Annotated in this window: 52 protein-coding genes and 1 pseudogene (1 of these 53 running past the window's edge); 20 read left to right on the forward strand and 33 right to left on the reverse strand. The window is 67.3% G+C overall.

Going from position 1 to position 56,438, the window contains the following annotated elements:
- Window positions 1-202: 202 nt before the first annotated feature.
- The 3 genes from AC32QD_RS06425 to AC32QD_RS06435 all read left to right on the forward strand — a co-directional run bounded on the left by AC32QD_RS06425 (window position 203) and on the right by AC32QD_RS06435 (window position 1,540).
- Entirely contained in the window at window positions 203-559 is a 357-nt protein-coding gene (locus tag AC32QD_RS06425) for a DUF899 family protein (protein ID WP_492009659.1), read from the forward strand.
- A 13-nt stretch (window positions 560-572) separates the two neighbouring features.
- Window positions 573-965, forward strand: coding sequence for a DUF1428 domain-containing protein (locus tag AC32QD_RS06430; protein ID WP_492009660.1), 393 nt, complete (start codon window positions 573-575; stop codon window positions 963-965).
- A 77-nt stretch (window positions 966-1,042) separates the two neighbouring features.
- Window positions 1,043-1,540, forward strand: coding sequence for a VOC family protein (locus tag AC32QD_RS06435; RefSeq protein WP_492009661.1), 498 nt, complete (start codon window positions 1,043-1,045; stop codon window positions 1,538-1,540).
- A gap of 334 nt (window positions 1,541-1,874) precedes the next feature.
- On the opposite strand, the pseudogene AC32QD_RS06440 reads toward AC32QD_RS06435, so the two are convergent.
- The 5 genes and pseudogenes from AC32QD_RS06440 to AC32QD_RS06460 all read right to left on the reverse strand — a co-directional run bounded on the left by AC32QD_RS06440 (window position 1,875) and on the right by AC32QD_RS06460 (window position 6,865).
- Window positions 1,875-2,624, reverse strand: a pseudogene (locus AC32QD_RS06440) (transposase).
- 19 nt (window positions 2,625-2,643) lie between these two features.
- Window positions 2,644-3,090 carry a diheme cytochrome c gene (locus tag AC32QD_RS06445; protein WP_492009662.1) on the reverse strand — a complete coding sequence of 149 codons (447 nt, stop codon included), beginning with the start codon at window positions 3,088-3,090 and terminating at the stop codon, window positions 2,644-2,646.
- Between the two features lie 37 nt (window positions 3,091-3,127).
- Window positions 3,128-3,556, reverse strand: coding sequence for a DUF1924 domain-containing protein (locus tag AC32QD_RS06450; protein WP_492009663.1), 429 nt, complete (start codon window positions 3,554-3,556; stop codon window positions 3,128-3,130).
- The gene (locus AC32QD_RS06455; protein ID WP_492009664.1) at window positions 3,553-4,656 is read right to left on the reverse strand and encodes a cytochrome b/b6 domain-containing protein; all 1,104 of its coding nucleotides are present in this window, start codon (window positions 4,654-4,656) and stop codon (window positions 3,553-3,555) included. The genes AC32QD_RS06450 and AC32QD_RS06455 overlap by 4 nt, the downstream gene beginning before the upstream one ends.
- 427 nt (window positions 4,657-5,083) lie before the next feature.
- Entirely contained in the window at window positions 5,084-6,865 is a 1,782-nt protein-coding gene (locus tag AC32QD_RS06460) for a tetratricopeptide repeat protein (RefSeq protein WP_492009665.1), read from the reverse strand.
- Between the two features lie 160 nt (window positions 6,866-7,025).
- Between AC32QD_RS06460 and AC32QD_RS06465 the strand changes: the two genes are divergently transcribed.
- Window positions 7,026-7,502 (forward strand): GNAT family N-acetyltransferase, encoded by a 477-nt coding sequence (locus AC32QD_RS06465; protein ID WP_492009666.1) that lies wholly within the window; start codon window positions 7,026-7,028, stop codon window positions 7,500-7,502.
- 30 nt (window positions 7,503-7,532) lie between these two features.
- On the opposite strand, the gene AC32QD_RS06470 is transcribed toward AC32QD_RS06465, so the two are convergent.
- From AC32QD_RS06470 to AC32QD_RS06485, 4 genes are read right to left on the reverse strand one after another with little or no spacing between them, the layout of a single operon-like run.
- Window positions 7,533-8,078 (reverse strand): hypothetical protein, encoded by a 546-nt coding sequence (locus AC32QD_RS06470; RefSeq protein ID WP_492009667.1) that lies wholly within the window; start codon window positions 8,076-8,078, stop codon window positions 7,533-7,535.
- Window positions 8,079-8,105: 27 nt separating this feature from the next.
- A complete protein-coding gene (locus tag AC32QD_RS06475; protein ID WP_492009668.1) occupies window positions 8,106-9,449 on the reverse strand; it encodes a gluzincin family metallopeptidase in 1,344 nt (447 codons plus the stop codon).
- A 36-nt stretch (window positions 9,450-9,485) separates the two neighbouring features.
- Window positions 9,486-10,811 (reverse strand): TfuA-like protein, encoded by a 1,326-nt coding sequence (locus AC32QD_RS06480; protein WP_492009712.1) that lies wholly within the window; start codon window positions 10,809-10,811, stop codon window positions 9,486-9,488.
- Between the two features lie 2 nt (window positions 10,812-10,813).
- Window positions 10,814-12,046 carry a YcaO-like family protein gene (locus AC32QD_RS06485; protein ID WP_492009669.1) on the reverse strand — a complete coding sequence of 411 codons (1,233 nt, stop codon included), beginning with the start codon at window positions 12,044-12,046 and terminating at the stop codon, window positions 10,814-10,816.
- A gap of 156 nt (window positions 12,047-12,202) precedes the next feature.
- Between AC32QD_RS06485 and AC32QD_RS06490 the strand changes: the two genes are divergently transcribed.
- Window positions 12,203-13,051, forward strand: coding sequence for an aldo/keto reductase (locus AC32QD_RS06490; RefSeq protein WP_492009670.1), 849 nt, complete (start codon window positions 12,203-12,205; stop codon window positions 13,049-13,051).
- A gap of 139 nt (window positions 13,052-13,190) precedes the next feature.
- On the forward strand, window positions 13,191-14,018 hold the full coding sequence (locus AC32QD_RS06495; RefSeq protein ID WP_492009671.1) for an SAM-dependent methyltransferase: 828 nt from the start codon (window positions 13,191-13,193) through the stop codon (window positions 14,016-14,018).
- 105 nt (window positions 14,019-14,123) lie between these two features.
- Here AC32QD_RS06495 and AC32QD_RS06500 read toward each other — a convergent pair whose 3' ends face one another.
- From AC32QD_RS06500 to AC32QD_RS06520, 5 genes are all read right to left on the reverse strand, one after another.
- Window positions 14,124-15,092, reverse strand: coding sequence for a UDP-glucuronic acid decarboxylase family protein (locus AC32QD_RS06500; protein ID WP_492009672.1), 969 nt, complete (start codon window positions 15,090-15,092; stop codon window positions 14,124-14,126).
- 105 nt (window positions 15,093-15,197) lie between these two features.
- Window positions 15,198-16,142: an ABC transporter permease gene (locus AC32QD_RS06505; RefSeq protein ID WP_492009673.1), complete on the reverse strand. Its 945-nt coding sequence runs from the start codon at window positions 16,140-16,142 to the stop codon at window positions 15,198-15,200.
- Window positions 16,135-17,193: an ABC transporter permease gene (locus tag AC32QD_RS06510; RefSeq protein WP_492009674.1), complete on the reverse strand. Its 1,059-nt coding sequence runs from the start codon at window positions 17,191-17,193 to the stop codon at window positions 16,135-16,137. Before AC32QD_RS06510 ends, AC32QD_RS06505 begins: the two co-directional genes overlap by 8 nt.
- Entirely contained in the window at window positions 17,190-18,749 is a 1,560-nt protein-coding gene (locus AC32QD_RS06515; RefSeq protein WP_492009675.1) for an ABC transporter ATP-binding protein, read from the reverse strand. The genes AC32QD_RS06510 and AC32QD_RS06515 overlap by 4 nt, the downstream gene beginning before the upstream one ends.
- Entirely contained in the window at window positions 18,746-19,759 is a 1,014-nt protein-coding gene (locus AC32QD_RS06520; protein ID WP_492009676.1) for a BMP family protein, read from the reverse strand. Before AC32QD_RS06520 ends, AC32QD_RS06515 begins: the two co-directional genes overlap by 4 nt.
- Before the next feature lie 592 nt (window positions 19,760-20,351).
- Here AC32QD_RS06520 and AC32QD_RS06525 point away from each other — a divergent pair.
- The 4 genes from AC32QD_RS06525 (at window position 20,352) to AC32QD_RS06540 (ending at window position 26,578) form a co-directional block, all read left to right on the forward strand.
- A complete protein-coding gene (locus AC32QD_RS06525; protein ID WP_492009677.1) occupies window positions 20,352-22,115 on the forward strand; it encodes a type I secretion system permease/ATPase in 1,764 nt (587 codons plus the stop codon).
- The gene (locus AC32QD_RS06530; RefSeq protein ID WP_492009678.1) at window positions 22,112-23,422 is read left to right on the forward strand and encodes an HlyD family type I secretion periplasmic adaptor subunit; all 1,311 of its coding nucleotides are present in this window, start codon (window positions 22,112-22,114) and stop codon (window positions 23,420-23,422) included. Before AC32QD_RS06525 ends, AC32QD_RS06530 begins: the two co-directional genes overlap by 4 nt.
- A gap of 173 nt (window positions 23,423-23,595) precedes the next feature.
- Window positions 23,596-24,546, forward strand: coding sequence for a hypothetical protein (locus AC32QD_RS06535; RefSeq protein WP_492009679.1), 951 nt, complete (start codon window positions 23,596-23,598; stop codon window positions 24,544-24,546).
- Window positions 24,539-26,578 carry a CocE/NonD family hydrolase gene (locus AC32QD_RS06540; RefSeq protein WP_492009680.1) on the forward strand — a complete coding sequence of 680 codons (2,040 nt, stop codon included), beginning with the start codon at window positions 24,539-24,541 and terminating at the stop codon, window positions 26,576-26,578. The genes AC32QD_RS06535 and AC32QD_RS06540 overlap by 8 nt, the downstream gene beginning before the upstream one ends.
- A 63-nt stretch (window positions 26,579-26,641) precedes the next feature.
- On the opposite strand, the gene AC32QD_RS06545 is transcribed toward AC32QD_RS06540, so the two are convergent.
- Both AC32QD_RS06545 and AC32QD_RS06550 read right to left on the reverse strand, forming a co-directional pair.
- Window positions 26,642-27,079: a hypothetical protein gene (locus tag AC32QD_RS06545; protein WP_492009681.1), complete on the reverse strand. Its 438-nt coding sequence runs from the start codon at window positions 27,077-27,079 to the stop codon at window positions 26,642-26,644.
- 502 nt (window positions 27,080-27,581) lie between these two features.
- On the reverse strand, window positions 27,582-28,598 hold the full coding sequence (locus tag AC32QD_RS06550; protein ID WP_492009682.1) for a D-alanine--D-alanine ligase family protein: 1,017 nt from the start codon (window positions 28,596-28,598) through the stop codon (window positions 27,582-27,584).
- Between the two features lie 238 nt (window positions 28,599-28,836).
- On the opposite strand from AC32QD_RS06550, the gene AC32QD_RS06555 reads away from it, so the two are divergent.
- The 4 genes from AC32QD_RS06555 (at window position 28,837) to AC32QD_RS06570 (ending at window position 32,711) form a co-directional block, all read left to right on the forward strand.
- The gene (locus AC32QD_RS06555; RefSeq protein WP_492009683.1) at window positions 28,837-30,084 is read left to right on the forward strand and encodes an efflux RND transporter periplasmic adaptor subunit; all 1,248 of its coding nucleotides are present in this window, start codon (window positions 28,837-28,839) and stop codon (window positions 30,082-30,084) included.
- An 85-nt stretch (window positions 30,085-30,169) separates the two neighbouring features.
- On the forward strand, window positions 30,170-30,817 hold the full coding sequence (locus tag AC32QD_RS06560; RefSeq protein ID WP_492009713.1) for an ABC transporter ATP-binding protein: 648 nt from the start codon (window positions 30,170-30,172) through the stop codon (window positions 30,815-30,817).
- Window positions 30,817-32,022 carry an ABC transporter permease gene (locus AC32QD_RS06565; RefSeq protein ID WP_492009684.1) on the forward strand — a complete coding sequence of 402 codons (1,206 nt, stop codon included), beginning with the start codon at window positions 30,817-30,819 and terminating at the stop codon, window positions 32,020-32,022. The genes AC32QD_RS06560 and AC32QD_RS06565 overlap by 1 nt, the downstream gene beginning before the upstream one ends.
- Window positions 32,023-32,240: 218 nt before the next feature.
- Window positions 32,241-32,711, forward strand: a complete 471-nt coding sequence (locus tag AC32QD_RS06570) for a Ros/MucR family transcriptional regulator (RefSeq protein ID WP_492009685.1) — start codon at window positions 32,241-32,243, stop codon at window positions 32,709-32,711.
- A 241-nt stretch (window positions 32,712-32,952) separates the two neighbouring features.
- Here the strand turns inward: AC32QD_RS06570 and AC32QD_RS06575 are convergent, their stop codons facing one another.
- Genes AC32QD_RS06575 through AC32QD_RS06585 form a run of 3 tightly spaced genes read right to left on the reverse strand, consistent with a single transcriptional unit; the run spans window position 32,953 to window position 37,024 of the window.
- Entirely contained in the window at window positions 32,953-33,948 is a 996-nt protein-coding gene (locus tag AC32QD_RS06575) for an HlyD family secretion protein (protein WP_492009686.1), read from the reverse strand.
- A 2-nt stretch (window positions 33,949-33,950) separates the two neighbouring features.
- Window positions 33,951-35,216, reverse strand: coding sequence for a glycosyltransferase family 2 protein (locus tag AC32QD_RS06580; protein ID WP_492009687.1), 1,266 nt, complete (start codon window positions 35,214-35,216; stop codon window positions 33,951-33,953).
- Window positions 35,216-37,024 carry a TackOD1 domain-containing metal-binding protein gene (locus AC32QD_RS06585; protein ID WP_492009688.1) on the reverse strand — a complete coding sequence of 603 codons (1,809 nt, stop codon included), beginning with the start codon at window positions 37,022-37,024 and terminating at the stop codon, window positions 35,216-35,218. Before AC32QD_RS06585 ends, AC32QD_RS06580 begins: the two co-directional genes overlap by 1 nt.
- A 381-nt stretch (window positions 37,025-37,405) precedes the next feature.
- Here AC32QD_RS06585 and AC32QD_RS06590 point away from each other — a divergent pair, with 381 nt between their 5' ends.
- Together AC32QD_RS06590 and AC32QD_RS06595 are read left to right on the forward strand one after the other, a co-directional pair.
- Window positions 37,406-37,807 (forward strand): response regulator, encoded by a 402-nt coding sequence (locus AC32QD_RS06590; RefSeq protein ID WP_492009689.1) that lies wholly within the window; start codon window positions 37,406-37,408, stop codon window positions 37,805-37,807.
- A 2-nt stretch (window positions 37,808-37,809) separates the two neighbouring features.
- Window positions 37,810-38,163 (forward strand): Hpt domain-containing protein, encoded by a 354-nt coding sequence (locus AC32QD_RS06595; protein ID WP_492009690.1) that lies wholly within the window; start codon window positions 37,810-37,812, stop codon window positions 38,161-38,163.
- A 100-nt stretch (window positions 38,164-38,263) separates the two neighbouring features.
- Here AC32QD_RS06595 and AC32QD_RS06600 read toward each other — a convergent pair whose 3' ends face one another.
- From AC32QD_RS06600 to AC32QD_RS06625, 6 genes are all read right to left on the reverse strand, one after another.
- A complete protein-coding gene (locus AC32QD_RS06600) occupies window positions 38,264-38,938 on the reverse strand; it encodes an NrsF family protein (protein WP_492009691.1) in 675 nt (224 codons plus the stop codon).
- Window positions 38,928-39,464 carry a sigma-70 family RNA polymerase sigma factor gene (locus AC32QD_RS06605; protein ID WP_492009692.1) on the reverse strand — a complete coding sequence of 179 codons (537 nt, stop codon included), beginning with the start codon at window positions 39,462-39,464 and terminating at the stop codon, window positions 38,928-38,930. Before AC32QD_RS06605 ends, AC32QD_RS06600 begins: the two co-directional genes overlap by 11 nt.
- Window positions 39,465-39,692: 228 nt before the next feature.
- Window positions 39,693-40,193, reverse strand: a complete 501-nt coding sequence (locus AC32QD_RS06610; RefSeq protein ID WP_492009693.1) for a DoxX family protein — start codon at window positions 40,191-40,193, stop codon at window positions 39,693-39,695.
- Complete coding sequence (locus tag AC32QD_RS06615) at window positions 40,190-40,999, reverse strand: HvfC/BufC family peptide modification chaperone (RefSeq protein WP_492009694.1); 810 nt, start codon at window positions 40,997-40,999, stop codon at window positions 40,190-40,192. Before AC32QD_RS06615 ends, AC32QD_RS06610 begins: the two co-directional genes overlap by 4 nt.
- Entirely contained in the window at window positions 40,983-41,867 is an 885-nt protein-coding gene (gene bufB, locus AC32QD_RS06620) for an MNIO family bufferin maturase (protein ID WP_492009695.1), read from the reverse strand. Before bufB ends, AC32QD_RS06615 begins: the two co-directional genes overlap by 17 nt.
- Window positions 41,868-41,878: 11 nt before the next feature.
- Entirely contained in the window at window positions 41,879-42,238 is a 360-nt protein-coding gene (locus AC32QD_RS06625) for a BufA1 family periplasmic bufferin-type metallophore (RefSeq protein ID WP_492009696.1), read from the reverse strand.
- Window positions 42,239-42,710: 472 nt separating this feature from the next.
- Between AC32QD_RS06625 and AC32QD_RS06630 the strand changes: the two genes are divergently transcribed.
- The 4 genes from AC32QD_RS06630 (at window position 42,711) to AC32QD_RS06645 (ending at window position 46,197) form a co-directional block, all read left to right on the forward strand.
- Window positions 42,711-43,706, forward strand: coding sequence for an agmatinase family protein (locus tag AC32QD_RS06630; RefSeq protein ID WP_492009697.1), 996 nt, complete (start codon window positions 42,711-42,713; stop codon window positions 43,704-43,706).
- 221 nt (window positions 43,707-43,927) lie between these two features.
- A complete protein-coding gene (locus tag AC32QD_RS06635) occupies window positions 43,928-44,419 on the forward strand; it encodes an Lrp/AsnC family transcriptional regulator (RefSeq protein WP_492009698.1) in 492 nt (163 codons plus the stop codon).
- A gap of 160 nt (window positions 44,420-44,579) precedes the next feature.
- Window positions 44,580-45,722 (forward strand): glycine cleavage T C-terminal barrel domain-containing protein, encoded by a 1,143-nt coding sequence (locus AC32QD_RS06640; RefSeq protein ID WP_492009699.1) that lies wholly within the window; start codon window positions 44,580-44,582, stop codon window positions 45,720-45,722.
- Between the two features lie 25 nt (window positions 45,723-45,747).
- The gene (locus AC32QD_RS06645; protein ID WP_492009700.1) at window positions 45,748-46,197 is read left to right on the forward strand and encodes an OsmC family protein; all 450 of its coding nucleotides are present in this window, start codon (window positions 45,748-45,750) and stop codon (window positions 46,195-46,197) included.
- Between the two features lie 75 nt (window positions 46,198-46,272).
- On the opposite strand, the gene AC32QD_RS06650 is transcribed toward AC32QD_RS06645, so the two are convergent.
- The 8 genes from AC32QD_RS06650 to AC32QD_RS06685 form a co-directional block, all read right to left on the reverse strand.
- Window positions 46,273-46,845 (reverse strand): sarcosine oxidase subunit gamma, encoded by a 573-nt coding sequence (locus tag AC32QD_RS06650; protein WP_492009701.1) that lies wholly within the window; start codon window positions 46,843-46,845, stop codon window positions 46,273-46,275.
- Window positions 46,838-49,888, reverse strand: coding sequence for a sarcosine oxidase subunit alpha family protein (locus AC32QD_RS06655; protein ID WP_492009702.1), 3,051 nt, complete (start codon window positions 49,886-49,888; stop codon window positions 46,838-46,840). The genes AC32QD_RS06650 and AC32QD_RS06655 overlap by 8 nt, the downstream gene beginning before the upstream one ends.
- Window positions 49,885-50,172 carry a sarcosine oxidase subunit delta gene (locus tag AC32QD_RS06660; RefSeq protein ID WP_492009703.1) on the reverse strand — a complete coding sequence of 96 codons (288 nt, stop codon included), beginning with the start codon at window positions 50,170-50,172 and terminating at the stop codon, window positions 49,885-49,887. The genes AC32QD_RS06655 and AC32QD_RS06660 overlap by 4 nt, the downstream gene beginning before the upstream one ends.
- A gap of 14 nt (window positions 50,173-50,186) precedes the next feature.
- Window positions 50,187-51,437 carry a sarcosine oxidase subunit beta family protein gene (locus AC32QD_RS06665; RefSeq protein WP_492009704.1) on the reverse strand — a complete coding sequence of 417 codons (1,251 nt, stop codon included), beginning with the start codon at window positions 51,435-51,437 and terminating at the stop codon, window positions 50,187-50,189.
- Between the two features lie 91 nt (window positions 51,438-51,528).
- A complete protein-coding gene (locus tag AC32QD_RS06670; protein ID WP_492009705.1) occupies window positions 51,529-52,545 on the reverse strand; it encodes an Ldh family oxidoreductase in 1,017 nt (338 codons plus the stop codon).
- Between the two features lie 10 nt (window positions 52,546-52,555).
- Window positions 52,556-53,266, reverse strand: coding sequence for a DUF3726 domain-containing protein (locus AC32QD_RS06675; RefSeq protein WP_492009706.1), 711 nt, complete (start codon window positions 53,264-53,266; stop codon window positions 52,556-52,558).
- Window positions 53,263-54,873: a hypothetical protein gene (locus AC32QD_RS06680; protein ID WP_492009707.1), complete on the reverse strand. Its 1,611-nt coding sequence runs from the start codon at window positions 54,871-54,873 to the stop codon at window positions 53,263-53,265. Before AC32QD_RS06680 ends, AC32QD_RS06675 begins: the two co-directional genes overlap by 4 nt.
- Before the next feature lie 134 nt (window positions 54,874-55,007).
- On the reverse strand, window positions 55,008-56,438 hold the 3' portion of the coding sequence (locus AC32QD_RS06685) for a BCCT family transporter (RefSeq protein WP_492009708.1). It continues 126 nt past the right edge of the window; the window shows 1,431 of its 1,557 coding nt (coding positions 127-1,557); its start codon lies off the right edge, out of view — the gene reads right to left on this strand; the stop codon is at window positions 55,008-55,010.

Raw genomic sequence — 56,438 nt, forward strand, 5'->3', positions numbered from 1 at the left:
GCCGGGTGGTCGGGGTCCACATGAGGCGCTCCAAACTGGCTTCCGCAACCGTCTGGAATCACACCTCATCCCGACCATCCAGCCCTCTCCCCAGCGTTTCGAGACGGCCTCTGAGATTTTCGGATCGGCTGTCGGGACCCGGCCAGGCCGTTCGTCCTCGGGGAGAGCGCCAGAATCGGCTGGCCCGCGGAGGAACAGGCAAATGGACCACAAGGTCGTCTCGCGAGACGAGTGGCTCAGGGCCCGCACGGCACTTCTCAAAAAGGAGAAGGCGCTGACACGCCGCAGCGACGACCTGGCGCGACAACGACTGGAGCTGCCGTGGGTTCGGATCGAAGAGGACTACCGGTTCGAGACCGAGCAGGGGGGCGCCTCTCTCGAAGACCTCTTCCGAGGGCGCTCACAACTCCTTGTCTACCATTTCATGTTTGGGCCCGACGGACTTTGGGGTATGTATCTGTGGCTCGACCGTGCCTCCCAAAGGACGCACCGAGACGGCGGTCTGGTGGCGTCGCCACGACGAGTACGGCACCGCGCCCAGCGTGCGCAATTAGCCTGAACCCGCAGCGGTCGTGCCCGCGGGGATCACCAACACAGAGGAACTGATCGCGATGACTTATGTCGATGGATTCGCCGCCGCCGTGCCCACAACCAGCCGCGAGTCATTCCGGCGCCACGCCGAGGTTGCGGCCGCAGTGTTCAAGGAGAATGGCGCGCTGAAGGTGGTTGATTGCTGGGGAGACGATGTCCCGGATGGGCAAGTCACCTCCTTCCTCATGGCCGTGAATCGCAACGAGGACGAGACGGTCGTCTTCGGATGGATCCTCTGGCCCTCGCGCGAGGCGCGCGACGCCGGCATGGCGAAGCCCAGAACTGATCCCCGCCTCCGGCCGGACAGGAACCCGATGCCGTTCGACGGTAAGCGCATGATCTATGGTGGGTTCGAGATCATCATCGAGGTCTGAACAGTCGCGAATCTCAGCGCCCGGTCCGTTGCGGTACTGTGCTCACCCTTTTTACACACCAGAGGAAAACAAGCGCCATGACTGGAAATCAGAAGATCTCCCCCTGTTTGTGGTTCGAAGGAAGGGCGCAGGAGGCGGCGGAGTTCTACGTCGAGATCTTTCCCGATTCGCAGATCGATCGCGTGCACAAAGGCCCCTCCGACTGGCCGGCCGGGAAAGCGGGCGATGTGATCCTTGTTGAATTCTCACTCGCCGGCCAAAAATACCAGGCATTGAACGGCGGAGCCAATGAGAACGCCCGGTTCAACGAGTCCGTTTCCCTTTCAGTGACCTGCGAGGACCAGGCCGAGGTCGACCGCTACTGGGAGGCGCTGACTGGCGATGGCGGCATGCCGATCCAGTGCGGTTGGCTCAAGGACAAGTACGGACTGCGGTGGCAGATCGTGCCGCGGGTGTTCATCGAAATGATGGCCGACCCCGACCGCGCGAGGGCAAAGCGGGCCATGGAGGCCATGATGCAAATGGTGAAGCTTGATGTTGCCAAGCTTAAAGAGGCCTTTGATGGAAGAACCTAGCAGGATGTCGAAGAGGTTTCGCGACGGCCTTGAAGACGCTCCCGTTGCCGAGGTGGCAGGCGAACTCGATATCGAGCGATCCATCTTCGAGCAGGTCGGCGGACCCGTCGCCGGTAGCCTCGTCCATTTCGTCGAAGCCAAAACAGGTGAAGAAGATCAGCGAGGGGGGGCGTCGATGTGGAGGCCGGCCTTCACCGCGCCGAAGTCGATCTCGCCGCTGCCATCGCGCCTGATGACCTGCACGGCCGGGCTGACTATGTCGAGGAAGTTCCGATCCGCAGGTCTGCCTCAGCGATCCGTCATCACCCGACGAGTTTGCGATCGGCACTCCCGGTCACGCGCTCGCCATGAGCTTCGGCAGCCGGACGCGTTCGTAGGCGGCCGCGGGCAAGGTGAATGCCGAGTCGACCCTCGCCAGGCCGCGCAGCTTCGTCTGGCGCAGGCCGGCGATAGTCTTGATCCAGCCGAAAGCCTGCACAGCGCGCTTGCGAACACGCTGGCTGGCGGCATAGCCGGGGTGGCGAGTGGTGCGCCGGTCGATGGCTGATCGGCGCCGGCTGGGCTTCGGCGCCATGTGCGGGCGGAGGTTCAGCCTGCGCAACTCTTCGACGAAAACAGCGGCGTCGTAGCCTCGCTCAGCGCCGAGCGTGACGGCGCGCGGCCGGTCGGCTCGGGGCTCGATCATCTCCTGCGCCGCCAGCCGCTCGGCATGGCCCGACACTCGGGTCAACCGGGCGTCGACGATCAGGCCCGAACGATTCTCTATCAGGCCATGGCCGGTGCTCACGCCGCGCACATGCGCAATGCTCAAACCAGGATTCCAGTCGCCGATGGCTGAGCGATGGGGGTCACGTCACTCCGAGCGGATCGAATAGAACGCCTGCAAGAGCATCACCCGCAGCAGCATCTCCGGCGCAATCGACGGCCGCCACATGCCGAAGTGAAGTCCGGCAAAGGCGCCCGACAGCCGCGCCAGCGCGCTGTTCGCCAGTTTACGCATTGACCGCAGCGCATGCTCCCGCCGTTCAACGTCAGCGTAGGAGAACAGCTCTCCCAACCTTCCCTCTGACCCCCCGGGTCGGATCCAGCGGCGGCGACCTGGCTCAGCCTCTGTGACAGCCCATGCAATTGGCCTTGGTTTTCACCCCCGGCTGGGTGAAGGCGCGAGGACTGATCCCCTCGTGAATGGCTCTCCAAAGCGGGGTGTCGGTGATCCGCAACGGCGCGTCGCTTGGGCGCAATCCACGCATGAACGAGTGATCGGAGCCCGGTGCATCGGCCGCATGGCTGACGAGGTACCCTCTAATCTTGCGCGTGGTCGCGGGGTCGAGGCTGGCATTCTGCCCGAAGTGGTGAGAGAGATCGGACGTGATCTTTTTCCAGGAGCGTGCCGGCAGGAGCTCGGGCGCATAGGCCCAGTGGCAGGCGCCGCACTCCTGTTCGAACGCCTGCCTCGGGCTGCGTGAGGTTGCGCTTTGCGCCAGTCCGGTCGTGGGCCAGGCCAGCAAGATTGCCGCAAGCGTGAGGCCGGGTCCGAGGGGTATTTTCATGGCGCGTCCTTTCAGGTCGCTGCGCCGGGCCGGGTCTCTAGAGGCTCGACATGAAAGTGATGAAGTCGCCCTTTTCCTTCGGCGTGCATTGTCGGCCCATCACGGTGTCGCAGTTCCGGCGAAACCACTTCTCGACCTTCTTCAGGTCAGTGAATCGCTTGGGCGAGCGTGATACCGCCATCGGCGCGATCCGTTTGCCCACCGTGGTCTGGCCTTCGTTCCTCGGATCGCGCGTGTGGCAGGTGCTGCAGGACGGCGTGTTCGGGTTCCCCGTCGTGTGGTGCGCAAGGAAGAACGCCCGACCGCGCGCGGCGGAGAATCCCTTGAAATTCGGATTGGCCTGCTTGGCGAGCTTGGCGAAGTGATTGAGAACGGCTTGCTGCCCCGGGCCGATAGCTGCCTGGGCGGCGAGGGCGAGGGCAGCGACGACGCAGGCTGCCAAAGTCATGCGGATGGTCGGGATCATTGCTCGGCTTCCTCTGGCATCGCGATGGCCGATGGTTGGAACAGGCCGCTTCGCGCGTCTGTGTGGCAGGCACCGCAATTGCCGCGCGAGACGACTGACTTCGAGGAGAAGGCGCTGTCCGGAATGTTGCGGTGGATGCGCTTCCAGAACCGAGTCGCCGTGATGCGAAGCGGATCCGCCGGGTTGACATGGCGGAAGCGGTGGGCGGGCAGCGTGTCATAGTGCTCGGCTGAATGGGCAAGAAGGTATGTGCGGATATGCGCGGCGGTCGCGGGGGCGAGTTCGGCGTTCTGGCCGAAATGGTGGGAAAGATTCGCCATTATGGCTGACCAGCTCGCCGCTGGCTCGAGGCTCGGGTGATAGGGGATATGGCAGGCGCCGCATTCGTTGGCATAGACCGGGTCGAGGGGCGCGTGCGGCACCCCGAGGGCCGGCCGCTGCGCGAGCGCATACACCGTCACGCTGCTTACAAGCACGAGCAGTGTCGCGACGACGCCGGCGAGGACAGGCCGCGCCGCATGATGGGGAGGGCGAATGTCATCTGGCCGTGTCGGCTTATGGCCGTGAATCATGGACAGCAGCAGATTTTCCGAGCTGCGTCTGCTCTCGAACGCCACGCCAGCGAGGTGCAGGACGACGAGGGCCAGCAGGACATAGGCGATCATGTTGTGGATGGATCGCGCGGTCCAGCCGACGGTGTAGGGCGTGGCGAAGGCGAGCGGTCCCGATTTGACCGCGCCGCCCTCGGCAATGACGCCGGTGAGCGTCAGCAGGGCGATGACGACCAGCAACGCCACGATCATCGCGCCGCCCAGCGGATTGTGGCCGAGATGGCGGCGTGCTCTGCCGTCGGCCAATTCGCGACAATGGTCGAACAGCTTGCGCGGCCCATGCACGAACGCTGCGAAGCGGGCGGCTCCTGGGCCCCAGATTCCCCAGACGATGCGGATCACCACGAGCGCGGCCGCCGTCGTTCCTGCGATCAGGTGAACCGTGATCCAGGTCGGCAGCAGGAACAGGCCGGTAACAAGCGCCACCGTGACAGTGATTGCCAGGCTCCAGTGGAAGACGCGTACGACGATGTCCCAGATTTTGACCACGTTTTCCTTTCGTCTCTGTTCTAAGTAGGGCGCGGCGCGCCCCGGTGTCGCCGCACGGCACAAGTAATGCCCGGGGGACAGGCGGCCCCTAGCCTAAGTTCCCAGAACCCGCGCGACAGCCAAGAGGGCAATCGCCTTGTCGCGCGCGGGTTGGCGCGAATTCGGTCATGAGGGCACTCCGGACCTGTTCGTGCCACCCGCCACGGATCGCCGAAGAGGCGAGAGGGTCCTTGTCGCGCCTATCGAAGATATTGCCCGAAGGTTACAGTTCGGTATGGGGAACTGTGCCCGCCCGAGAGCTCAGGATTGGCGCGTCTCCTGGCGCACCGGCTCGCTCGGCGCGGCGCCGCCAGATTGACCGTTCCTGATGAGTCACAGCACCTGGATTCAGGCGCGCAGGCGCGAAAACGGATGGCCGGACGCCACGCTATTCCGGAAGGCCGGCCTTTCGCAGGCCCTCGACATACCGCTCGATGATCCGCAAGTCGCGGTAGGGTGGGCGGTGACGCCATGACCGGATGGTGAACTGCGGATGCAGCCGCATCACCTCGGACGCTGCCGCACGGGCCTCGTCCATCATGTCCAGATGAGCGTAGTTGGCGGCGAGCAGACGGCTGCCCTCGGCCGGGTTCTGCATCCTGCGAACGGTGGCGATGACGTCCAGCGAACGCCCCATCGCGTTGTAGGCGTCTGCGAGATACCAGAGATAGGTATCGGGATAGTAGGGGTTAAGCCGCATTGCCTTCTCAAGCGTCTCGATGGCCGTCTCAGGTTGCTCCGCATAGACTTGTGCGTCGGCGTACTCGGCGAGGATGTCGGCATCGTTGGGATTGAGCGCCAGCGCCCGCTGATATTCGGCGACCGCCTCGTTGATACGCTTCCGGTAGAGATTGGCGATGCCAAGCTCGGCATAGCCCCGGGCATCGAGCGCGTCGTGCTCGATGGCGCGGCGGGCGAAGTCCACGGCCGCATTCAACGACCTGTCGGGCGAGGTGGACCACTCGTAACGCCAGTCGTAATTGTGCGTGCGCGAAAGAGCGCTGAAGGCGCGGCCGAAATCCGGAGCGAGCTCGAGTGCCTCCTCGATCAGCCGGCGCGCGTGAGCGTTGCTCTCCTTGTTGAAGCCGAGGATCAGCTGTTGGCCGCGCAGCACCAGTCCGTAGGCACGCATGTCGTGCGGATCGCGCGACTCGCGCCTGAGCTGGGCGAGGTCGATCTGCACGGCGAGTCGTGACGCCACCGTCGCGGTGACTTCGTCCTGCCACTCGATCAACTCGTCGAGCGCGATGTCGAAATGGTCTGACCACAGGACGCGCTCCAGGTCCGTGTCGATCAACTCGACCGCGATCCTAAGGCGCTTGCCGGATTGGCGCAGGCTGCCGCCGAGCAGATAGCGCGCGCCGAGCCGCTGCCCGATGTCGCGTGCCGAATGGTTCTTTAGGCTGAACAGGAATGCCGAGTGCCGCGCGATTACGATCAGGTTGCGAAAGCGGCTGAGGCTGTTGATCACGTCCTCGACGATCCCCTCGGACAAGTGATCCATCGCCGGGTCGCCCGAGATGTTGTCGAGCTTCAGGATGGCGACCGAGGGATGCTGGGCCGGATCGGCGGTGGGAATCGGGCGCGGTTGTTCGACGATCTGTTGCGACGCGCGGTTGGCGCCCCACTCGAGCACGAATACCTCGACCGGCTTGGAGAGGTTCTTCAGCGCCGGGCGACCCATCGAGCGAAAGCGCACGCCCTCTATCTCGCGAACCGCCTCGACGATCGCACGCGTCGCCATCACGCCGCCGGGCTCGGCCATGGTCTGCAGGCGGGCGGCCAGGTTCACGCAGTGCCCCTGGTAGATCCCGTGATTTTCCATGACCTCGCCATCCGCAATTCCGATGCGGAACAGGATCGGGTCGCCCTCGCTCCAGACCGCCTGCTCGCGGAACTCGTTCTGGATTTGCGTGGCAAAGCGCACGGCCTGCTTGGAACTGGCGAACAGTGCGAGGATGCCGTCGCCACTTACATTGACCACCTCGCCGCCATAATCCCCAGTGAGCGAGCGGAACAGGCTGAACGATCGAACAACGTGGGCAAGGTTCTGCTCCTCGTCCTGCTCCAGGCGCCGGCTGTAGCCGACGACATCGGCGATCATCACTGTAGCCCGACGCCGTCCATGGAAGGCCGGTGTATGGTCGCCGGTCGATTTCGTCGGGTCCATGGATTCCGCCCCTTAAGGCATGCGTCTCGGCATGAATTTATTCGTTACACCTCCCTATCGCATGAGCTATCATGCGGGATAACGCGTACTTTGGACAAGGGATTGTACCACCGTCGTGGCGGTTTATTAACGCGGTAACCATTTTTGGCAGCTGTCCTCGATGATGCTCAAACTCAAGTTGCCCGCTGGCTTGCAGCTTCGTCCGGCCGATCCGAGCGATTTCGCGTTCGCGGAAAAGCTCTATGTTGACGGTACCCGACCGCTTCTCAAGGCACTCGGCGCATGGGACGAAGCGGCGGTTGCGAACCGGTTTTCAGACGCTTTTCACCGTCGGCCGTCACAGGTTATCTGCAGGAACGGCGACGAGATCGGCTGGCTCCAGATCTCTCGGAACGACACCAGCGTGCACCTGCACCAGATACATCTCGTGCGCCGGTGTCGGAACCGCGGCATAGGCTCGCAACTGATTCGCGAGGTGATGGCGTCGGCTGAAACACTCGGGTTGCCGCTCACCTTGAAGGTAATTCGCTGCAACCGGGCAATTGCGCTCTATGGCCGACTCGGCTTCCGCGTGGTCGAGGAGGACGCGGAACTGTTCCACATGCGCTGGGACCCGAACGAAGCGGGCGAGCCCTGACGGCGCAGGGCTCACCGTATTGCTCCCGACTTACCGACGCCGCAGGTCGGCGCCGCTGCGCAGGTCTGCACCGGCTCTCAGATCGGCTCCGGACCTCAGGTCGGCGCCGCTGCGCAGATCGGCGCCGCTGATCGATGTTCCGCCCGGCATGACGCCGCCGAGCAGTTGTTCAAATGGCCCGGAATTGACATCGAGGCGCATGGAAAAGTCACCCTTGTCGTAATCCCAGTACATCAGGTCGGCGTTACCGGCGCCGGTGGGTTCGTCCGCGAAGTCCCAGTCGCGCGCAGCCACACCCGATTCATCCGTGGTCGAGCGATTGCCGCCAGTCGATCTGATGGCTGTGCCCGGGCCGTGGACAAGGAAAAGTGCAGGCGCTGGCAAGTCGTAGTACTGACCTGCAAAACTAAATCCGTAAATTCGCGCAAAGTTTCGATTCGCCGCCATGAGCTGCTTGCGCAGAAACAGATTGTCGCCGGAATTCGCGGGGGCGGCACTGGGTGCGGCGATTGTAAGGTCGGTTACTACGCGTCCGATTAGCTTGATATTGGTTGGCGTCAACATGGATTCTGGCACAGGTTTCTCCCTTGGAAAGAGCTAAACTCAACGACTCAACGCGAGCGCCCTTCGCTCGCGATACGAACTCTTGGACGGCGCGATCATCGCCGGCACCGCCGTGCGCGACGAATGTGCGTGGCTCCTCTCGTCCGGCGGGCTAAGGCGTGGTCCGGCCTCGACTTGGCCGATGCCGCGCCAGCGGAAGCTTTCGGCCATTTCGGTCACGTTCCGGCCCCCACTTAGCGCGCGGTCGACATCCATCAGCGTCTCGGCCACCTCGGCATAGTCGAAGTAGTCCGGTGACAGGCGCTCCCAGGTCTCGGCCAGCGCCACGCCCATATAGTCGCGCGCCGCGATCAGTGCTTCGCGGAACGCCGCGCGGTTGTCCGGATAGATGGCATCGAAATAGGGCTGAATCACCGTGTTGTAGCCGGGCTGATCGGCGAGCATGTCCGAGAGGTCGGCCAGACCACGGGGGATCAGGCCGCGGTCGACCAGGATCTCCTGGAAGACGTCGACGAGGATGTCAAACAGCGCCCCCGTCAGAGGTTGCGAGAGCTTGTGTTCGTCCTCCCAACCGGCGGCGAACTGCCACATCTTAACCGGGTTGCTGGCCATCCGGATCTGGTCGGTGGCCGAAAGCTCGGCAAAGCGGTTCAACTCGTTGAACGAATAGAGATTGCCGCTGGATTGCTCGAGCAGATCGTCGAGCATCGTCTCGAAGTTCAGGGCCGCGAGGATTGCCACCATGTCGGCCGCGGATTCGTGGAAGCCGAAATACTCGCCCTTCCCGGCACCGGGTCGCGGCACGCCGATGGTGCCATAGATGATCAGGTGGCCGAATTCGTGCGCTATCACGTCAAAATTGAGCGAGAAGGGCTCGATGGAGCCGTCCTCCCGGTGATCCGCGCCGATCTCCATATAACCATAGCCGGCATGTGCATTGTCGAGACTGGGCAGGATCACCGCTTCCAGCCGGTCGAAGTCGCGCGCGAAGTGCCATCTGAGCGGATGGCCGAAATAACGCTCCCATTGGTCCATGGTGAATCGAATCGAGCCAAAGACATGCGCTTCTTCGAACTCCGGCGTACCCACGGGGATATGGTCGAAGTTGCCGTCCGCGTCCGGCTGGACAGGGGGCAGGATCGGCCCGCGCCAGGGCGGCAGATAAAGCAAGGGGCGGCCGTCAGGGCCTGTCTGAACCCCGTAGGGGAGACGTTTGCCGATCGGGTGGATCAGGTAGACGAGATCGTCGGAAGGTCCCGGCCCGATGCGATCGGGAGGTGTCGATATCCACACCGTCTCCGGTCGCCGGCCAGGTTCGCTGAATGGCGACTGTGGAAATAACCTAAACCTCGTACCCGTGAGGTTGCGGTCGCGAATCGACATCGACTTCCCCCGGAACGCCGGCCCCGTGCGGTAATTTCATCCGTCGGGTTCCCGATCCGACTCTACGAAAAGAATCTCTCGACGCAAAGCTATATCGAACTCGGCAAGCGTGCCGAATCCCAGTTTTCGCGCAAATTCCGCCAGATCTTCGGGAATCGACTGACCCAGACGGCGTTCGAAATACCAGGCGCGCAGCCACATCGGATCGATCTTTGGCCGCTGGACCGGGTCGCCGGCCAGCGCCCTCCGCTTCGCGGCGGCACGCCGTGCCAGACGCGGGTAGGCGCCGCCGAGGCGCAGCTCGTCTATCAGGGCCGCGTCGAGCGCGGTGCCGGCGGCCGTAGTCACCGCTTCGAGCCGCGCTTCCGCCTCGACCAGCCGTTCGAGGGCGGGGGCGTCGAAGCCGTTCTCATCCATCCACGCATCGAGCTCGGCGCGCGTGTAGAGCCCGCGCTCGGCACGAAGTTCGCTCAGCTTCCACAGCCTGTCGTCTCGCGACACTGTAGTCCCCGCGCGGGCGGCCGCGGCATCTGCCAGCAGGCGCGCAAGGGCGCGCGTCTGCACGTGTTCATAGCGCTTCAACCCCTCGAGCCGAAGTTCCTCGAGGACAGTCGACACGGGACTGGACTCCATATCCGTAACCGCGCCCGATCTGGCCGTCATCTCGTCCCAGAAATGCGTACGCGCGAAGCGGAAGGGCGCCTCGGGCGGCTCAGGGGCCGCTACAGTCTCCTGCATGGCGCGGATCATCGCCAACGCATCTTCGCGTTTCTGATCGACACGGCCCTGTGGCAGCCAATCGGCCAGCGCCGCGAGCCTCGCCCGCCCGACGCCGTGCATCTTGTCGGCGTCGAGAAGCACCGGCCAGCTTCGCTGAGGGAAGTGGAGTGCTTTGGCAAAGGTTTCGAGCCGGCGGCGGACCGGTGGCGTCACGATCCCTTCGGCCTCGGCCTGCTCCAGCGTCGCGCGGATGTTGACCATCGGCTCGGACAGCGCGGGATAGCCCAGCTCGGCCGGGCCGTGCTCAACGGCCACCTCGTCGTCATCCTCAAGCTGGCCGGCGCGGTAATCCTCGAAGATGCGTCCAACGCCGCGCATTCCGAAGGGATGCAGCTCGGCTGCCCGCAGCGCGCCCATGCTGGAGCTGCCAAACACATGGATGCCCTGGGCGAGGGCCCACAGGATTTCCTTGTGCCAGACCGAGGGGGCGCCGGAGAAATAGCCGTCGATGATGCCGATTGCCTGCGGTCGTGCCTGTGCTGCGCGAAAAACGTCCCCCTGTGCGGCTGGTGGCAGGAGGGTGGCATCGCACAGCGCCGCCACCTCGGTGCGGGGCAGCGTCGGCCCGACGAAGAGGCACATGCTCACCGCGCGCCCTCCATCACTGCCCGGGCGCGGGGCCCCGGGGAGTAACCCGAGTGGTGGTCCGAGCCTTCGAGCCCCGGGACCAGGACGCGCATGACCGGAATATCGATCCCGGGCCGGCTCAGATCGACGACTATGGCCTGCCGGATACCTGCGCCCTGCAGCCGGTCGAGAAGCCAGGTGAGTTCAGCCTCGAACGTGTCCGACACCTGGCTCGGTAGCGCTTCGAAAGCGCGAGTCGGGCCCTCGGCCTGCATCATCGCGCGCGCCCTGCGCGCCCGCCCGGCCAGCATGTCCGAACCATAATCGGCATGCCCGATGTCCTCGCGCGAACCGACGATATAGGTGGTTCGCACCTGCACCGCCTCGGTGACGGCGCGCAGAAAGGCGATCTCACGCACCGGGTGGCAGCCGGCGCCAATGCCCGTGTGCGCCAGCTCGGCCCTGAGATCCAGCGTCATGCAAAGGAAGGCCGGCACGCCGACATCGCTGGTCATGTCCCAGACCGCCGCGCGCAGGTCAGCTGTCGCGAGGCGGTCGAGCAGTGCCCGGCAGTCCGGGTCGCGCACGGTGTCGAGCGCCACGCGCGTCGCGTCCTGCTGCGCCGGTGACAGCCGGTTCCATAGGCTCGTCGCGTCGCGCTCGATGACCTCGCACAGCGCGTGGCTCATGGCCTCCAGCCGGTGATTGCCCGATGCCAGCCCGTTGGTCGAGGCGGAAAAACAGCCGCTGCCAGGCGCCTCGCGCAGCGTGGCGTCGGCGTGGACCGGCTCGAACGGCACCCACAGGGGCTCGCCCCCGATCAGGTCCTCGCCCTCCACCCACAGCATCGGCAGGTCCGGGTGGAAGCGGCTTTCGGGCAGCAGGGGCAGGGCGCCTGCCTCGGCAAGCCGGTGCCGCGGCCCAAGCTCTGCAAGGCTGCCGAGCTTGAGCGGGAGTTCCACACGTTCGGCGTGCCAGGTCTCGGCCGCCTCCATAAGACCCGAGGCCTTTGCGGCCGCGAGATCGATCCCCTTGCCGTGGAACACGGCGCTCGAGCGCGCATTGGGCCGACAGACCATCACCACCGGAACGCCGATCCGGTCGAGGCCGGTCAGGTTCGCCACCCGGGTGATCCCGAGCGTCTCGCGCAGCGGCTCGATACGCGCGATGGTTTGCTCCGGCGAGCAACACCGATGCGTGCCGTGCCGGTAGGTCTTGACCGTGCCACCGCTGCCGCTGTGCTCGAGCATTGCCTGCCGTTGAATGACGGACCGATGTGAGGACGATACTATCGGGGCGCCCCGAACGCATCCCCTCGATGCCCGCTGGCATTGAAGGCCGAGGTCGAAGCGTGCAGTTTTTGGCCGCACCGGTACCGCCTTGGTCCTCTGCCAATGGAGCCTGCTATGCCAGACGTTGCAATTCCCCTGATTAAACTGCCCGCGGGCGAGGCGATCCCCGTGCTCGGGCAAGGCACCTGGAACATGGGCGAGGGGCGGCGTTCCCGCGCGGAGGAGGCCGCGGCCCTGCGCCTTGGCCTCGATCTCGGCATGACCCTGATCGACACCGCCGAGATGTATGCCGACGGGGCTGCCGAGGAGGTCGTGGGCGAAGCCATCGCCGGGCGCCGCGAGGAGGCCTTCCTGGTCAGCAAGGTGTTGCCCGGCAACGCCAGCCGGCAGGGCACAATCGCAGCCTGTGAGCGCAGCCTGCGCCGCCTCGGCACCGACCGGATCGATCTCTACCTCCTGCACTGGCGGGGTAGGACGCCCCTTGCTCAGACGCTCGAGGCGTTCGAGGCGCTGACCCGTCAGGGCAAGATCCGACACTGGGGCATGAGCAATTTCGACCTGTCGGACATGGAGGAACTCCTAGGCCTGATCGGTGAAGCGGCGGTGCAGACCAACCAGGTGCTGTACAATCTGGGTCGCCGCGGCATCGAGTTCGATCTGCTGCCCTGGTGCCGCCAGCGGCGCCTGCCGGTCATGGCCTATTCGCCCATCGAGCAGGGCCGGCTGCTCAGGGCCCCCGTGCTCCAAAGCATCGCAGCCGCGCACCACGCCACCCCGGCGCAGGTGGCGCTGGCCTGGCTGCTCGGCCGGCAGGGGGTCATCGCCATCCCCAAGGCGGCGGAAACCGATCACGTTCGTCAGAACCGCGCCGCGCTCAACCTGCGCCTCACGGATGAGGACCTAACCGCCCTCGACCGCGCCTTTCCCCCGCCGAGCGACAAGAAGCCGCTCGAGATGCTGTAGAGCGCGCAGGCGGGGCTGGCCCGGACATGGTTGTCCGGTGGGGCGCCGGTCGAGCAAAGGGCGCCAGCGGTTGTGAGCGCGGCGGCGAAATGCTACTTTCCATAAACGATCGCGCGTGTCGGGGACTGGAGGGGAACCGATGGCCGATATTGATATCGCCGGGCATTGGGCCCGCGAGGATATCTACGCCCGGGTCATTAATGCGGCGAAGGCCGCAGGGATTGCGCCGGAGTCGCTGACGCAGGAAACGCTGGCGCCGCTGGATCACTTTCATGCGCGGGGCCGCGCGTCGACTGTCGATCTCGCAGAGAAGTTGCCCGTCGAGGCCGAGCACCGGCTGCTGGACATCGGCTCCGGCCTGGGCGGACCGGCGCGCTATCTCGCGTCGCGGTTCGGGTGTCGCGTCGAGGGGATCGACCTGACGCCGCCGTTCGTCGACTGCGCCGAAAGGTTCACCACCCTTCTTGGCATGGACGACAAGGTGAGGTTCCGGGTCGGAAGCGCGCTCGATCTTCCGTTCGAGGATGGGATATTCGACGGCGCCTATTCCCAGCACGTCACCATGAACGTCGAGGACCGTCCGCGGTTCTTCGCTGAGGCCCACCGGGTCCTAAAGCCCGGCGGCTACTTCGGGCTGTCCGAGCACGGTCTCGGTGACGGCGGCGCGCCGCAGTTTCCTTTGCCGTGGTCCGACGACGGCTCGGGCAGCTACCTGGTGCGCGCCGAGCGCACGGTGGAGCTGTTGGAGGAGGCCGGATTCACCACAGTCGAACTGGAGGAGACCGGGCCGAAATACCTGGCCTTCTACCGCCACGCGATGGAGCTTGCGAAAGAGGGCAGGCTGCCGCCCATCGGCCTGCATCTTCTGGTCGGCGAAAGCATGCCCCGGAAGCTGGCCAACGCGGCGCTGAACATCGCCGAAGGCCGGACCCGGCCGATCCTGGTCACGGCACGCAAGCCGGCCTGACGGGCCTGCGGGCGCTGCGCCCGTTCGTGGCCGGCGCCGTGCCGGCTGCAATGGGCAGGGGCGTCCTGTTGCGGGGCGCCCCGGGCGCGCTGGCCGGCGATGCGGTCACTGGCGGGTCGACGCTGCGAGATTTTTGAAGAAGGCGATGGTCTGGACGAGGCCGCGTTCGAGGGGGACGGTGGGCCGCCAGTCGAGCTGGGTCCGGGCGCGGGTGATGTCGGGGCGCCTTTTCAGCGGGTCGTCGCTGGGCAGGGCGCGCTGCACCAGCTTCGAGCGCGAGCCGGTCATGCGCTTGACCATCTCGGCCAGCTCGAGGATCGGGACCTCGGCCGAGTTGCCCAAATTGATCGGCCCGGTGACCTCGGGCGCGGTGTTCATCAGGCGCAGCAGGCCCTCGACCAGGTCGTCGACATAGCAGAACGAGCGCGTCTGCCGGCCGTCGCCATAGATGGTGATCTCCTCGCCCTCCAGCGCCTGGCAGATGAAGTTCGAGATCACCCGCCCGTCCCGGGGGTGCATGCGCGGCCCGTAGGTGTTGAAGATCCGCGCCACCTTGATCTCCAGCCCGTGCTGTCGGCGGTAGTCGAAGAAAAGCGTCTCGGCGCAGCGCTTGCCCTCGTCATAGCACGAGCGCGGGCCGATCGGGTTGACGTGGCCCCAGTAGTCCTCGGTCTGCGGGTGCTGCTGCGGGTCGCCGTAGACCTCCGAAGTCGAGGCCTGCAGGATCGGGCAGCCCAGCCGCTTGGCCAGCCCCAGCGCGTTGATCGCCCCGTGCACCGAGGTCTTGGTGGTCTGCACCGGGTCGTGCTGGTAGTGCACCGGCGAGGCCGGACAGGCCAGGTTGTAGATCTCGTCCACCTCGACATAGAGCGCAAAGGTCATGTCGTGGCGCAGGAATTCGAACCGCGGGTGGTTGTGCAGGTGCTCGACATTGCGCTTGGTGCCGGTGAACAGGTTGTCCACGCACAGCACCTCGTGCCCTTGCCCAAGCAGCCGGTCGCACAGGTGCGAGCCTATGAACCCCGCCCCGCCCGTCACCAGCACCCGCTTGCGACTGTCGTAGACCCGAACCACCCCGCAACTCCCCCGAAACGCGCGCTCTCAAATTCATAGCCGAGCCGGAACCGATTGGCCAGAATATGACGGGCCGAAGCTGCATCGCCCGATCGGGCGGCCGGATTACTGCTCCTCCTTGCGGAACGGGATGAGGAGCGCCGCCGGGGCCCGCGCATTGCGCGAGACCACGGCCATGGCCACGATGGTCAGAACGAAGGGCAGCATGAGGAAGATCTCGTAGGGCACGTGCCAGACGTTCGAGCTCTGCAGACGCAGTTGCAGCGCCTGGAGCAGCCCGAAGAGCAGGGCGCCGCCGGCCGCCCGCCACGGGCTCCACAGGCCGAACACGACGAGGGCGATGCAGACCCAGCCCCGCCCCGAGACGACGCCGAAGGTGAAGGCGTTGAACTGGTCGACCGTCAGATAGGCGCCGGCGAGCCCCATCATGGCGCCCCCGATCACCAGCGCCTGCGTGCGCATCCACAACACGTTGACGCCGGCCGTGTCGGCTGCGCGCGGGTTCTCCCCCACGGTGCGCAGATTCAGCCCCCAGCGCGTGCGCTGAAGCAGCCAGGCCGCCGCCGGGACGCTGAGGAGCGCGGCGTAGGTCAGCACGCTCTGGTCGAAAAGCACGGGGCCGAGAAAGGGGATCCTGGACAGGCCCGGGATCGGCAGGTGCTCGAACGGCGTCACGCTGGGCGGCACGGCTTGCTCGCCGAAGATCATGCGGTAGAGGAACAGGGCCAGCCCCGACAGCAACAGCGTCGTGCCGATGCCCGAGACGTGCTGGCTGACCCCGAGCAGCACTGTCAGGCCCGCCATCAGCAGGCCGGCCAGTGCGCCGGTGACGATGGCTGCCACGAGCCCCAGCCACAGGCTGCCCGAGAAATATGCGGCGGTGAAGCCGATCATCGCGCCCAGAAGCATCGTGCCTTCGATTCCGAGGTTGAGCACGCCCGAGCGCTCGCACAAAAGCTCGCCCATTGTGGCCAGCAGCAGCGGCGTCGCAATACGCACCAGCGCGGCGAAGAAGCTGACGTCGATGGCCTGGATCAGCGCCTCAAGCATGACGCGCACCCTTCAGCCGGATGCGGTAGACGGTGAAGATACGGGCGCCGACCATGGCAAGGAGCGCCGTGCCCTGGATCACGTCGGCCAGGTAGACGGGCACATTCGTCGCGCGCGCCATGGCGCCCGCACCATTGAAGATCACCGCGAAGAACAGCGCAGCGGGCAGGGCGCCCAGCGGGCTGAGCTCGCCCAGCGTGGCGATGACGATGCCGGCATATCCGTAGCCGGCGGAGAGGTCCGAGGTGACCTGGTAGCGCACCCCCCCGACCTCTCCCGCTCCGGCCAGCCCCGCGAGCGCGCCCGAAATCAGCGCTGCGGTCAGGATCACACGCTCGACCGGGATGCCGGCATATGCGGCAGCTTCCCGGTTGGCGCCCACTGCGCGGATGTGGAAGCCGAGCGTGGTGCGCGCCATCAGGTACCACACGACGGCGACAGCGGCGAAGGCCAGGACGACGCCCAGATGCGTCTCGCTGCCAAAAACGATGGGGAAGTCCGCCGCGGGGCGGATGCTGGGCGAGTTGGGATAACCGCTCTTGGGGTCCTTCCACGGGCCCTCGAGCAGCGCCATCACGCCATAGAGCATGATGGAGTTGAGCAGCAGCGTGGTGACCACGTCGTCGACCTTGAGGCGGGTCTTGAGCAAGGCCGGGATTGCCGCCCAGGCCGCGCCCGCCAGCGCGGAGCCAAGGATCATCAGCGGCACCAGCGAGGCCGCCGGCAGGAACTCGCGGCCTCCGATGAAGCCCGCCGCGACCGCGCCCGCCATGAGCTGACCCTCGGCGCCGATGTTCCAGAACTTGGCGCGGAAGGCGACCGCAACTGCCAACCCGGTGAAGATCAGCGGCGCCGCCTTGATCAGCGTGTCCTCGATGTCGTAGCTCGACTGGAAGGTCGACAGGAACAGCATGCCGTAGGCCTCGAGCACCGGCGCCCCCGCCAGCGCCACGAGCCCGGCGCACAGCACCAGCGCCACGACCACCGCGGCAAGCGGGACCGCCGCCTGGATCCACAGCGGCGTCGCGGTGCGGCGCTCGAGCCGGATCACGCCGCGGCCTCCGCGACGCCGGCCATCAGCAGGCCAACGCGCTCGACCGTGGCTTCCTCGATCGCAAGGTCGCCCGCGATGCGGCCGTGATAGATGACGCCGATCCGGTCGGACAGGGCGAACAACTCCTCGAGATCCTCGCTGATGACCAGCACGCCTCCGCCGCCCGCGGCGAGTTCGAGGAACTGCCGGTGGATGAACTCCATGGCGCCGACATCGATTCCGCGCGTCGGCTGCGCCGCCACCAGGAGCCTGGGCGCCAGCGCGAACTCGCGGGCGAGCAGGGCCTTTTGCAGGTTACCGCCCGAAAGCGTCCCGGTGCGCGCGTCCGGCCCGGCCGCGCGCACGTCGAAGCGGTCCATGGCATCGCGCGCAAAGCGCTCGATCGCGCTGCGGTCGAGCCGGCCGCCGCGGCTGAACGGCGCCGTTCCGATCCAGGGCAGCGCCATGCTCTCCTTCAGCGGTAGGCTCGAAATCATGCCGGTGGTCAGCCGGTCCTCGGGCACGCGTCCGACCTTGAGCGCCTGCATCGTCCGCGGCGAGGGGTTCGGCACCTCGACGCCGCCGATCTCGATCCGCCCGGCCGTCGGCCTGAGCATGCCGGAGACGAGGTCGGCCAATGCCCGCTGGCCGTTGCCCGACACCCCGGCGATGCCAACGATCTCGCCGGCTCGCACGGTGAGCGTCACATCGCACAGGTCCATTCCGGCGCCGCGCGTGGAGACGTGCTCCAGCTTCATGAGCGGCGCACCAAGCGCCACCTTTGCCTTCGCCGGCGGGGCAAGGTCCCGGCCGCACATGAGCCGGGCAAGTTCGGGCTTCGACAGGCCCCTGTCATTGTCGCGCCACGCCACCACCCGGCCGTGACGCATGACCGCGATGCGGCTGGTGATCTCGATCACCTCGCCCAGCTTGTGGCTGATGAAGATGACACCCATGCCCTTGGCCGCCATGGCGCGCAGCGCGACGAAGAGGCCCTGCGCCTCCTGCGGGGTCAGCGTCGCCGTGGGCTCGTCCAGCACCAGGATGCGGGCGCCCCGGACCAGCGCCTTGGAGATCTCGACACGTTGCTGCTCGCCCACCGAGAGGTCGCCGACGCGGGCGTTTGGATCGAGCGTGAGGTGAAAGTCGCGGCCGATCTCGGTCAGCCGCCGCACCACGCGCTCGCGCGTCAGCGGCCCGTCCGGCCCGGGGCGCCCGACCAGAAGGTTCTCCAGCACGGTGTGGCGCGGTACTAGCTGGAAATGCTGGTGCACCATGCCGATGCCCATCGCCAAAGCGTCGGCCGAGCTGCGGATCGAGACCGGCCTGCCGTCCACCTCGATGCTGCCCTCGTCCGCCGCATAGGTGCCGAACAGCACGTTCATCAGGCTGGTCTTGCCGGCGCCGTTCTCGCCCAGCAGCCCGAGGATCTCGCCCGGCCGCAGCGAGAGGTCGACACCGTCGCAGGCCGCGACGGCGCCGAACCTCTTGACGATGCCCTTTAGCACGACCAGCGGCGCAGGCGAGGCCTCGACCTGCCTGTGCTCACCGGTCGCCGATAGTGGCGCGCTCACTCCGAGACGGGCGTGTTCTCGTTGACGTTGACGCGGAAGGTGCCGGCCTCGATCTCCTTCTTCTTCTCCTCGACCAGCTTCTTAACGGCGTCGGGGATCTTCGCACCGTCATAGGGCGCCAGCTTGGCGCCGCCCTTGGCCATGTAGGAGAAGCTGCCGAAGTCCTGCGCCGTGTAGACGCTGGCCTCGACCTGCCTGATCACGTTCTTTACGGTCGGCCACATGTCCCAGACCGGCCCGGTGATCACGGTGTGCGGCGCCAGGCTGGCCTGGTCGGACATGTTGGAGATGGCGTAGATTCCCTTCTCCTTGGCCGCCTCGATAACGCCGAAGCGCTCGGCATAGATCACATCGACACCCTGGCCGATCTGGGCGAGCGCTGCTTCCTTTGCCTTTGGCGGGTCGAAGAACGAGCCGATGAAGGTGACCTTGCACTTGACCTTCGGGTTCACGTCCTTGGCCCCTTGGCAAAAGGCGTTCACCAGCCGGTCGACCTCGGGGATATCCATCGCTGCGACCGAGCCGATGATGTTCGACTTGGTCATTTTCCCCGCGATCATGCCGGACAGATAGGCCGGCTCGTGGATCCAGTTGTCGAACACCGAGAAGTTCGGCTCCGCCGGCCCCTCGCCCGAGCCGAACACGAAGGCGATCTTCGGGAACTGCTTGGCGACGCGCCGGGCGATGTCCTCGGCGGCGAAGGCGTCACCCATGATCAAGTCGTAGCGCTCGCGCGCGTACTGCCGCAGCACCCGCTGATAGTCGCTCGACGAGACGTTCTCGGCCCAGTTGTAGTCGATGCCCATCTCCTTTTTCGCCTTGAGCAGCGCGACGTGGATCTGGTGATCCCACGGCTCCTCGATCGGCGTCGAGAAGACGGCTGCGACCTTCAGCTTCTTGGCCGCCAGGGCGCGCGTGCCGCCCACCGCAAGGGCGGCCATGCCGAGGCCGCTCACTTCGAGGAACCGCCGGCGGTCGAGGCCGGCGATCTTGATGGACTTGTTCTCCATGGGACCCTCTGAGCGTTTGTTGAACCGAAGGACGCTAGCAGTGGCGGGAAACTTTGTCTACGCGGTCAATTTTCTTTCGCAGCGGGTCCGAGGCTCGTCCACAGCGGGACTTTGCGGAGAACGACAGAGGCAGCCGCGATCGCGACGGTCGAGCGAGGCCGTGTTCCGCATGGTCCGGCCGCAATGGACTGAGCCATCGGCGCTAACTCCCGGCCAACGGCCCCAAAGACCCTCATTCCGGTCGCTTCCGTGCCAGGATGCAACGAAGACAAACTGGACCAGTCAGGCAGGGCTGCTCAATTGCCTGAAGCGCGGTTCTTGGCGCCGCCGCAGCCGGTGGCGCGCCGCCATTTTCAAACTACAGGTAACGCCGGGATCGGAATCCGTTCGTAATGGTAAGCGGGAATTTACGATTTTTTGGCATCCCGAATGACAGTCAATGCGCGACCTGGTGCTGTTGGCTTGTTTGGTGAGGCTTTAACCGGCGGCCCTGACTGTGCGCGGCCACGAGCGTGCGCCGCAAGTCGTCTGCCCCGGGACCCGCGATGAGGCGCAGGCTCCAAATGTTGCAACCGAGTATGGGGGCGGGCACATGAACGCGCGCGCAGGGCGGTCCGAGTTGATTGCCGCCATTGCGCGATGTCGCGGGCACTTTGCCTCGGTGGCGCTGTTCAGCGTGTTCGTGAACATGCTGATGCTGACCGGGCCGCTCTTCATGCTGCAGGTCTACGACCGGGTTCTGTCGAGCCGGTCGGAGGAGACGCTGCTGGCGCTGCTGATCCTGGTGGCGGGGCTCTTCGCGATGATGGGCATGCTTGAGTTCATCCGCAGCCGCGTGCTCGCGCGCGCCGGTGCGCGGATACAGAGCCTGCTGGACAGCCGGGTCATGGCCGCGGTCCTTCGGCGTTCGGTGACACCGGCCGAGCGAGCCAGGCCCAGCACGGCGGCCCGAGACCTCGAGGCGGTGCGCCAGCTGTTCTCGGGCCCGGCGCCGTTGGCGCTGTTCGACATTCCCTGGACGCCGATCTTCATCGCCGTGATCTTCCTGCTGCATCCGGTGCTGGGTTGGCTCGCACTTTTGGGCGGCATGCTGCTGGTGGCACTGGCCGTGATCAACCAGCTCCGCTCGCGCCGGCCGGCGGCGGAAGCGCAACGCGCCACCCATGAGGCCGACAACCTGGGCGAGGCGCTGCGCCAGAACGCCGAAGCCGTGCAGGGGCTGGGCATGCGCGGCGCCGGGCTGGGGCGCTGGCTGAAGCTACGGCACGAGGCGCTGGCGCGGCAGGTCCTGGCATCGGACCGCACGGCGAGCCTCAGCTCCGCCTCGAAGGCGCTGCGATTCTTTCTGCAGTCTCTGATGCTGGCCGCGGGCGCCTGGCTGGTGCTGCGGCACCAGCTGTCGGCGGGGATGATGATCGCCGGGTCGATCCTGCTCGGCCGGGCGCTGGCGCCGGTGGACCAGGCGATCGGCCAGTGGGGCCTCGGCCAGCGCGCGCTGCGCGGCTGGCGGGCGCTGGGCGAGCTGCTGGACAAGACCCCGCCCGAGACCAAGAAGACCGCCCTGCCGGCTCCCAGGGGGGTGCTGCAGGTGCAGGGCGTCACGGTGGCGGGCCCGGGTGAGAGCGCGCCGCTTCTGCGCACTGTCAGCTTCGGCGTCGGGCCGGGGCGGGCGCTGGGCGTGATCGGGCCCTCGGGCGCGGGCAAGACCACGCTCGCCAAGGTGCTGAGCGGGGTATGGCGGCCCGCGGCGGGCAAGGTGCGCATCGACGGCGCGGCCCTAGACCAGTGGCCGGACGACGAGCTGGGCCGCCACATCGGCTATCTGCCGCAGGAGATTGGGCTGATGAGCGGCAGCGTAGCCGAGAACATCGCCCGCATGGCCGAGCAGCGCGACGACGCCGAGGTGGTCGCGGCGGCGCGGCGGGCCGGCGCGCACGAGCTGCTGCTCAGCCTGCCGGAGGGCTATGACACGCAGGTCGGGGCCGGGGGGCTCGCGCTGTCGGGCGGGCAGCGCCAGCGCGTGGCGCTCGCGCGGGCGCTCTACGGCGACCCGCCGCTGCTCGTGCTCGACGAGCCCAATGCCAATCTCGACGCCCAGGGCGAGCAGGCGCTGATCGGCACCATCCGCGAAGCCAAGGCGCGCGGGCGCACGGTGATCGTGATGGCCCACCGGCCGAGCGCCATCGCCGCGTGCGATCTGCTGCTGATGCTCGACCGGGGCGTGCAGGTCGACTTCGGCCTGTGCGACGAGGTCCTGAAGCGGCGCACGCGCAATTATCCGCAGCTGGTCAGGGGCGCGTCGGCGCCGGCTGGCGACACCGCCTCCGCGTCGGGGGCCGGAGCGAAGCCGGCATGAGGCGGACGGGCGCAGCCGATCTCTGGAGCGCCGGCGGCTATATCCGGCTGGGGCTGTTCTGCATCCTGCTCCTCGGCGGCGGGCTGGGCGGCTGGGCGGCGACGGCGAAGCTCAAGAGCGCGGTGATCTCGTCCGGGCGCGTTGAGGTGCAGAGCCGTCGCCAAGTCGTGCAGCACCCCGACGGTGGCGTAGTCGGCCAGATCCTGGTGCACGAGGGCGACGTGGTGAAGGCCGGCCAGGTCCTGATCCGGCTCGATGGCACCAAGCTCAGGTCCGACCTGAAGGTGCTCGAGAGCCAGCTCTACGAGCTGATGGCACGGCGCGGCCGGCTTGCGGCCGAGCAGGCGGACCGCGACACCGTCACGTTCGACCCCGAGCTGGTCGAGGTGGCCAGCACCGATCCGCAGGTGCAGTCTCTGCTGGACGGCCAGCGCGCGCTGTTCCTGGCGCGGCTCAAGTCGCTCGAGCGCGAGACCGAGGTGATGCGCCAGCGCCAGGCGCAGTTTGGCGAGCAGATCGCCGGCACCAGGGCGCAGATCGACTCGCTCGAGCACCAGCGCGCGCTGATCGCCGAGGAACTCGACTCCCAGCGCAAGCTCCTGAAGCGGGGCCTTGCGCAGGCCAGCCGCGTGCTCGCGCTCGAGCGCGAGGCGGCACGGCTCGACGGCGAGCGGGGCAAGCTGGTGGCGCAGACGGCGCAGCTCAAGGGCCACGTCTCCGAGCTCGAGATCGAGGTGCTGCGCCTCAAGACCACCCGGCGCGAGGACGCGCTGACCAAGCTGCGCGACATCGGCTTCCACGAGCTCGAGCTCAAGCAGAAGCGAATCGCGCTCAAGGAGCAGCTCTCGCGGCTCGCGGTGCGCACGCCGGTCGGCGGCGTTGTGCTCGACATGACCGTGCACGCGCTCAAGGCGGTGGTGCGCCCGGCCGAGCCGATCCTGCACATCGTTCCCACCGACTCGGCGCTGGTGGTCGAGGCCGAGGTCGATCCCAGGCACATCGACGCGATCCATGCCGGGCAGGATGCGGTGCTGCGCTTCTCCGCCTTCAACAGGCGCACCACGCCGGTGCTGTTCGGCACCGTCTCCAAGGTCTCGCCCGACGCCCTGGTCGACGAGCGCACGAAACGCGCCTACTACCGCGCCCAGGTGCTGCTGAAGCGCGGCGAGCTCGCCAAGCTCGAGGGGCAGAAACTGGTCGCCGGCATGCCGGTCGAGGTCTTCATCCAGACCGGCGCGCGCACCCCCTTCGAATACCTGGTCAAGCCCATCACAGACTTCTTCCACCGCGCCATGCGCGAGCAGTGAGCCGCGCCGGCACCCGCCTGAGGCCCCAGACGCGGCATGGATTTCCGACCGGCGCTGGCACCGTGGGGCTGCCGCATCGACGGCGCCCGGGAAAATGCGTACCCTCCCGACTGGACTCCAAGCGACCAGACGAGGTGCGACCAGTGCCGATTTGCGAAGCCGACCCATGGCGCATGCAATATTTCGACGATGTCCCTTGTCCCGAGGGCGTTCGGGTCCCCACCGAAGACGGCGACGCCTGGGCCTGGTACCCGGCCTACAAGTGGGTCTACAACAAGCTCGAGATCGCCGAGCGCCAGGGCCTGACCTGCGGCCCGCACGGGCTCGAGCCGCCTGCCTTCCCCGTCTTCTCCAAGCCGATCTTTAACATGCGCGGCATGGGCGCGGGCAGCCGGGTGATGCGTACGCTGCGGGAATACAAGGCGTTCCAGCGCCCCGGGCACATCTGGATGCCGCTGTTTCAGGGCGAGCACGTCTCCTCGGACGCAGCCGTGGTCGAGGGCGACGTGCGCTGGTGGCGCCACAGCATCGGCAAGCCGCTCGAGGGCGGCACCTTCGACTACTGGACCGTGCTGGCCGAGGCGCGCCCGGCCATCGAGGACTATTGCGGCGCCTGGATCGCACGCAACCTCGCCGGCTATACCGGCATGGTCAACCTCGAGACCATCGGCGCGCGAATCATTGAGGTGCATCTGCGCTTCGCCGACCAGTGGCCCGACCTCTACGGCGGCCGCCCCTGGGTCGAGGCGGTGATCCGGCTCTACGAGAAGGGCGCCTGGCGCTACGACGACGGCGCGCGCCGCACCGGCTACAGCGTGGTGCTTTTCGGGCCCCATGGCATACAGTATGCTCATCCGCCGGAAGAGCTGGTCGACGAAATCCGGCAGTCTCCGGAGGTCACGAGCGTGCAGATCACCTTCCATGAAGACCGGCCGCCCTCCTGGCACTCCATGCCGCCGGGCGGATTCCGGCTCGCCATCGTGAACACCTGGGACCTCGAAACCGGCATCCGCGCCCGCGAGCGCCTGGCGGCCCACTTCACCGCCAGCGGTCAGGCGCTGCCCAAGCGTGGCCAGCGCCGCGCGCCGGAGCCAGGGGGGAAGGGCGCGCCACGCCGTGAGTGATCTGATCGACCCGGTCGACCTGGCCTCGATCGTCGAGATCGAAAACCTGTGGATTCCCATGCCCGACGGCATCCGCCTCGCGGCGCGCCTTTGGCGCCCCCGGGGCGCCGAGCGCAGGCCAGTGCCGGCGATCCTCGAGTTCATTCCCTACCGCAAGCGCGACTTCATGCGCTCGCGCGACGAACCGATCCACCGCTACTACGCGCTCAGCGGCTATGCCAGCATCCGTGTCGATCTGCGCGGCAGCGGCGATTCGGACGGCGTGCTCGAGGACGAATACTCGGCCGCCGAGCACGAGGATGCGGCGGCCATCATTGCCTGGCTGGCGGAACAGCCCTGGTGCACCGGCGCGGTCGGCATGACCGGCATCTCCTGGGGCGGCTTCAACGCGCTGCAGGTCGCGGCGCTCGCGCCCCCGGCGCTGAAGGCGATCATCACGCTGTGCGCCGCCGACGACCGCTACGCCGACGACGCGCATTACCGTGGCGGCTGCCTTCTGAACGAGAACATGCAGTGGGGCTCGATCCTCACGCTCTACAACGCCCTTCCCCCCGACCCGGAGATCGTCGGCGAGCGCTGGCGCGCGATGTGGCGCGAGCGGATCGAGGCGGTCGAGCCCTTCCCCGCCCTGTGGATGGGGCACCCCTGGCGCGACGGCTACTGGCAGCACGGCTCGGTCAGCGAGGACTACGGCGCGATCCGCTGCCCGGTCTACGCCATCGGCGGCTGGGCCGACGGCTATACCAACGCCGTGCCGCGCCTCCTCGCCAACCTGCGCGTCCCCTGCAAGGGCCTGATCGGCCCCTGGGCGCACGCCTTCCCGCACGACGCGCGACCCGGCCCGCAGATCGGCTATCTGCAAGAGGCGGTGCGCTGGTGGGACCACTGGCTCAAGGACATCGACACCGGCATCATGGACGAGCCGGCGATGCGCGCCTGGATGCAGGAGAGCGTGGCCCCCCAGCCGCAATACGATGAGCGCCCGGGCCGCTGGATCGCCGAGCCGTCCTGGCCCAGCCCGCGCATTGAGCAGCGCCGTCTCGTCCTCGACTGGGGCTATCTCTCGTCTGAACCGGCCGAGGCGCATGAGGTCAGCTTCTCCTCGCCCCAGACGCTGGGCATGCGCGGTGGCGAGTGGTGCGGCTTCGGCGCCGACGGCGAGGCACCCAGGGACCAGCGCCCCGACGACGGCGGCTCGCTGGTCTTCGACAGCGATGCCTTCAAGGAGCCGGTCGAGTTGTTCGGCGCGCCGGTGCTCGAGATCAGGCTCAGGTCCAACCGCCCGGTGGCCTTCCTGGTGGCGCGGTTGTGCGATATCGCTCCGGACGGCGCCTCCGCGCGCATCTCCTACGGCATCCTGAACCTGTGCCACCGGCAGGGCCACGAAAGGCCCCAGCCGCTGGAGCCCGGTGCGTGGAACGACATCCGGCTCCAGCTCGACGATCTCGCCTGCGCCATTCCCGCCGGGCACCGCCTGCGGCTCGGCCTGTCGACCTGCTACTGGCCGATGATCTGGCCGGCGCCCGAGCCGGTGATCCTCACGGTCGAGACCGGCAGCGGCGCCCTCACCCTGCCGGTTCGCCCGCCGCGCGCCGAGGACGCGGCGCTGCGCCCCTTCGAGCCACCCGTCTCGGCGCCCGGCACCGAGCACAAGAAGCTCAGGCACCTGCCGATGCGGCGCACCGTCGAGATCGACCTGGCCAGCAACGAGATGGTCTACACGCTCTACGGCGACGGCGGCGAATTCGGTGGCGCGGCGCTGGCGCGGATCGAGGAGATCGGCCTCGACATCGGTTACACGCTGAGAAAGCGCTACCGCATCATCGAGGACGACCCGCTCTCGGCCGAGACCGAGCTGGTCCAGTCCACGACTCTGAAGCGCGGCGATTGGTCGGTGCGCCTCGAGTGCCGGATGCAGCTCAGCGCCGGCGCCGAGGCGTTCCAGTTCTCGGGCGACCTCCAGGCCTTCGAGGGCGAGGTGCCGGTCGCCCAGCGCGACTGGACCCAGGCAATCCCGCGCCGGCTGCTCTAGTGTCGCGGCCCCATAAAAGCGCCGCCCAGTTGGAACTCAACGCGGGCGAGGATCTGTGCGGCCCTAACGGGGATCGCGACGCGAACTGAACACGCGAGGACCTATCTTTGAACCGATATATGCCAAAAGGCCTCCCGTTACCCACGCCATGGGTGGACCAACCAGCGACGCCCCGGCGCCGGCACTGGGAGTGGCAGCATTCAGAACAAATTCCTCAGTCATCGCCATCCAGAGAAGAAGGTAGGGGACGAGGAGACCCGCCAGCCCGCCGGCCAGCGCCAAATTGGCTGACTGAGCGTCAGGCCGAAAACGGACGACCGTGCGTTTGGCTGTGCCAGCGAGGATGAAAAACGGCCAGTTGAATACGACCGCAATCAGCGGCAACAACGCAAGATCCTCCCGGCTTTCGGGGTGACCGTGAATTACTTTCGCCACTTCGATCGCCTTGGCTGCCGCAAGGGAAATCACCGGCAAAAGGAACGACAGCCCGACGATCAGCAACCGCCATCGGCGAATGCTTCTACGTTCCTCGGGCGTTACAGGCAAAGAGAGTTCAGAATTTTGAGAGGCCATGGACCAGCCCCGTGGCAGGCAAACTCAGCTGATTAACTTAATGCAAAGAAGCGTCGTTGGGAGCTGAATTGTGATCTGCTTTCTCTGCAGGGAGACTACAATGAGTCCCGATTCTGACTGTCTCGCGGAAACACAGTTTATCTGGCATATGGCGCTTCTTCCAACCGGCACGTGAGAACGGCGCGAGTCGATAACGGTCGAGGTGCGTGACTGGACCCGCACAATCCCGCGCCGGCTCCTCTAGCGTTGTGGCTTGGTTCTGCGTCCGTGAAAGAGTGCGCAGCGGTGTGCCACGAAGCAATCCGCCTCGTTAACCATAAATGCGGCTCACAGGGGATTTGCAGCTAATTCAATGCGTTGATACCGTGGCCACGCGTGGACAGGGTACGCGGCATCCCATTTGGGCGTGCGGCGGCACCCGTCAGCGGACTTACCGCCCGACTCGGGCGAAGGCCGCATCGATCACCATCTCCAGCATGCGCGCGTAAGGGATGCCGGCGTAGCTCGCCATCATGGCCAGCTTCGCATCGTAGCCCCAGGCCGGGTTGGGATTGCACTCCATCAGCTTCGGCCGGCCGTCGGCGGCGACGCGGAAATCGAAGCGCCCATAATCCTGCAGGCCGAAGCGGCGGAACAGCGTCTGGCACCAGCCGACGAGCCGGCGCAGGGTTTCCGGATCGATCCGGGCCTCGCGATAGCCGATGTCGGTCCAGTAGGGCGAGTCCGGGTCGGTCTTGGACTCGAAGGACAGGATCGGGTTGAGCCCCTCGGGCAACTGCGAGTAATCGACCTCCAGCGGGGGCAGGGCGGCGAGCCCCGCGTCGGGGTTGCCGATCAGCCCGACGCCATATTCGGTCCCCGGCAGGTATTCCTGCCACAGCACGTCGCTCAGCGGCAGCTCGCGGGCCAGAAAGTCGAGATAGGCCTGCGCTTCGGCCGCGTTGCGCACGACCGCGTCTTTGGTGATGCCGACGCTGCCGTCGGCGCGGTTGGGCTTGAGCAGCGCCGGATAGAAATCGGGCAGCTGGTCCCACGCCCCGCCGGCCGGAAGGTAGCCCTCGCGCGGCACCTCGACCCCAAGCGCCTGCGCCACCAGCCGCACCACCTGCTTGTCGAAGCACAGGATCATCGCCTGCGGCGTGGCGCCGGTATAGGGAATGTCGTTGAGTTCCAGCCAGGCCGGCAGGTTCAGCTCGCGGGTCGGCACGTTGAAGACCCCGGTGTCGCAGAAGTTCACGACCAGATCGGGTCGCGCGCGAGCGATACGCTCGAACAGCGCGCTGTGGTTGTCGATGACCGTCACATCGAACTGCCCCAGGCTTCCCAGCGCCTCGACCATCTGCTGGTGCGTGGTCAGGTCCTGCGGCCCCCAGGCAGCGGCGAGCTTGGTGCTGTCGGGGCGGGAGTGGTCTCCCGTGACGACGACGAGACGGCGAACCTCTGGCATGGTGGGCCTCTGCGCTGATTGCCGAAATTTCCTGCACCCAGACTATAACAACAATCCGCATGGCCGCATCCGACGGAGCGTGCCTGCATCGACGTATCACGCACGGGCTGGGAGCAGCCCGGTGCGGGAGACACTATTTTCCCTGGACGCAGGCAGATGCCCTTCCTTGCAAGATCTTCCGCTACCCGACCCCTGGAGCGTTGCGATGTCTGAAAAGCGGCGAGCGGGCAGCTCGAAAGTGGAAATCGAAACGGTGCTCGGCGTGGGCCGCGCCTCCCGCGGCCGATGGCGCCGCTGGCTGGTCGGCGGCCTGGTTCTGCTTGTCGCCGCCGGCGCCGGCTATTACTGGGTCGGCTCCGGCAACGGGGCGGGAAGCGTCCAGTACAGGACCGAAACCGCGACGACCGGCGACATCGTTGTCACGGTGACCGCCACGGGCACCATCCAGCCGACCAACGAGGTGCAGGTCTCCAGCGAGCTCTCGGGCATCGTGCGCAGCGTCAACGTCGACTACAATTCGCAGGTCAAGGCGGGCGAGGTTCTCGCCGTGCTCGATACCGACAAGCTGAGCGCCACGGTCGACAGCGCGCGCGCGCAGCTCAGTGCCGCGAAGGCGAACGTGCAGGTCGCCGACGCCACCGTCACCGAGACGCAGCTCCAGCTCAAGCGCGCCAAGTCCCTCGCCAGTCGGCAGGCGGGCACGGTCCAGGACCTCGATTCCGCGCGTGCCGCCTATGACCGCGCCGTCGCCGCGCTGGCGAGCGCAAAGGCCGAGGTAGACGCCGCCCAAGCGGACCTGAAGCTGAACGAGACCAATCTGGAGAAGGCGCAGGTGCGCTCGCCGATCAACGGAACCGTGCTCGACCGCAATGTCGAGCCCGGCCAGGTCGTGGCCGCGTCGCTGCAGGCGCCCACGCTCTTCACCATCGCCGAGGATCTGACCAAGATGCAAGCTCAGGTGGATGTCGACGAGGCCGATGTCGGCAAGGTGCACGAGGGGCAGAAGGCCACCTTCACGGTCGACGCCTATCCCGGCCGCAGCTTCAATGCGACCATCAGCCAGCTGCGCTTTGGCTCGCAGGTGGTGCAGGGCGTCGTCACCTACAAGGCGGTGCTCGATGCGGCGAACCCCGACCTGCTGCTGCGCCCCGGCATGACCGCGACCGCCGAGATCACCGTCGCCGAGGTGAAGAACGCCCTGACCGTGCCGAACGCGGCCTTGCGCTTCAGCCCGCCGGTGCAGCAGGCGCGCCGGTCCCGCGGCGGCCTGCTGAGCGCGCTTCTGAGTCCGCACTTTTCCTTCCGCGAGCCAAGCCGCCCCGAGGCGACCGGGCCCAACCGCACGCTGTGGGTACTGCGCGATGGCGTGGCGACGCGCGTCCCGGTGAAAGTCGGCGCAACCGACGGGAGCCGGACGCAGATCGTCGCCGGCAAGATAAATCCGGGCGAGAAGGTGATCGTCGATGCTGTCACGCCCGCAGGTTGAGGTGGAGGTGCCCGTTGCGGAGGACTTTGCCCTCGCCCCGCCCCTGATCGAGCTCAGGCAGGTGTCGCGCGTCTACGGCAGCGGCATGGCCCGCGTGTTCGCGCTCGACGCCATCGACCTGACCATCGGTGACGGAGAGTTCGTCGCCATCATGGGCCCCTCCGGCTCGGGCAAGTCGACGGCGATGAACACCATCGGCTGCCTCGATACGCCCAGCAGCGGCAAATACCTGTTCCGCGGCGTCGATGTCGGCGCTCTAAGTCGCGACCAGCGGGCCCTGTTGCGCCGCCACTACCTCGGCTTCGTGTTCCAGGGCTTCAACCTGTTGGCGCGCACCTCCGCGGTCGAGAATGTCGAGCTGCCGCTGATCTATCGCGGCGCCGATCCGGCCATCCGACGCGAGCGCGCGCTCGACGCGCTCGCGCGCGTCGGCCTCACCGGGCGTGGCCACCATGCGCCGAACGAGCTTTCCGGCGGCCAGCAGCAGCGCGTCGCCATCGCCCGTGCCATCGTCACCGACCCGGCGGTGCTCCTGGCCGACGAGCCGACGGGCAACCTCGACACCCGGACCAGCCAGGAAATCATGGATCTTCTGACGCAGCTCAACCGGGCCGAGGGCATCACCGTGATCATGGTCACGCACGAGCCCGACATCGCGGAGTACGCGCAGCGCACGATCCATTTCCTCGACGGTCGGCTCGATGCCAGGCCGGTGCAGCGGGAGACGCCGTGATGTTCCTCGAAGCGGTACGGCTGGCGGTGCGGACGATGGCGCGCAACGTGCTGCGCTCCTCGCTGACGATTCTAGGCATCGTCATCGGCGTCGGTGCCGTGATCGCGATGGTCACCATCGGCAACGGCGCGACGGCGAAGGTGTCGGCCGACATGGCCAAGCTCGGCAGCAACCTGCTGTTCGTCCGCCCGGGGCAGTTCGGCCCGGGCCGCTCGAGCTCGGACGCGCGCCCCTTCAACGCCCGTGATATCGAGGCGCTGCGCACCCAGCTCTTCGGCGTTAAGGCGGTAGCGCCCGTGGTCCAGAAACAGGTCACGGCGATCTACGGCTCCCAGAGCCGCAACACCTCTGTGACTGGCAGCGACAACGATTTCTTCGTCGCGCAAAACTGGCAGCTCAGCGCCGGGCGCCAGTTCCAGGAAGGCGAGATTCGCAGCGGTCGCGCCGTGTGCATCCTCGGCCAGACCGTACGCAAGACGCTGTTCGGTAGCGCGGACCCGGTCGGCCAGAAAATCCGCGTGAACAAGATCGCCTGCGACGTGATCGGGCTGCTCGAGGCGAAGGGCCAGTCGAGCTTCGGCTCCGATCGCGACGACATCATCCTGATGCCGCTGCGTGCGGTGCAGCGGCGCCTGGTCGGCAACCCGGACATCCCGGCTATCTACGTCTCGGCCCGCGACGGCGTGCAGACCTCCAAGGTCCAGGCCGACATCGAGCGGCTGTTGCGCGAGCGGCGCAACATCGGCCCGCGGCAGGAGGACGACTTCACCGTGCGCGACATGCGCCAGATCGCCCAGACGCGAACCGCGACCACCACCGTGCTGACCGCGCTTCTGGGTGCGGTCGCGGGCGTCAGCCTGCTGGTTGGCGGCATCGGGATCATGAATATCATGCTGGTCTCGGTGACCGAGCGGACACGCGAAATCGGCATTCGACTCGCAGTCGGCGCCCGCGAGTCCCAGGTGCTGACCCAGTTCCTGGTCGAGGCCGTGATCCTGTCGCTCATGGGCGGCATGGTCGGCATCGGGATCGGGCTGGGGCTGGCCCTTCTGGCCGCGGCGCAGATGGGGATTCCCTTCATTCTCGACCCCTCCATCGTGTTGGTCGCCTTCGCCTTCTCCGCCGCGATCGGCGTCCTGTTCGGTTTCTTCCCGGCGCGCCGGGCCGCGCGACTCGACCCGATCGAGGCGCTCCGGCACGAGTAGCGGCCTCGATTGCGGCCGAGGTCCTGCCAGCCTTGGCCTTCGCAAGTTTCCCGCCGAAGTTATCGATGTTTTCGGCGCGTCGATGATTCGAAACCGATTGACCAAATGCCGGAAATTTAATCCTGTGTTATGGTCAGTTGGATTCACATCTGCTAATCGGTGGAATTGAACTTGCGTTGCATTCGTCCATATCGATGTTTGGCTCCACGAGAATGGGAATGAAAATCATGACGAACGAAACGCCTACGAACAGCGCCAATGGCGATCCGCAGCGTGACGAGATGATCTCTCTGACGGCCGACATCGTGGCGGCCTATGTCAGCAACAACGCTGTTTCATCCAGCGATCTGCCGGGATTGATTGAAACCGTCTTCCTGACCATGCAGCGGGTCGGCGCACCCGCCGCGCCGCCCGAGCCGGAGCAGCAGCCCGCAGTGCCGGTGAAGCGGTCTGTCTCGAACAAGGCGATCGTCTGCCTCGAATGCGGCAAGGGGCAGAAGATGCTCAAGCGGCACCTGGCTTCCGCGCACGGGCTGACGCCGGACGAGTACCGGGCCAAATGGCGCTTGCCCTACGACTATCCGATGGTGGCACCCGACTATGCCGAGAAGCGCCGGACGCTGGCCAAGGAGATCGGGCTCGGTCGCAAGCCTGCCGCGAGCCAGCCCAAGCGCAAGCCGCGCCGCTAGGCATCGGGGCGTACTCGGGCGCCGCCGGGCCAGCCGGGCCGATGCACGCCTGTCCGCGGCAAAACGACCCGGAAGCATGGCCGGGCAGCTCGCGGCTGGGAGGCATTGATCGGCGGCATCGAGCGGAGCGGAGCCCGGCCGAGTGCGGCTGTCCTCGGCCGGCGTTGCCGGCGCATGGCGCGCTTTGGTTTCGGCGCCCGAGGGCAGGGGCGCCGGCACCGCGGCGCAGCCCGGACCGAGGTCAGAAATAGCGGTTCGTCACCTGAACGGTTGCAAAGACGGGAAACGGGGATCCGTCGGGCAGGTCGATGCGTGCCAGCTGGCGACGGTCGCCAGGGCGAAAGGCCTTCTGGAACGCTGCCGGCAGTTCCTGGGACACCGGCAGGATTCCCGTGATCACCCCGTTCACGGAATGTCGGCCGTCGCTCACGCGCACAGCCGTGCCCCGGTCAATCGCAAACAGGTAGTTCTGCGGCAGATAGGCGAGAATATAGCTCTTGCCCGAGAAGATCGAAAGAATCGGGTCGCCGGCGTTGTAGACCTCGCCGACCGCCGGCACGTCGGCGCCGACGGCGCCCGACACCGCGGCGCGGATGGTGCCATCGCCGAAATGCGATTTCAGCGCAGTCAGGGCATCGTTGAGCGTGCGCCGCGCCTCGGTCAGCGCAGCAATCTCGGAATCGAGCGACTTGCGCTCGCTGGCAAGCCGAAGCCGCGCGGTCTGCGCGTCATAGTTCGCCCGCATGGCGTTGTCGTAGCGCTCGGTCAGCACGAGGCCGCGGCCGACGGCGCCGTCGAGACGCGTGAGGGCGCCTGCCGCTTCCTCGGCCCGCTGCTTCGCCAGCGGCAGGAGATCGGCGGCCAGGCTCATCCGTGAGCGCAGCGCCGCCTCGCGCTGAGCCAGCTCGGCCTCGCGCGCCGAAAGATCCGCGACCCGGTCGAGGATCTCGGCCGAGCCGACGTGCAGCAGGACCTCGCCGGCGTGCACGCTCTGGCCATGGCGCACATGCACGGCCTCGATGCGTACCACCGAGGTGGCGGCGACCGCGGTGCGATCGCGCAGCACGATGCCATCGGCGTGCAGCATCACCAGGCCTCCCCAGAAATAGTTCGCGAGGCCGAGGCCGAGTACCGCCAGCATCAGAAGGTAGATCCGTCGTCCCAGTCCGCGACGCCGGCGGCGGATCTGGTTGACATGGTTGTCCGAACGCGGACGCCTGCGCAGTTTCCTGACCATGTTCAGCCGCGCGCGCCGTGCACCTTGGCAGGCACGTACTCGTCCCGGTAGGAGGCGTCGAAGACCCATTCCTGAAGATAAGCCGCCAGTCTGATGAAACGCATGAAGACTCCGTTGAACAGGGTGTAGAAGAGCAGATAGGGAAGCAGGGGCAGGCAGTGCGTCCGGGGCGTCGCATAGGCGGCGAGCAGGAAGCTCACCGCATCCAGCATGACCAGCCCGGCCTGCGCGCCCAGAAGGACGACCACGCCCAGCTCGCCGAGACTGGAGAACAGCCACAGCAGATAGACCGGCAGCGCCGCGGCCGCCACAACGTTGAAGGCCAGGAACTCCAGCTCGTGCATGAGCTCGACGGTGCGGAACCGCGGCGAGAACGGGTTCATCAGGTCGATATGCTTGCGATAGCGCAGGCGCACGGCGTCGCGCTCCCAACGGAACCGTTGCGCGAGGAGGCCCCCGAGCGTCTCGGGAACGTCGGTGTAGCACACGGCGTCGCCGGCGAAGCGAATTTCCCAGCCCTGCTGGCGCAGTCTCAGGGTCACATCCAGGTCTTCGCCGCTGCCCGCGTCGAGGCCCGCGACGGAGTCCAGCGCCTCCTTGCGGAAAGCCCCGAATGCGCCGGAGACGCAGGAAACCTGGCCCAGCACGTCCGCCGCCTGTCGCCCCAGGGAGATGCTGATCAAGTATTCGATCGCCTGAAAGGCGGAGATCAGGCTTGCGTCGGGGTTGCGCACTTGGACGTTGCCGCACACCGCGCCGACCGAGGGACTTTCGAAGGCGGCCACCATGTTGCGCAGGGCGTGGCGGTCGAAACTGCAGTCGCAATCGACGTTGATCAAGATGTCGCCCGTGGCCGCGCGGACCGCCAGATTGCAGGCAGCCGCCTTGCCGCCGCGCAGGTCGGTGGCGTGCGCCCCGTCGATCAGCCCTCGGCGCAACAGGTCGTGCAGTCGCGCCCGCATCCGGTCGGTGGAGCCGTCGCTGACCAGGATGATCTCGTCGGCCGGCCGGCTTTGCTCGCGCAGGGCTTGAACACAAAGCTCGATGCTGTCGGCCTCGTTATGGCCGGCGACGACAACGCTGACGCGGTGCCCGTCGGCCTGCGCCGCGCCCTCCTCGCCGGGGCGTGCTCCGAAGAACGCGGCGATGGCGAAGGAGAAGGTATAGCGCGGCACCTCGAACACGGCCACGTACCAGAACAGCGCCAGAAGCGTCGCCCCGGTCTGCGCGCCGAGATAGTCCAGGCTCTCGCCGATCAGTTGCTGCATCAGCCGATGTCCTCGGGACCGAAGACAGTGATCATGGCGCCGGGGTCGTGGCGCAGCGCCGCCGCGGCGCGCCCGCACAGCTCGTCGAGCCCGGCGCGCGTCCGGTTCGGCTCGGCGCCGGGCAGCAGGGCATAGTCGAAGGCTTGACCCCGCGACAGCTTGGCCTCGCCGCCCAGCACCTGCTGCATAGTCTCGAGGAACAGTTGGCGAAGTCGCGCGAACTGACGCGGGCCGAGCTGCTGGCTCAGCTCGCGTTCGTTTTCGTAGGCGATGTTGAGCAGGGAGAACGGCGTGCCGCTGTCGTTGAACCGCTTTGCCGCGTCGTTGAGCGCGATCACCAGATCGAGCGGAAGCTCGGCGAAGCGCAGGCTGCGCTGCGCCAGGCCGAGGAAGGATTGCCCCGCCTCCAGATAGCCCGCGGCACGGTCGGTCAGCCGGTAGGAGAAGATGTCCCGCGTCTCCACCGTGTCGCCGTCGTAGCGGTTGGCGCAATCGACACAGACGAAGCCGACCGCGGGCTCGGAGGTGCCGTTGCCGCAGGCGGCGCAGACGACCATCATCCCCGGCCGGTCGTAGTCGCGCCCGAATCGCCGCAGCTCGCGGCGGCATTTCGGGCAGACCAGGTCGTCCCCGTCGCGGAAATCCGACTCCGGGCCCTGATAGGCGCAGCTGAAGTGGTGCAGGTAGGAAACCTCCTCAAGGCACGCCGCGCCGCATTCGGGGCACTCCTCGCGCACGTTGAAGCGCGCCGAGGCGCAGCTGGCGCACACATGCAGACGATCAAAGAACTCCGCAGCGAGCATTCCCTCCTCGACCAGCCGGCTGGCGGTCGGGCGCAGGGCTTGCAGGTCGAGCATGGTGTTGTAGCTGACGAAGCCGCGCGCGGCGCCGTCGAGCCGCGGCATCAGCGTGCCGCCGGCGACGTGGATGCGACCCAGCAGCTTGTCGGCGGGCGCGTCGGAATGGACGAGGTCCCGGTGCAGCCCGGCGCGGCGGTCATGGAAGGTTTCGATCAGCTCGCGCACCGTATCGGCATCGCTCGTGGCAAGGGTTGAGGCGTCGAGGTCGGCGCACCCGCCCAGGCTGGCCGTCAGATCGATCACCGGCAGCAGATGGCGGCCGCGGCCGTTCCACAGCAGGGGGCGGTCGGGCGGCGGCACCGGCTCGCGGATCAGCACGGCATCGTAATCCTCCCCCACGATGCTGCGCAGCGCCCGCCCTCCCGCCATGCGGGGGTTCAGGTCGTCGGGCCAGCGCAGGAACCGGTAGTCGAGGCTCTCGACCGGCGAGCGTCGACGCGGGCCGGAGCCATGGCCGGCCGCCGCGGACCGCTCCGCCGCGCCGCCCGACCCCCCGGGGCCGGATGTCGGGCCGGATGTCGGGACCGTGCCGGCCAGCTCCTCGACCGCGTCGCAGACCATGTTGATGTCGAGCGGCTTGGGCAGGACGCGGTCGAAATGCTCGCAGTTGGCCGGGTTCTCCAGCAACCCCTCGACGTCGCCGGTGATGGCGACGAAATGAGGTCGCCGTCCGTCCGGCTGCTCGGCGAGGAAGGCGACCACGACCTCGAGACCGTTCAGTCCGGGCATATTGTAGTCGAGCAGCGCCACGTCGAACGGCCGCTTGCGCAAGGCGTCCAGTGCCGTGGGGCCGTCGGCGGCCATTTCCACCCGGTGCCCGCGCTGCTCCAGCACCAGCTTGAGCAGGTCCTGCGTGACCGGGCTGTCCTCGGCCACCAGCACGCCCTGCGCGCCCGGCGCTGGCCGGCCGTCGAGGATCTGCGCGTCGGCCTCCTGCGTTTCGCTCACGCAACATCCTCCTCGATTGACCGATCCGCCATCGGCACTTGCCGCGCCTGTGCGGCCCGCCCCTGTGCGGCCCGGCCCGGTGCGGCCATTGCGCCGGAGCCGCGCGGCCGCGCTTGCGCCGGCAGCGGACCCGGGACTCGTGCATCGCCGAAGAACGTAAATTACTGATTAAAGGGATGTTTGGTAAATGCCGCAGGAATTTATTTACCGAATCATGGAAGAGTTAGCCGCTGTGCATCTCTGTTAGATGCAATCATCGGCGATTACGGAGAATCAATGGATGCTCTTGTGCGGTTCTTCTCCGGGCGCGGTGCCGGGTCCGCTTCCCTTGTGCGTCGTGGCTCGCCCGGGATCGCGACACCTGCACGAGGGGCCTGCGTGATGGCGCAATCGCTAAGGCGCATCTGCTATGTCGAGGACGAGCCCGACATCCGCGCCGTCGCCCGGCTGGCCCTGACCGCGCTGGGGGGCTTCGAGCTCGATGTCAGCGCGTCTGGTCCCGAGGCGCTCGAGCGGATCCCGCAGTTTCGCCCCGACCTGGTCTTGCTGGACGTCATGATGCCGGGCATGGACGGGCCCGAGGTCTTCGCGCGGCTCAAGGGGATACCCGGGTTTTCCTCGACGCCCGTCGTCTTCATGACCGCCAAGGCACAGAGTCACGAGGTCGCACATTATCATCGGCTGGGCGCGGCCGGTGTGATCACCAAGCCGTTCGACCCGATGACGCTCTCCGATACCGTGCGGGCGATCTGGGACGGCGCCCACGCGCCGCGTGAGGCATGAGGATGCAGGACGAGCTTCGCGCCCTGATCGAGCGCCATTGCGTCACGCTCATCGGTGAGGCAGCTGCGGTGCGCGACTGCCTGGCCCGTCTGGCGGATCCCGCGGCCGATCGGGCCGCGGTGGTGGCCCAGGGCGCCGGCCTGGCCCACAAGATCAAGGGCAGCAGCGGCTCGATCGGCTTCGGGGAAATCAGCCGGGCGGCGCAGGCGCTGGAGGTCCACCTGCGCGAGCTCGCGCGCCTTGAGGGCCGGCTGGATGAAGCCCAGGTCGAACGGGCCATCGGGCTCGGGCGCGAGCTGGAAGCGCAGACTGCCGCGATCAGGCCGGAACACTCGGCACTTTACGGTGCTGTCTGACGGCCGCGGGCCCGGCTCTGGCGCCTTGCGGCCTGTCGACCTCCGAGCTGACCTCGCGATCCTCGGGCCGAGGCAAGTCGGCGACGCCTGACGGCGACTCTCATTCGTTGCGGTCCGCACCGGCCCGCGGCCCGGACGGCCAGCAAAGGATGCGCCGTCCGGCGCAGCTCGCGAGCGCCGTGAGCATGAAGACGCTGCCGAACTGCCAGACGAGGACCATGAGGCTGGAATCCTGCGGATGGAACAGGCGCAGCCCGAAATTGCCCAGCCCCGCCGCCGCCAGCGCACCGAGCCCGACGGACAGGTGCGGGAAGAGCGGTGCGCCGCGGCGCAGCATGATCATCATGGCCAAGGCAGGCAGGGCGCCGGTCAGCGCGATCGCCGGCAGGCACAGCCAACCGGGGCGCAGCGCCAGGCCATGGGGTCCGACCACCACCAGCGTTGCCACGCAGCTTTGGCCAAGGCTTCCCAGCCAGATGGCCAGTGGCAGGGCGGGAAGCAGCACGATGCTGCGCCGATAGCCCGGGATCGTGCTGGCGAAGGCCGCTGCCGCGGCGGTGATGCCGGTCGCGAGCGTGGCGGCCTGTTCGACAACGAAACGGGGGTCGGCCAGTTTTGCCGACAGGTCCGGTCGCACCGACATGACCAGGACGATGGCGGCAATCCAGGGTGCGGCGAGCGCCGTCCAGATCGCGGCGCGCGCCCACGGGCGCGTGAGCGGCCGCACGGGCCGTGCGGCGCTCGCCAGGTCGCGGATCAGCGTTTCAGTCTGCACGGTCCTTGCCCTCTGTCAGCAGCCTGCGCAGGCTGGTTATGCCGCGATGCACCGATACCTTCAAAGCGCCCGTGCTGGCGCCGGTTGCGAAGGCGGCCTCGCGCAGGGTCATTTCGCGCAGCTTCACCATCTCGACGGCCTCGCGCTGCCGCGGCGGCAGTGTCGCGATGGCTCGCCGCAAGGCTTCGGGGTCGCCATAGACCTCACGCCCACTCGGCGCGGCTTCGGGACGCATGAGCGCGGGGTCCGCCACCTGGACCTCGTGGGCGTTCCGCCGAGCGTGGCACCGTCCGCTGTCGGCCAGCCGATTGCGCGCGATCGCCATCAGCCAGGGCATGAACGGGCGCCGCGGGTCGTAGGTCGCCCGCACGGCATGGAGCGAGATCAGGATGTCCTGGACGATGTCCTCGATCTCCGCGTCGGGCAGAAACTGGCGGCGGCTGCGCACCGTTTGCCGCAAATGCGGCATGATGCGCCGGAGCAGGACGGTGTAGGCCTGCCGGTCGCCCGCCTGGGCCGCCTGCATCAGGCTTTCGTGGGATAGGCTCTCTCGCGCAGGCCTGCAATCGGAACGGTCCGTCATCCAAATGCCCCACTTCGGCAGCGGTCCCCGCACCGGGGCTGACACGCAGCGCACGCGCCCCGTTGCGGGTCCGTGGCCGGTGATTCCGGCTGTCCGTGTGGCCATGAGACCCGGCATTGTCGGTCCGGTGCAAGTGTTTGAGCCCCGGCGCGGCCTGACATCGGGTCACAATCACTTGAAAACCTGCGAATCCGCCCCCACGCGTCCGGTCCCGCGATGGCCGCTGCGCCCGTGCGCCCACCGCCCGATCAACCAGTCGAGCGAAACCCGGCCGGCGCCTGCGGCCATCAGCACCAGCATCATCGCCGCCCACTGGATGTGCGTGGGCCAGGCCTGCGGGTAGATGAAGATCTCGATCACCAGCGTCATGCCGAAGACCGTCAGTGCGGCGAACCGGGTCGCAAGACCAAGGATCAGAAGCGGCGGGACCAAAAGCTCGATCGCGACCGCGGCATAGGCTGCCAGCGTCGGCGGCAACAGCGGCAGGCGGTAGTCGGTGTGAAACATGTAAAGCGTGGTGTGCCAATCGGCGAGATGCGTCTGGGCTGAGCTCCAGAACACCTTGGCCAGTGCCACGCGGCAGGTCACCGCGATCAGCCAGTAGGGAATCCGATCGAGCCAGCCGATGACCCTGTCGATCCAGGCAATTGCTCCGCTGGTTCCTGCCTTCATGACGGGTCACCGTGCATGAGACCTCTGCGGCGGTCCGCTGCCCGTATCCCTGTGAAGCAGCCGCGCGAGACCAACTCGGCCAGCAGCGGCGCCGCCTCGGCCGGCCCCGTGGCGACGAGCGCCTCGCCGACCGTCCGTCCCTCGACGAGCGCCTGCGCCAGCTCGAAGGCGACCGGCGACAGCACGCTGATCTCGGGCACGCCGGCGGCGCGATAGACGGCCAGGGTCTCGCCGCCCGAGCCGGGATCAATCCCCGCCAGCGCCTCGCCGCGCGCCTGGGCATCCTCGGTCAGGACCGCCTCCCAGATCGCGCGGGCCGGATGCTCGAGGCGCAGCAGCGACAGCGCCGGGTGCGGACAAAGGCGCAGCTCCGCCCGGCTGTCGTGCGGAAAAGCCGCAAGCGCTTCGATGCCGGCCGCCGGCGCCGCGGGGGCGTGCCAGGCTCGGTTGATCGCCCATTCCAGCCGCGCCACATCGGCCAGGTAGGGCAGGCCTGCGGCCGCGGGGAATGACTCCAGAAAATCCGCCAGACCGCCTCCATAGCGGTAAAGATCGGCTTCGATGGGCGGCGCCGCGACGATGAACTGCCGCGCCGCGGCGGCGAAGAACGCCGCGCCGACCAACCGCTCGACCGCGGGATAGCAAAGCCGCAGCGCCCGCGTGAGGTTGTTCAGCACGTTGTTGCGGTAGATGTTCAGGCGGACGTCGGCGCTGACCTTGCCGCCCGGCACCGCTGCGGGCGGTGCGCCCGTCTCGGCAAGCACCGCATCGCGGAAACGTCGCTGCAGGTCAATCAGCGCGGGCATCGCGCGCTTGACTCTGGCCGCCGGCGAGGTGATCGGCCGCCAGCGCTGCCTCGTCGAGCAGCACCTCCAGTGCGGGAATCTGTGCGTCCCACTCGATCAGCGTCGGCCGCGGGCCAATCGTCGCGAGTGCGGCGCGGTAGAGACGCCACACCGCGGGCGACACCCGCCGGTCGTGCGTGTCCAGCAAGAGCGGCGCCGCATCGCCGTCGGCCTCGCTGTGCCCGGCGAGGTGGAATTCGCCGATCGCCCCGGCGGGCAGGGCGCGCAGGTAGGCTTCCGGGTCCCAGCCGTGGTTGGCGGCGCTGACGAAGACGTTGTTCACGTCGCAGATCAGGCCGCAACCGGCCCGCGCGACCAGCGCGCCGAGGAACTCCGGCTCGGGGATGGTGGAGTGGCTGAACTGCAGGTAGGTCGACGGGTTCTCCATCAGGATCGGCCGCCCCAGCGCCTCCTGCACTTCCTCGACATTGCGGCACACGACCGCGAGGCTTTCCTCCGTCAGCGGCAGCGGCAGCAGGTCGGCGAGAAAGTCGTGGTCCACGGCGCCCCAGGCGAGGTGCTCGGATACCAGCCCGGGGTCGATCCGCTCGGCAAGCTCAGTCAGCGCGGCCAGATGCCCGCGGTCTAGGCCCTCGGCCGAGCCAAGCGAGAGGCCGACGCTGTGCAGCGAGACCGGATAGTCCGCGCGTACCTGTTCGAGGATGGCCAGGCTGGCCTCGCCCAGATAGTTCTCGCTGTGCACCTCGACCCAGCCGATGCCGGGCCGGCTGTCGAGCAAGGCGCCGTGGTGGGGGGCGCGCAGTCCGATCCCCGCCGTCGCGGGGATCGTGCCTGCGCACCGGCCGTTCATGGCTCCGGTGGCCATCATGGCAGTTGCGCTCACATATTGGCGGGCTTGAGCGACCCGCCCGCGAGCTTGCTGCAATCGCCTTGCGGCAGCAGCACGAACGAGTTCGGATCCCGCGCCTTGGTCGCCTGGCCGGCACAGGAATGCGCGCCGGCGGCACAGTCGTTGCGCCCGACGGCGTTGACGCCATAGCACTTCTGCAGGTTCTGCGCGGCCACCCGCTGCATGTTCTTCTCGATCACGCTCTTGCTTGCGCCGGGATGCTCCTTAAGCATCATGTCGAGCTTCTTCTGCATCTGCGGCGTCATCTGCGCCGATGCCGGGGTGGCGGCGCCTGCCGCCAGGGCCAGGGCGGTGGCCACGGCGGAAACGGTCAAGCTGCGACGATCCATGATTCTTCCTTTCCTGTCGTGGTGCGTCCATCGCCGACGCACACGGGTTCTTTCGCAACGGGGACGGAAAAGGTTACATCCGCCTCCTTGCGGCCGGCGCAAGCTGGCCTGCCAAGGGCCCGCCGCCGTTCTCGGGGGTTCCGCCGGGAAATCGGCATCTTCGCACGGTGTGGAACACGGCCACGGCGTCGTGATCGCCATCCGCAGCTTCGCCCGATCAGGGCGCAAGGCCCGCTTGGGGCCCCGGGGCGTGCGCGCTCGTGAGGGCAGTGCTCGAACGCGAGAATGCTCTGGCAGACCCGGCGGTGCCGCGTGCCAAAAGGCGGCCCGGTTTCCGATTCCTCGTCCCGGCGACACGAGAGACATCATTGCGGACGGCCGGACGCTGCAACTAGGATGGATGCGGCATCGCCTTCGGCCGCGCAGTCCTGCACGACCGATACCCGACCGATACCCGACCCGGAGCCCTGAGATGGAACTCGCCGCGGCCGCTGCGTCTCTTCTCATCGAGTGTCCAAAGCCACGCAGCTTCGTCCCCGACGAGTACGACGTGACCGTTGCCGATATCATGGTGGATTGGCGCAAGGCCGAAAGTGCCGACGTGGCCCTCCTCGGCATCCCGTTCGACACGGCGGTCTCGGGACGCAGGGGCTGCAAGGACGGGCCCAACAGCATCCGCAATGCGCTCGTGTTCTCCAACGTCTACGAGCCAGGCCTCGACATGGACCTGTCCACGGGGTTCGCGCTGACCGACTTCGGGAACGTCGACGTGCTTTATACCGATGTGCTCGGCACGCACGAACGCGTCGAGACCGTGGTGACCGGCATCGTCGAACTGGGTCTCACGCCATTGATACTCGGCGGCGACCATTCGCTCGCCTATCCCGACATCAAGGGCGTGATGAACAACCTGGCCGGCAAGATCGGCGTCATCAACGTCGATGCGCATCTCGACGTTCGCCATTCCCACCATGGCGAGGTCTCCAGCGGAACGCCTTTTCGGCGGTTGATCGATGATCCCTCAGGCAAGCTCGACCCGAAGAACTTCGTCGAGTTCGGCATCAACTCCTGGCTGAATTCCCGCTACTACATGGATTACTGCCGTGACCTCGGCGTCAGCGTCATCACCGCGCGCGACCTGCACCTGAACGGGATCGGGCCTGCGATCCAGCAGGCGCTCGACGTCGCTGCCGCGGGCACGGAGGCCATCTTTCTGAGCTTCGACATCGATGCCATCGACTGCGCCCATGTGCCGGGCACGAATGCTCCAAGCGTCGGCGGCCTGACCTCTTTCCAGGCGCTGGAGACCGTCTGGCAGATTGGTCGGCACCCGAAGTGCCGGGGGATGGACATCGTGGAAGTGGCCCCCTCACTCGATGCCGCGAATGTCAGCTCGATCATGGGGGCGGCGCTGGCGATGCAGTTCATGGGCGCCACCAAGCGGCGGCTGGAGAACGCCGCAGCGTGACGCTTTTCGTCAGTCTGCCGAAACTGTCGGGCCAATCCTCAGCTTCCCTGTCCCCGACCAGGGCTGGCGGCTCCAGCATAAAACGATCGTGTCAACCCGATCTGTTCTCACCTCTGTTGGCCAGGACAGACGCACAAATATTGACTTGGTGGCAGAAGGAACCGAACCTTGGATTACGGTCACCGCTTTTTTGGGAAAGACTCAGCGAAAGAGCCGAACGAATGAAGAGCCTTGGCCTTGATGCGACCGATATTCGCATCCTCAGCGCGATCCAGAAGCATGGGCAACTGAGCAAGGCCAGGCTGGCCGAGATCGTCAATCTGTCGCCTACGGCCTGTTGGGAACGCCTGAGCAGGCTGAAAACGGCGGGGTTCATTCGTGGCTATCGTGGCGTCATCGCGCTGGATCGCATCGGTGACTTTACCCAGGTCATCGTGACGGTCTCACTGACGCATCACCGCAAATCGGATTTCGATCGGTTCGAGGCTCATATTCGCAAGCTGGACGAAATCACCGAATGCATCGCGACCGGCGGCGGCATGGACTATGTCTTGAAGGTGTTCTGCCCGAACCTGGCCGCCTTTCAGACCCTGATGGACTCCCTGCTTGCGGCTGAACTGGGGATCGATCGGTACATGACCTACATCGTGACGCGCGAGATCAAGTCCGAATCGCCCAACCTTGCAGCTCTGGCCGCCAAAACCGAAAACTGATGTCATCCGACTGAATGGTCTGCAAGACGCCTGACAAAAGCCCGCCTGGTCTTGCACCTGCACATTTTCAGTCCGACCTCGGGCGCTTCTGATGTTAGAAATTCACCGCATCCAGACACCCCGCAGCGGTTCGTACCGCTGGTGAAGAAGGACCAAGACCATGACACAGTCCGACGATTTCGGGTTCGGCACGCAGATCCGCAAATCCCCCTATTTCGACGCGACCGTCCGTTGGGGCGCTCGGGGGTTCTCGGTGTACAATCACATGTATATCCCGCGCGATTTCGGCGATCCGGAACAGAACTTCTGGAACCTCGTGAACGACGCGATCCTGTGCGATGTGGGTGTCGAGCGGCAGGTCGAGATCACCGGACCCGATGCGGCGAAGTTCGTGCAGATGCTCACCCCGCGCGATCTCTCCAAGCTGGCCGTCGGGCAGTGCAAGTACATCCTGATCACCAATGCGGACGGCGGTATCCTGAATGACCCGATCCTGCTGCGGCTGGCGGAGAACCACTTCTGGATCTCGCTGGCCGACAGCGACATCCTGCTGTGGGCGCAGGGCGTGGCGGTCTTTGCGGGCATGGACGTCACGATCCGCGAGCCGGACGTGTCGCCGCTGCAGCTGCAGGGCCCGAAGTCGGGCGAGGTGATGAAGGCGCTGTTCGGCGAGAGCATCATGGACCTGAAATATTACTGGCTGCGCGAGGTCGAGCTGGACGGCATCCCGCTGATCGTGTCGCGCACCGGCTGGTCCAGCGAGCTGGGCTACGAGCTCTACCTGCAGGACGGATCGCGCGGCGACGAGCTGTGGGAGAAGATCATGGCGGCCGGCAAGCCCTTCGGCCTCAAGCCCGGCCATACCTCCTCGATCCGCCGCATCGAGGGCGGGATGCTCTCCTATCACGCGGATGCGGATATCAACACCAACCCCTACGAGCTGGGCTTCGATCGCCTGGTCAACCTCGACATGGAGGCGGACTTCATCGGCAAGGCCGCGCTGCGCCGCATCCGCGACAAGGGCGTGAGCCGCAAGCAGGTCGGTCTGCACATCGAGGGCGAGCGGCTGAAGGGGCCGAACACCACCTTCTGGGCGATCGACAAGGACGGAAACACCGTCGGCAAGGTCACATCCGCCGTCTATTCGCCGCGCCTCGAGAAGAACATCGCCCTGGCGATGGTCGCGGCCGACTGTGCCGAAATCGGCACGGTGGTCGAGGTTGCGATGCCGTCGGGACCGCGCCGGGCCACCGTCGTGGAGCGGCCGTTCTTCGACCCGAAGAAGAAGATCGCCGCCGCCTGAAAAGGCCAGGCCAAGGGAGATTGAAATGTCCGAACTTGCCATCGAGCTGCACTGGCAGCGTTCCGAGCCGAGCCTGCAACCCGGCAAGTACTCCAACGCGCATTCCGTGCAGTTCAACGACACCTATGATCTGCGGGTGGATGCCGCCCCCGACTGGGGCGGATCTGCCGAGAACACCAATCCCGAGCAGGCTCTTGCCGCCTCGGTGTCAAGCTGCCACATGATGACGTTTCTGGCGCTGGCTGCGAAGGCCAAATGGCCCGTCGCGACGTTCTCCGATCGTGCCGTCGCTCATCTGGGCAAGAACGCCAAGGGCCAGATGTCGGTCACCCGCATCGATCTGCATCCGGTGGTGCGCTTCGACAAGGGCTTTTCGGTCGAAGCGGCCGATCTGGAAAAGATGCACGATCGGGCGCACCGCTATTGCTTCATTGCCAACACGCTCGCCGAGAGCGTCGAAATCAACATCCTATAGGCCCCGGGCGCTTAGTCGGCCTGTACTGGCGCCCGAACCGGGCTCTGCCGAACGTCTGAAACCGCGCCGGCGGTTTCAGACGACGGTCTTGGCTGCGGTCGAGAGAACGTGGTGCAGCGAGCCCGCCGACGAGCGAGGGCCGAGCACGGCGTAACGACGGCCCGGCTCAAGGCAGAGCAGGAACACGCCGACGTGCTCCATGATCGTGCGGGTCGAATCGCCGGCCTCCGAGACCCCGAGATCGACCGCGCAAAGCCGTTCGAACATCGCCGCGACGCTCTCGCCCGTGACGACGAAGCGGGCCCAGGCGTCCGTCTGATCGGTGATCGAGGCGCTGGCGCCGAAAGCGGCCTTCAGGCTGCCCTCGAGGTCGGACTCCGCGTCGAGGTCGGTCTCGACGAAGAACTGGCCGGGACCCGTCCAGATGACGCGATACCGGTCGTTCGCCCCGAAGCGTCCCGGCGCGGGCATTGCGACGCCCAAAGCCGCGTCGGCCGCGGCGTCGAAGTCCGCTTCGCGCCCGAGGCGGCAGGCGAGGGAGGCGAGGGCGCGGGACACGTCCTCGGCGATCTCGATCGCGCCGATGCGGTCGGTGCGGGGGCTCTCTGCGCCGAGCGGCGTCAGGGTGGTGAGGCTCAGGTCAGGCACGGAGACGCTCCCCTTCCGGATCTACGAAATGCGGCGAGACAACCTCGACCTCCACGTCGCTGTCGCTGAGCAGGTCGACGGCGCGCACGACGTCACCGAGGCGCTCGGACCCGTTCTTGAGAAAGCCGAGTCCGATCGAGTGTCCAAGCGTGGGCGAGTACGCCACCGAACTCATCCAGCCCTCGTCGTTTTCCACGTTCGCCGGCCGGCCGCGGGCAATGAAGTGGGCGCCCGCCCTCAGACGTGTCGCCCGGTTCACCGGGCGGAAGCCGACCAGCCGGAGACCGTCCTCCCGGCTCAGGCCCTCGCGTTCCGACAGCGTCGACCCGATGCTGTCCTTCTTCTTCGACACCATCCGGCCCATTCCGAGATTCATTGCCGTCGTCTGGCCATTCAGCTCATTGCCGGCGGCATGCCCCTTCTCGATGCGCATCACGCCGAGGGCCTCGGTGCCGTAGGGGCAGACGCCGAACTCCTCGCCGGCCGCGAGCAGGGCGCGCATCATGGAGTTGCCGTAACGGGTCGGAACGGCGATCTCGTAGGCCAGCTCACCGGAGAAGGAGATGCGGAACAACCGTGCCCTGTGGCCGCCGCACACGGTGATCTCGCCGCAGGCCATGAAGGGAAAGGCCTCGTTCGAGATTTCGTGCGTCGGGTCGACCACCTTGCGCAGCAAATCGCGCGCGCGCGGCCCGGCGACCGCGAACTGCGCCCATGCCTCGGTCGTGGAGATCAACTGCACGTCGAGATCGGGCCACAGACACTGGCGGCAGAACTCGAGGTGGCGGAACACGGACACGGCATTGGCCGTGGTCGTCGTCATGACGAAGTGGTCCTCGGCGAAGCGTGCCGTGGTGCCGTCGTCCTTCGCCATGCCGTCCTCACGCAGCATCAGTCCATAGCGCACCTTGCCGACCGGGAGCTTCGCGAAGGCGTTGCAGTAGACGCGGTTGAGGAACTCGGCGGCATCCGTGCCCTGGACGTCGATCTTGCCCAGCGTGGTCACGTCGCAGACGCCCACGGCCTTTCGCACCGTCTCGACCTCGCGGTCGACGCTCTGGCGCCAGTGCGTCTCGCCCGGGCGCGGAAACCACTGGGCGCGCAGCCAGGCCCCGGTCTCGACGAAAAGCGCGCCCTGATCGCTCGCGAACGGGTGCGAGGGCGTCAGCCGCGTCGGCCTGAAGTCCTGCCCGCGTGCGCGGCCGGCAAAGGCGCCGATGGCGACCGGCGTGTAGGGCGGGCGAAACACGGTGGTGCCGGTTTCCGGGATGGTTGCGCTGCAAAGCTCCGCCATCACGCCGATGGCGTTGATGCTCGCCGTCTTGCCCTGATCGGTCGCCATGCCGAGCGTCGTGTAGCGCTTGAGGTGCTCGACCGAGCGGAAGTTTTCCTGGTGGGCAAGCTTCACGTCCTTCACGGTCACGTCGTTCTGCTGGTCGAGCCAGGAGCGGCCCGGACCTCCCTTGACGTGCCACAGCGGCGTAATCGCCACCGCCGCGTCCTCGGCCTGCGGAAGCTCCATCGCGGGGGGCTTCAGGTCGAGATCGGCGAGCGCTTGCTTCGCGGCCTCGGCTCCGCCGGACAGCGCGCCCGCGGTCGAGAACGCACCCGCGGCGGCGCCGGCGACGGCCATGCCCGGGGGCAGCTCGCCGCCCGGGACGAAGGCGGCGATCTCCTCGCGCCAGACCGGCCGCCCGCGGTGGTGACAGGTCAGGTGGAGCGCGGGGTTCCAGCCGCCGGAGACGCCAAGCGCGGTGCAGGCGATGGTCCGCTCCCGCCCGTTCGCCTCGCGCACCGTGACGGAGGAAAGCCCGAGCCGGCCCCGTGCGTCGGTCACCTGTGCGCCGCGCAGGTGCTCGGTGCCCTCCAGCGCCTGCGCGTCCGGGCGCGCATCGATCACGGCGGCGATCTGCACGCCCTTGGCGGCAAGGTCCCGCGCGGTGCGCAGCCCGTCGTCGTTGTTGGTGAAGACCGCCACCTGCCGTCCGGGCGTGACTGCCCACCGGTTCGCATAGGCGCGCATTGCGCCGGCCAGCATGATCCCGGGGCGGTCGTTGTTGGAGAAGGCGATCGGCCGCTCGATCGCGCCGGCGGCGAGGATCGCGCGCCTGGCGTATATTCTCCAAAGCGTCTGCCGCGGCTTGCCCGCCTGAGGAGAAGGCAGGTGGTCCGACACGCGCTCGAGCGCACCGTAAATGCCGTGATCGAAGGCCCCGATGACGGTTGTGCGCGGCATCAGCCGGACGCTCTGCATGGAGGCAAGCTCGTCAAGGACGTCACGCGCCCAGTCCGCCCCGGCCTGCTCGCCCAGCGCAAACGTCTCCGCATTGAGGCGCCCGCCCATCGCGAAGTCCTCGTCTGCGAGGATCACGCGGGCGCCGCCCCGGGCCGCTGTCAGGGCCGCGGCGAGGCCCGCAGGACCGGCTCCGATGACGAGCAGGTCGCAGTGCTGGAACCCCTTGTCGTAGCTGTCCGGGTCGGGCTGGAACGAGAGTCTGCCGAGCCCCGCGGCGCGGCGGATGATCGGCTCATAGACCTTCTCCCAGAACGCCTTCGGCCACATGAAGGTCTTGTAGTAGAAGCCGGCCACGAAAAAGGGCGAGAGCAGGTCGTTCACCGCCATCGCGTCAAACTCGAGCGACGGCCAACGGTTCTGGCTCTCGGCCACGAGGCCTTCGAACAGCTCGGCGACCGTTGCCCGCGTATTCGGCTCGCGCGCCGCGCCGTCGCGCAGCTCGACCAGGGCGTTGGGCTCCTCCGAGCCGGCTGTGAGCGGGCCGCGCGGGCGGTGATACTTGAAGCTCCGCCCCATGAGGCGGACGCCGTTGGCGAGCAGCGCAGAGGCGATGGTGTCGCCGGGATGCCCCCGATAACGCTTGCCGTCAAAGCGGAAAGAGAGCGACCGGCTCCTCTCGATGAGACCGCCCGACAGGCGGTTTGCCTGCCCCGAGGACGCGCCTTGGCCACCGCCGCCTGCCGCGCCGCTCCTGTCCTGCGGATGCCGCACGAGCCGGTCGCCGCCGAAGGTCATCATCCGGGTCATCGGCTGCGCCCCCGCTGTCGCGCCACGTCTCGCGCCAGGTCGACATGCACGATGGCATGCGTGCGGGTGTCGCGCGTCACCACCAGCCAGGAGCGGTCGCCCTGTTCGTGGAACCACAGCTCGCGGTGCTCGCCGGCGGGATTGTCGCGCAGATAGAGGTACTCGTAGAACCGCTCCACCGCGTCCGGGTCCTGCCAGTCGGGCCGGTCGATCAGACTCGCGTCGCCGAGATAGGTGAATTCCTGCGCGTCGCGCGGGCCTAGAAGCGGGTGATCGATGATCATTCTGGAGGCTCCCGTCAGTGCAGGTTGGGCTGCGCGCCCATGCCCTTCTCGTCGATCATCAGTCCCTTGCGGAACCGGTCGAGACGATAGGCGCGGGCGGTCGGATGCGGCTCGTCGCGGGCGAGCAGGTGGGCGAAGGCCCAGCCCGAGGCCGGGGTCGCCTTGAAGCCGCCGTAGCACCAGCCGCCGTTGAAGTAGAGGCCGTCGACGGGCGTGCGGTCGATGATCGGCGAGCCATCCATCGACATGTCCAGAAGCCCGCCCCACACGCGCAGCAGGCGCACGCGGCCGATCATCGGCATCAGCGCCATGCCGCCCTCGCAGACATCCTCGACGACCGGCAGGTTGCCGCGCTGGGCGTAGGAGTTGTAACCGTCGAGGTCGCCGCCGAAGACCAGGCCGCCCTTGTCGGACTGGCTGACGTAGAAGTGCCCGGCACCAAAGGTGATGACGCCCGGCAGGACCGGCTTCAGCCCCTCGGAGACGAAGGCCTGCAGCACGTGGCTCTCGATCGGCAGGCGCATGCCGGCCATCGCCATGACCCGGCTCGACGATCCGGCAACGGCGCAGCCGACCTTCTTCGCCCCGATCGCGCCGCGCGTCGTCTCGACGCCGGTCACGCGGCCGCCTTCGATGCGGAATCCGGTGACCTCGCAGTTCTGGATGATGTCGACGCCCCGGCTGTCGGCGGCGCGGGCATAGCCCCAGGCGACGGCATCGTGCCGGACCGTGCCGCCGCGCGGCTGCAAGAGCCCGCCCTTGATCGGGAATCGCGCGTCGTCGAAGTTCAGGAAGGGATAGAGCTTGCGCACGCCCTCGCGGTCGAGCAGAACGGCATCGGCGCCGTTCAGCCGCATGGCGTTGCCACGCCGGACAAACGCGTCCCGCTGCGGGTCCGAGTGGTAGAGGTTCAGGATCCCGCGCTGGCTCACCATCGCGTTGTAGTTCAGATCCTGCTCGAGCCCTTCCCACAGCTTCAGCGAGAACTCGTAGAAGGCCTCGTTGCCCTCGAGCATGTAGTTGGAGCGAATGATGGTGGTGTTCCGCCCGACGTTTCCGCCCCCGATCCAGCCCTTCTCGAGCACCGCGACGCGCTTCTGGCCGAACTCCTTGGTCAGATAGTGCGCGGTCGCGAGGCCGTGCCCCCCGCCGCCGATGATCACGATGTCGTAGTCCGACTGCGGCTCCGGCGAGCGCCACACCGGCTCCCAGCCGCGCTGCCCCCGGAGCCCTTCGGCAAACACCCTGAAGCCCGAATAACGCATCTCGTCCCCCCGTGCTTCCTGACGCTCGACGGCGCCAAAAGAAGAAGCGGCACCGCGCGGCGTCTGGCCGTCTTTCAAGGAGCGTGAGAGCCTAGCCGGAGGCTGCCCCCGCGCGGATGGTTTCAACGAGCTTCCCAGAGACCTCGACGCCCCTCTGCTCGGACCTCTTGCGGGCCGAGAGCCGCTCCCGGCCCGGAAGCCTTGTCCCCGGCTGGCCCGTGATCGCCTGTGTCAGCCCGGTGATGCGGGCGGCGAAGAGATCGCCTGCCGTGGCATCAGGGTCGAGCGCCAGGAAGAACTGACCGGTCCGCGGCGGGCCGCCCTTGGTCCCGCTGAAGGGCGCGGCGTCGATGCCGAGCGTCGCGCCCGACAAGGCGGCGGCCATGACCTCGACCAGCAGGCCGACGCCGACGCCCTTGTAGCCGCCCGAAGGCGCCATCGATCCCTTGAGCGCCAATTCGGGATCGCGCGTCGGTTTGCCGTCGGGATCAAGTGCCCAGCCCTCGGGGATCGTCCGCCCTTCGCGGGCGTGCTTCATCACCTCGGACTTTGCGATGACGCTGGCGCTCTGGTCGATCAGCATCGCAAGGCCCCCGGCCCCGTCCGGGACCGCCAGCGAGAAGGGGTTCGTGCCGATCACCGGCAGGTGCCCTCCGACCGGCGCGATCGAGGCCGGCGCGTTGGTGAATCCGAGCCCCACGAGCCCTTCCAGCGCCAGCTGCTCGGTGTGGTAGCCGAGGACGCCACAGTTGTAGGAGTTCCGAATGGCGAGCGAGGCCACGCCCAGCTGGCGCGCAGCCGGGATCAGCGCGGCGAAGCCCGCCTCGATAGCTGGATGGGCGAAGCCCGTGCCGGCGTCCACCAGCACGGCGCCCGGCCGTGGGCGGCTGACGGTGGGGACCGTCTGGCCATCCACCTTGCCGCAACGCACATGCTCCATGTAGGTCGGGACGTAGGCGAGCCCGTGGCTCGCGATTCCGTCGCGCTCGGATGCGGCGATGGCGCGGGCGAGCGGCGCGGCGCTTTCGGGCCGCGTCCCGGCGGCGGTGAGGGCCTCGAAGGCGAGGGCCTCTATCTCGGCGGTCGACATGATCACGGTGTCGGGCAAGCGTGTCTCCTCAGTCGTTGTCGCGGCCGCCCGCGCCCGCGCGCCGCGAAGCCTCGGTCGCGGGGGCGTAGGTACGATGGGCGAAGCGATCGAGCGCGCGCCAGCATTCGACAGACACGCGCAGCGGCTCCGGCCCGGCAGCCACCGCAGGACCGTTCGCCTCGGTGGTCCGGCTGATCTGGAGGCCCGCCACCTCGGTTGCCAAGATCGGCCGCCAGTCCCGGGCGGCCGGGCCCTCGGGCGTGGCGACCAGCGCGAGGCCCTCGCCCTCAAGCAGGATGAAGCAATCGAAATCCTGCGCCGCGCGGCACAGGAACGGCACCAGCAGCAGCGGCGAGAGCACCGGCGCGAGCGCAAAGGAAGTCCCGGCCGCGATCGCCTCGGCCCGGTCGGAGAGGGCCGCCCCCGTTGCCACGGGACACAGCGTCCCCGCCTCCGGCTGCCAGAGCGGCCGGTCGGGTCTGGGGGCGTGAGATGCTGCCGCGTCGTCCTCCGCCTCGAGCGCGGCGAGCAGCGCCTGCGGCCCGGGCTGGCGGTAGGCCGCCAGCCAGCGGGCGGCTCGGCCTGCCTCCTCGGCCAGGCCCCAGCTGAAGCCAGCGCCGCGGGCGGCCTTCAGGCCCATGGCGTCGATTTCCGAGAGCGAGACCTGCCAGTCACCCGTGGCCTCCTCGGTGGGGCCGGTCGGGGTCTGGACGGTCGGATCGCTCAACCGCTCGCTCATTGTGCGGACCTCAACAGCTCGTGCGGGAAGGGCGCCTCCTGGTACATGCAGATGCGCACCCAGCGGTCCGATCTGGGGTCGAAGCGCGAGGCGCCGAAGAAGGAAAGCTTGCAGCGCAGCAAATCGATCGGCAGCAGGTCGGCCGAGATCAGGTTGTCGCGAATCTCGGCGTACGGGTAACGCGCGGCGGTCTGCGCGCGGCGCACCACGTGCCGATGCTCGGGATGCGCAATGAGAAAGTCGGCGACGCTCGCACTGCCCTCCCAGCGCTCGAGGTCGGCCATCATCCGCTGGGCGTCGCGCCCGATGGAAAGGGGCTGCTCGTACTCGGCGCCCTCCTCCTCGTGGCGCTCGCCCAGGCGCGGCTCCAGCTTCTCCTCCGAGACGTACCAGAAGCGCGCGCAGTTCTCCGGCGCCTCGTAATCGACGTCGAGTGCCCAGCCATAGAGCTCGTGCATCAGTCTGGCGAGCGTCGTGACCGTCATCGCGCCCTCGATGCGGAAGGCGGCGTCCTCGTCCGCATGCATTGTGTCGGTGAGGTCGTCCACCAGCGGCCCGTGCGGCTCGAGCATGAGCGAGACCAGCGCCTCCTGCCCTTCGAGCGAGAGCGTCCGCTCGGCCCAGCGCCACAGCGTGTCCCACGGTTGGGACCCGGCGAGGGCGTCGTCCGTCTCCATATGCGCTGCAAGCGCGTCGAGATCGGCCCGGAGCGCCTTCAGCTTGTCCTGCTGGATCGGGTGCTCCGATTGCCAGAACCTCGCGTTCTCCCGCGCTCCGCCGAGGGCGGCGTGGAATCCGGCGATCGTATCGGCATCGGCGGCGGGCAACGCGCGCACCCGCGCCAGCGCCTCCTCGCGCGCCGTCATCCAGTTGTTGAGAAGCACCGGATGGTGCATCAGAAACGGCGCCATGCCGAGGCCGGTGGAGTTGCCCACGCCGAAGCGGCGGCGGAGCGCGGGCGCGACCACGGCCGCCCGATCGCCGCCGCGCGCCCGAGCGAGGTGTTCGACGAGATTCAGCGTGAAGGCCCGTATCAGCCAGACGCACAGCATCTCGGCCTGGAACGGCCCCCTCAGCTCGGGCCGGCCGGAGATCTTTGCCCGGTCCGCCGCGCCGAACTTTCCCGAGCCGTAGACGGCAGTGGTCCGCATCAGGTAGCCGACCGCCTCGACCTGCTCCGGGTCCGGCTGGCGCCCCTCGGCGAGCCGGCTCACGACGTGCTCGAAGAGGCGCACCGAGCGGTTGGCGCGGGAAAGCGTGAGCTCGTTGTCGGAAATCCGCCCCGCCTCCTGCTTCGGAACGTTGGCTTCCAGCCGTCGAAGATCCGCCTCGCCGGGCTCGCCGTCGAACAGAGAGAAGGTCGCGTCCCAGGCAGTGGCGATCACCCGATCCGAACGCATCTCGTCCGGCAGGTCGTGGGCGAAGCAGACCAGCGAGTAGCTGCGCTCCGGGCCATGCACGCTATAGACCGCCCGCCCGACGCCCCGCTCGTCGATTTCCCAGACCGGCCGGTCGAAGCGCCAGTTCTCGGAGGCGAGCCGGCGCAGAAGCGTGTCCATGAAGGAGAGGCGGGTGCGGTGAAACGAGCCCATGCGGGCGAGCCGCATCACCTCGTCCGGGCGGCGCCGGAAGCGCGTCACATCGAGGCGGCGAGGGGCCGGGGCAGGGGCAGGGGCAGGGGATGTGACCATGGGCTCCATCGTGGGGTTGTACCGCGCCCTGGGCCGGGCGCGGCTTTGACTTATGCTGACTTGGCTTCGCGCCCCTTGGCCAGCGTGATCCTGACGGCGTCCCACAGCGAGGGCAGCAGGACCAGCGAGACGGGGACCGCGGTGATGACGATGAAGCTCTGCAGTTTGCCAACGCCGCCCGATCCCAGCGAGATCAGGATGATGGCCATTGCCCCCATCGCAAGGCCCCAGAACACGCGCACCCAGGTCGAGGAGCGATCCTCTTGGGACATCGCGACCGAGATGACATAGGTCATCGAGTCACCTGTGGTCGCCACGAAGATCGTGGTCAGGATCAGGAACAGGCACGAGACCAGGAACCCGAATGGCAGGTTCTGCGTGATCGCGAGCAGCGCCGCCGGCAGGTTGAAGCCTTGGAAGGCGTGGCTCACCGAGCCCGGGTTCGCGAGCTCGATCGCGATGCCGCTGCCGCCGACGATGGTGAACCAGAAGTTCGTGATCAGCGGAGCGACGATCGAGACCATGATCACGATCGAGCGGATCGACCGTCCGCGGCTGACCCGCGCGATGAACATCGCCATCAGCGGCCCGTAGCCGAGGAACCAGCCCCAGAAGAACACTGTCCACCAGCCGAGCCAGCCGGGCTTGCCGAACCATCCCGCATTGCCGCGGAACAGCGCCATGTCGAAGAAGTTGGCGAGGTAGACTCCCATCCCGGTGAAGAAATGGCCGAAGATGAACAGCGTCGGACCCGCGAGCAACATGAAGCCAAGCAGCCCGATCGCGAGGATGACGTTAAGCCGGCTGAGGAACTGGATGCCGCGGTTGATCCCGGTCACCGCCGACACGGTGTAGACGATGACAAGGGCGGCGATCACCAGCCCCCGGGTCACGAAGACATCGGGAATGCCGAACAGCGCGTGCAACCCGAACGAGACCTGCAGCCCGAGGAAGCCGATCGGCCCCACGGTCCCCGCGACCACCGCAATGATACACACGGCGTCGGTCGTGATCCCGATCGGCCCGTCCAGCGCGCGGTCGCCGAACACCGGATAGAGCAGCGTTCTGGGCGACATCGGCAGGCCCTTCTCGTAATGGTAATGCATCAGCATCACCGTGGTGAGCGAGCCGAGGATCGCCCAGGCGAGAAAGCCCCAGTGGAAGAAGGAATACGCCAGCGCGGGCGATGCCTCGGCGGGCGTCAGCGGCTTGCCCCCGAACAGCGGCGCCGGGGTGATGAAGTGCGCCATCGGCTCGCCGGCAGCCCAGAACACGCCGCCACCCGCGAGCAGGGTGCACATGATCATCGCCCCCCACTGGAAATAGGTGAACTCGGGCTTGTCGAGCTCGCCCAGCACGGCCTTGCCGCCCGGCAGCACGCACAGCGCGAGGCCGATCAGGAAGGTCACGAGCAGCAGGATCTGCCAGTAGAGGCCGAACCAGCGCGCCGAGACGGCGAAGCCGGCATCGACGATCGCCGA

The organism is Thermohalobaculum sp. (genome assembly GCF_058622915.1).

Coding starts and splice junctions, on each gene's coding strand:
- AC32QD_RS06425 (WP_492009659.1), top strand. CDS start 203: ATGGACCACAAGGTCGTCTCGCGAGACGAGTGGCTCAGGGCCCGCACG.
- AC32QD_RS06435 (WP_492009661.1), top strand. CDS start 1,043: ATGACTGGAAATCAGAAGATCTCCCCCTGTTTGTGGTTCGAAGGAAGG.
- AC32QD_RS06445 (WP_492009662.1), bottom strand. CDS start 3,090: ATGAAAATACCCCTCGGACCCGGCCTCACGCTTGCGGCAATCTTGCTG.
- AC32QD_RS06450 (WP_492009663.1), bottom strand. CDS start 3,556: ATGATCCCGACCATCCGCATGACTTTGGCAGCCTGCGTCGTCGCTGCC.
- AC32QD_RS06460 (WP_492009665.1), bottom strand. CDS start 6,865: ATGGACCCGACGAAATCGACCGGCGACCATACACCGGCCTTCCATGGA.
- AC32QD_RS06465 (WP_492009666.1), top strand. CDS start 7,026: ATGATGCTCAAACTCAAGTTGCCCGCTGGCTTGCAGCTTCGTCCGGCC.
- AC32QD_RS06475 (WP_492009668.1), bottom strand. CDS start 9,449: ATGTCGATTCGCGACCGCAACCTCACGGGTACGAGGTTTAGGTTATTT.
- AC32QD_RS06480 (WP_492009712.1), bottom strand. CDS start 10,811: ATGTGCCTCTTCGTCGGGCCGACGCTGCCCCGCACCGAGGTGGCGGCG.
- AC32QD_RS06485 (WP_492009669.1), bottom strand. CDS start 12,046: ATGCTCGAGCACAGCGGCAGCGGTGGCACGGTCAAGACCTACCGGCAC.
- AC32QD_RS06490 (WP_492009670.1), top strand. CDS start 12,203: ATGCCAGACGTTGCAATTCCCCTGATTAAACTGCCCGCGGGCGAGGCG.
- AC32QD_RS06495 (WP_492009671.1), top strand. CDS start 13,191: ATGGCCGATATTGATATCGCCGGGCATTGGGCCCGCGAGGATATCTAC.
- AC32QD_RS06505 (WP_492009673.1), bottom strand. CDS start 16,142: ATGCTTGAGGCGCTGATCCAGGCCATCGACGTCAGCTTCTTCGCCGCG.
- AC32QD_RS06520 (WP_492009676.1), bottom strand. CDS start 19,759: ATGGAGAACAAGTCCATCAAGATCGCCGGCCTCGACCGCCGGCGGTTC.
- AC32QD_RS06525 (WP_492009677.1), top strand. CDS start 20,352: ATGAACGCGCGCGCAGGGCGGTCCGAGTTGATTGCCGCCATTGCGCGA.
- AC32QD_RS06530 (WP_492009678.1), top strand. CDS start 22,112: ATGAGGCGGACGGGCGCAGCCGATCTCTGGAGCGCCGGCGGCTATATC.
- AC32QD_RS06535 (WP_492009679.1), top strand. CDS start 23,596: ATGCAATATTTCGACGATGTCCCTTGTCCCGAGGGCGTTCGGGTCCCC.
- AC32QD_RS06550 (WP_492009682.1), bottom strand. CDS start 28,598: ATGCCAGAGGTTCGCCGTCTCGTCGTCGTCACGGGAGACCACTCCCGC.
- AC32QD_RS06560 (WP_492009713.1), top strand. CDS start 30,170: ATGGCCCGCGTGTTCGCGCTCGACGCCATCGACCTGACCATCGGTGAC.
- AC32QD_RS06565 (WP_492009684.1), top strand. CDS start 30,817: ATGTTCCTCGAAGCGGTACGGCTGGCGGTGCGGACGATGGCGCGCAAC.
- AC32QD_RS06570 (WP_492009685.1), top strand. CDS start 32,241: ATGAAAATCATGACGAACGAAACGCCTACGAACAGCGCCAATGGCGAT.
- AC32QD_RS06575 (WP_492009686.1), bottom strand. CDS start 33,948: ATGGTCAGGAAACTGCGCAGGCGTCCGCGTTCGGACAACCATGTCAAC.
- AC32QD_RS06580 (WP_492009687.1), bottom strand. CDS start 35,216: ATGCAGCAACTGATCGGCGAGAGCCTGGACTATCTCGGCGCGCAGACC.
- AC32QD_RS06590 (WP_492009689.1), top strand. CDS start 37,406: ATGGCGCAATCGCTAAGGCGCATCTGCTATGTCGAGGACGAGCCCGAC.
- AC32QD_RS06595 (WP_492009690.1), top strand. CDS start 37,810: ATGCAGGACGAGCTTCGCGCCCTGATCGAGCGCCATTGCGTCACGCTC.
- AC32QD_RS06605 (WP_492009692.1), bottom strand. CDS start 39,464: ATGCAGGCGGCCCAGGCGGGCGACCGGCAGGCCTACACCGTCCTGCTC.
- AC32QD_RS06610 (WP_492009693.1), bottom strand. CDS start 40,193: ATGAAGGCAGGAACCAGCGGAGCAATTGCCTGGATCGACAGGGTCATC.
- AC32QD_RS06615 (WP_492009694.1), bottom strand. CDS start 40,999: ATGCCCGCGCTGATTGACCTGCAGCGACGTTTCCGCGATGCGGTGCTT.
- bufB (WP_492009695.1), bottom strand. CDS start 41,867: ATGATGGCCACCGGAGCCATGAACGGCCGGTGCGCAGGCACGATCCCC.
- AC32QD_RS06625 (WP_492009696.1), bottom strand. CDS start 42,238: ATGGATCGTCGCAGCTTGACCGTTTCCGCCGTGGCCACCGCCCTGGCC.
- AC32QD_RS06630 (WP_492009697.1), top strand. CDS start 42,711: ATGGAACTCGCCGCGGCCGCTGCGTCTCTTCTCATCGAGTGTCCAAAG.
- AC32QD_RS06635 (WP_492009698.1), top strand. CDS start 43,928: ATGAAGAGCCTTGGCCTTGATGCGACCGATATTCGCATCCTCAGCGCG.
- AC32QD_RS06640 (WP_492009699.1), top strand. CDS start 44,580: ATGACACAGTCCGACGATTTCGGGTTCGGCACGCAGATCCGCAAATCC.
- AC32QD_RS06645 (WP_492009700.1), top strand. CDS start 45,748: ATGTCCGAACTTGCCATCGAGCTGCACTGGCAGCGTTCCGAGCCGAGC.
- AC32QD_RS06655 (WP_492009702.1), bottom strand. CDS start 49,888: ATGACCCGGATGATGACCTTCGGCGGCGACCGGCTCGTGCGGCATCCG.
- AC32QD_RS06660 (WP_492009703.1), bottom strand. CDS start 50,172: ATGATCATCGATCACCCGCTTCTAGGCCCGCGCGACGCGCAGGAATTC.
- AC32QD_RS06665 (WP_492009704.1), bottom strand. CDS start 51,437: ATGCGTTATTCGGGCTTCAGGGTGTTTGCCGAAGGGCTCCGGGGGCAG.
- AC32QD_RS06675 (WP_492009706.1), bottom strand. CDS start 53,266: ATGAGCGAGCGGTTGAGCGATCCGACCGTCCAGACCCCGACCGGCCCC.
- AC32QD_RS06680 (WP_492009707.1), bottom strand. CDS start 54,873: ATGCGGCTCGCCCGCATGGGCTCGTTTCACCGCACCCGCCTCTCCTTC.